This window comes from Enterobacter sp. Li2LvB3 (genome assembly GCF_056156645.1).
In genome coordinates this window covers 115,344-173,014 of the sequence record NZ_JBSICG010000008.1, presented here as the reverse complement: position 1 = coordinate 173,014, position 57,671 = coordinate 115,344, and the positions used below count along the sequence as shown (strand labels likewise).

The window sequence follows — 57,671 nt, the reverse complement described above, 5'->3', positions numbered from 1 at the left end:
TGCTGCCAACAGCAGCAGAGCCACGCGCGCAGGCGTCAGCGCCATCCCCACCGCACGGGCGGCTTCACCGCCCAGTGGCAGAATGGTCATCCAGCGGCGACACAGCGGTACAATTGCCAGCAGCACAATCATGACCAGCCCGGTGTGAACCACCTGGCTGCCAGTGGCGCTATAGGTCGAACCGGAAATCCAGGTCAGGATCTTCGCCATACGCGGATCGCCGCTCGCCTGTAGCATCATCAGCAGCATCGTAAACGCGGTGCTGAGCGCCATCCCGGCAAGCAACATGCGGTGAGGAGAAAATCCTCCACGCCCCGAAGCGACCAGAATGACCAGCAGCGTGGCTGCTGCGCCAATACTCCCCGCTGGCATTAACCAGCCGAATGCATTCCCCGGCACCAGGAACAGCATCAGCACCACACCAAACGCTGCGCCAGAGCTGATACCGAGCACTTCCGGGCTTGCCATCGGGTTACCCGTCAGACGCTGGATAATGCACCCCGCGACAGCCAGCATCACTCCTGCAATAAGCGCCGCGAAGATCCGCGGCCAGCGCCATTGCAGCAATTCATTGAGCAAATCACCGGTAGCCCAGTGCCAGCCGGTTGCATCGCGCCCCAAAGAGAGCGCTGCAAAGGAAGCCAGCAGCAGCACGGCCAGGCCCGCAAGGCTAAACCACAGCACCGATTGACGCTCAGCATACACTTTATCGCCCGCATCCATTGCCGGGGCGCTGATGCTTCGCAAGCGCGGCAGCAGCCACAGCAACAGCGGCGCGCCGATAAGCGCCGTCACCGAACCGGTGGACACTTCCATCCAGACGCGCGCCAGCCAGAGAATAATTTGATCGGAAAGCCAGAGGATCAGCGCACCAATCAGCGGGGCCAGCATCAGACGCGCCAGCAGACGCCGCGCGCCGAGCATTTTCGCCAGTAGCGGCGCAAATAGCCCGATAAAACCGATAATCCCTACCGCATTGACCAGCAACGCGCTGAGCACAATCGCCAGCGTCAGTGCAGCCAGACGCGCCAGCGATAACGCCAGGCCCAGGTTGCGCGCCACGCCGTCATCCAGTCCCATCAGCGTTAACGGACGCAGCAGCAGCAGGGTCAGCAGCACACCACCAGTCAGCTGCGGCCACAGACGCTCAACAACGCTCCAGTCAGTCTGGGTGAGGGTTCCGGTACTCCACAAGAACATGCTTTGCAGCTGGTCGTGATGGAACAGTACCAGCAGCTGATTAATCGCCCCACAGTAAAGGCTGACCACCAGCCCGGCCAGGATCAACGTAACCGGTGAAAGACGTTTCCCCCAGGCCACGCCAAAGACCAGCGCACCCACCACACATGCACCTGCCAGTGCTGCAAACTGCGAGGTTAACGCGCCGGGCAACGCCCACAGTGTCGTAATGGTGATCCCAAGCTGGGCACCAGTCGCCACGCCAAGCGTGGTTGGCTCTGCCAGTGGGTTACGCAAGACCTGCTGGAATAAGACGCCCACCAGCCCCAGCCCTGCCCCCACCAACAGCGAAATGGCCAGACGCGGCAACAGGCTGTAGTGGAAGAGCATTTGCTGAATATTGTCGATGTCTGGCGCAGTCAGCGCAGCGCCCCACTGCCCTCGCGGGAGTGCCGTTGACAGGTTGAAGGCGGTTAATGCCAGCGCGACAAGGAAAATGACCGTCAGCAACAGCGCCGGAAAACGCGCGATACGCGAACTCATGCTTTGCCTCCCAGCGCGCCATCCAGTACACGGGCAAAATGCATGGCCGAAAGCGTTGCACCGTAGAACCACACTGCCGGAACCCGCTGGAATCGCTGCTCGCGTACAAACGGCATGGCCTGCCAGAGCGGGGTAGACATCAGTTTTTGCATTTCTCGTTCGTTGCCGTGATCAAAGCACAGCACATCCACATCGCGAAACGCCGCCAGGCGGTCGATCCCAACGGTCGTACTCCCCCAGAAGGTCATCTCCCCGTCCCAGGCGTTGCGAATACCAAAGCTATCAAGCACTTCCTGGAACAGGCAATTTTGCCCAAACACCAGCATATGACGGGCATCCAGCAGGGTTACCATCAGAAGCGGCCGTTCACCGCGGTGAGCAAAGCGCGCTTTCAGGCTGTCGATCAGAGCGTCGAATTCGTCGAGATGCTGTTTCGCTGCCGCCTCGCGGTTCAGGAAGTGCGCCATCTCGTTGACGGAATTTCTCGCCATCGTCAGCGGCTTTTTGCCATCGCTGAAGGAGAAACCACGCCCGGGCGCAATGCGCGCCATTGTCGCTTCCGACGGGCCATAACCCGCAGACCAGAACAGAAACGAGGGTTTCATTTGTGTGAGCAATTCGAGGTTTGGCTCCGTTCGCAGGCCAATATCAATAACCGACGCAGGCAGTTTTGGTTCGTTCACCCACAGGTTGTAGTTAGGGATATCGGCAACGCCATACGGCGTAACACCCAGCGCCAGCATCAGCTCAACCGGCAGCCATTCCAGTGCCACAATACGATGGGGGTCGATAGCGGTAGCCCGCGCCGTGTTCATTTTTAACAGCAGCGGCGAGAGCGCTATCGCCGTCAGTAAGCGACGGCGGCTAATCATTGGATCCAGCATCAGTACACGAAGCTCACCGGTGCAGCCCCGGCAGGGTGAGGCAAAATACCCATTGGAATACCGTAGATGTGCTCTAACGTTTCGCTGCGCATCAGTTCAGACGGCGTGCCCTGGGCGATCATCTCGCCACCACGCAGGGCGATAAGATAGTCACAGTAACGTGCCGCCATGTTGATATCGTGCAATACGGCAATCACCGTCAGACCACGCTGCTGGCTTAGGCGATGCACCAGCGCCAGCACGTCGACCTGGTGGGCAATATCCAGCGCAGAGGTCGGTTCATCAAGCAGCAGGCAGCGGCTGTCCTGGGCAACCAGCATCGCAATCCACGCGCGCTGACGTTCACCACCGGAAAGGCTGTCCACCAGGCGGTGCGCCAGCGGTTTTAATCCGACCAGCGCGATGGCCTCTTCGACTTTCTGTCTGTCGGCCACGCCAAAACGCCCGAGCGCGCCGTGCCACGGATAACGCCCAATCGCCACCAGTTCACGCACCGTCATCCCTTCCGCCTGCGGCAACTGCTGCGGCAGATAGGCCACCTTGCGGGCAAAGGCTTTGCTGTTCCAGCTATCAAGCGGTTGTCCGTCCAGCAGAATGTCACCCTCTGAAGGAGGCTGATGGCGTCCGAGCATCTTGAGTAACGTTGATTTACCGGAACCATTGTGACCAATGAGCCCAGTGACTTTACCTGCGGGGAACGTCAGAGAGAGCGGATGCAGCAAGGTGCGCCCGGGTACGCGAAAGGAGAGATTATTGAGCGTAAAGGTGGTGTCGGATTGCGTCTTAATATCCTGCATGTCAGCCAACTTAAATAAACAGGGCACGGTAAACCGTGCCCAAAGAGAGATTAGAAGCGGAAGGTCGCGGTAGCCACAACCTGGCGTCCTGCGCCCCAGTAGCAAGCGTACTCGCTATAGCAGCTGGATACATACTCACGGTCAAAGATGTTATTCACGTTGACGCCAACGGAAGAGCCAGGCAGGCCAAAGCGCGCCAGATCGTATTTCACCGTTGCATCCGCCAGGGCATAGCCTGCGACATTAAATGATTGGTAAGCTTTTGAAGATGCTGCTGAATAGTAGGATACCGTGTTACCAATGTAACGGGTGCCCGCACCAACGGTCAGGCCGCTCAGTGCCGTCTCGTGGAAGGTATAATCCGCCCACAGGGAGGCCATGTTACGTGGTACTTCCGCCGGACGACGGCCTTCATACCAGGTATCGTGGGTATATTCAGCATCGGTGTAGCTATAAGATGCCGTTACATCGATGTTGGCATTGACGGCTGCCTTAGCTTCAAGTTCGAAACCACGTGAACGAATTTCACCGCCCTGCACGCTAAAGCCGCTGGTCGGGTTCGCCGGGTCGGCCGTCAGGTTGTTGTTTTTGGTCAGCTGGTATACCGCCGCCGTCACGACAACCGGAAGATCTTTCGGTACGTATTTCACACCCACTTCGTACTGCTTGCCGCGCGCCGGATCGAACGGTTTACCGTCCTGCGTGGTTCCTGAAATCGGCTCGAAGGATTCGCTGTAGCTGAAGTACGGCGTGATACCGTTGTCGAACAGGTAGTTAATACCGCCACGCCAGGTAAATGCCTGATCGTTAATTTCTGCGGTGGTTCCGGTGGTACGGGTCAGCGCAGAGGTTTTAGCGAAGTCGTAGCGGCCACCCATGGTCAGCACCCACTTATCCCATTCAGCCTGATCCTGAGCATACAGGCCAGTTTGTTCCTGACGGTTAAGCACTTTGTACAGGTAGTACACGTCAACATTTGGGTTGCCATACGCAGGCTTGGTCATGCTGATCGGGTCAGCTGTGCCATAGTCGGCATCAATGTCATTACGCATACGAAGGTAATCAACACCGGTTAACAGGGTATGATCAACGGCGCCGGTCGCAAATTTGGACTGAAGCTGAGTATCAACGGTGAAGGAGTTAAGATCTTCATCGGAACGGACGTATGCGCGGCTGATTTGCGCTGGTGCAATATAGCCGCTACCGTAGACAGAACGATAAAGCGTGTTGATTTTGGTGTAACGCAGGTTTTGACGCACGGTAAAGGTGTCGTCAAACTGATGCGAGAAGCTGTAGCCCACCATTTTCTGACGACGGGAGATTTTGTTGTCTTCCTCGCCTTCGTTAAAATCGGTCGGCAGCTTGTGCGCTTTGCCGTTGGCATCATAGTAAGGCACAACGGTACCTTCCCGCGGCAACCAGCCGTAATAACCCGCATCCGGATCGCTCTGGAAGTTGCTCAGGAAAGTGAAGTCTGTTTTATCATCCGGGCGCCAGCTGAAGGAAGGCGCAATGGCATAGCGGGTGGATTTCACCATCTCCTGCTGCGCATTTTCACTGCGTCCCAGACCGGTCAGGCGGTAGGACCACACGCCGTTGTCATCAATGGCATCGCTGAAATCGAACCCGGTTTGCCACAGGTTATCGGTGCCCATTTTGAACTGGATTTCTTTCAGTGGCTCGGTTGTTGGTCGCTTACTGACCATGCTCACCACGCCACCCGGGTGGCTTTTGCCGTACAGCACGGAGGTCGGGCCACGCAGCAGTTCAACGCGTTCCAGGAAATACGGATCCATGGACGCTTCAGAATAGTTATCGCCCTGTAGCTTCATCCCATCCAGATATTGGTTGGTATTGACGGTGCTGGAAGTGGTGAAACCACGGATAGAAACCACGTCATAAGTGGTAGATGCACCGCGAGTCGCAAAAACGCTTGGCGTATAGGCCAGTGCCTGCTTCACCGTACCCGGCTGTTTCATGTCCATCTCTTCACGTGTCACCACGGAAATAGACTGCGGGGTTTTCTCAATAGGTGTATCGGTTTTGGTCGCCGTTGCGGTGCGTTTTGCCGCAATCGTTGGAGCTGGACCCCATGCACTTTCCTGCGCGGCCGGAGCGGCAGTCACAGTGATGGTTTCTTCTTTATTTGGGGTTTCGGCGGCCTGTGCAAAAGTGGACATGCCGGCAACCGCTGTGGCTACGACAACTGCGATTTTACGCAGCGACGTGTTGATTGGCTGAGCAGTATTGGAAAGCGCCATGTTGAATCTCTGATGTAAAAGTGAATGATAACGTAAACGATAATTATTATTATGACCGCAGCATAATAGGTGAAACGCTGGCGGTATAGCAAGCAGTATGCGGCCCTACAAGAATTAAGGGTTTAAGAATTAATCAAGAGAAAACGAAGGGTTAATCAGAGTTAAAACTGGGGTTAACAAAATGAAGGATACAGGTGAAAAAAATACCCCCTTCCGTGGAAGGGGGTATTGAAGGCGTTAGTTACTGCCGAACATGTCTTTGATCCAGCCTGCGACACCGTCGCTGTCTTTCTTCTCATTCTGCTGCTGCGGCGGCTGTTGTTGCTGCTGCGGTTGCTGCTGCTGAGAATTCGAATCAAATGGATTACCAGGCTGCTGAGGCTGGCTCTGCTGGCACAGTGAATCCGGGTTCGTTGTCCAGACAGGCAATGAACGCATCCCGCCGCCACAGACAAAGTTACCGGAATCATCCACACCCATATCAACGACATCTTCCGGTGCAACCAGATTCAGCGGTACCGGAGACTGATTTGCCAGATAACGCTGGTAAATCGACATTGCCCCGCTCGCGCCGTACAGCTTGGTTGGCTGGTTGTTATCGCGCCCTACCCAGGTGATCACCACTTCACGGCCATCAATACCGGCAAACCAGGTATCGACGTTGTTGTTGGTGGTCCCGGTCTTACCCGCAAGATGCAGGCCAGGGTACTTAGCACCTAACTGACGCCCCGTGCCACGCTGTACTACCTGCTGCATGGTCCAGAGTGTCATGTAGGCTGCCTGCGCCGGAACCGCGCGCTCCGCCTGCGGGAAGCTCTGATACAGCACGGATCCATCTTCAGCAATGACGGAACGCAGGGCGGAAAGTTGCGCCCGGTTACCGCCACTGGCGATAGTCTGGAACGCCTGCGCCACTTCGATTGGCGTCAGGTTCAACGCACCGAGGATCATCGCCGGAACGGGGTTCAGCTGCTCTTTAGGCACACCAAGCTTCTGCCAGGTATCCGTAATCGCCGGCAGACCCAGCGCCATACCCAGGTTAACCGTTGGCACGTTCATAGAACGCGTCAGAGCATCCACCAGCATTACCTGGCCACTGAACTGTTTGTCATCATTCTGCGGCGACCACACCTGGCCATTAGGCTGGCGCAGGGAGATTGGCGCATCGGCAATCCAGGTGTTCAGACGGTACTGATTTGGCTGGCTGAGCGCGGTGAGATAGGTCGCCGGTTTTGCCAGAGAACCAATCGAACGACGCGCCTGCATTGCACGGTTATAGCCCGCAAACTGCGGCTCTGCCCCGCCCACCATCGCACGAACTTCGCCGGTGTTACGGTCAACCACCACCATTGCGGTTTCAAGGTCACTCAGCTTGCGCTGTTTTTTCAGCGCCGGAATGCCGTCAACTGCTGCTTTCTCCGCCGCATCCTGAGCCACTGAATCGAAGGTGGTAAAGATCTTCACGCCGGATAGATCTTTCACTTTATCGCCGAGCTTGCTCTGCAATTCCTGGCGAACCAGCTGCATAAAGGCAGGCTGAGGAGAGATAACACCACCGCGCGGCTGCACACCCAGAGGGCGAGCGCTCAGCATGTCATACAGCTCCTGATCGATAACCTGCTGTTGTTGCAGCAGACGCAGCACCAGGTTACGACGCTCCAGCGCCAGCTTCGGATTACGCCACGGGTTATAGATGGATGCACCTTTAACCATGCCCACCAGCAGTGCCTGCTGGTCGAGGCTCAGCTCTTCAACCGGGCGGCCAAAGTAGTACAGGCTCGCCAGCGGGAAGCCGCGGATTTCGTTATCACCGCTCTGACCGAGGTACACCTCGTTCATATACAGCTCAAGAATACGATCCTTGCTGTAGCGCGCATCCATCAACACAGCCATGTACGCTTCGTTGGCTTTACGCCAGTAGGAGCGTTCGCTGGAGAGGAACAGGTTCTTCACCAACTGCTGGGTCAAAGTACTCGCCCCCTGCACCGTACGTCCGGCTGTCAGGTTGGCCAGCACCGCACGACCTATGGAGTAAAGGCTGATACCGTCATGCTCGTAGAAGTGACGGTCTTCGGTTGCCAGCAGTGTATCCACCAGCAGATCCGGGAAGCCGTTACGTGCCACGAACAGGCGCTGTTCGCCATTCGCAGAAGAGAGCATGGTGATAAGACGCGGATCGAGTCGGAAGAAACCGAACTGGCGGTTGCTATCCATGTTCTCGATGGTGTCCAGTCGATCGCCATCAAAGGTCAGACGCGCGCGCACCTGGCCTTCTTTACTGTCCGGGAAATCGAACGGACGGCGGATCATTTCGATGCTTTTCGCCTGCACGGTAAATTCGCCAGGACGAGTCATCTTCGACACCTGGCGATACTGTGTGGCTTCAAGCAGCTTCACCATCTCATTCTTGCTGATCGACATATCTGGCTCAAGGTTCACCATGCGACCATATACTGCCGCAGGCAACTGCCAGACTTTACCGTCGATACGGCTACGGATCTTCTGATCCAGATAGACGCCGTAGATAGCCATCAGAACAACAAAAACAATGAACAGCTTCACCAACAGCCAGAACCAGCCGCGTTTTCCACGAGGCTTACGCCCTTTGCCTTTTCCTTTACGCGGCATCGGATCTTCATCCTCATAATCGTCTTCATAGTCATCATCGTAATCTTCATCTTTACGACGACGGCTCACCTTTTCTTTCGCCGGACGCGCAGGTTTCCCTTTACGTCCTATTGGCTCGCGGTCATTCCCCGCCATGCTTTTTCTCCGCAACATTCAGGCGCAAAGGCCAGATTCTCTTTTCTTCCACATCACCGTGAAAGAAGAAATCTCTCAAAATTGTTTTCTCCCTCTCCCGGTGGGAGAGGGTCGGGGTGAGGGCATCAGGCCGCACTCATCATCCCCTTTCACGAATATTTCTTCGTCCGCCGTGTCGGTGCCGTATTTGCCGGGTCATCCGGCCATACGTGTTTGGGGTAACGCCCCTTCATCTCTTTTTGCACTTCACGGTAACTCCCCGCCCAGAACGCGCTCAGGTCGCGGGTTATCTGCAAAGGCCGGTGCGCAGGAGACAGCAGCTCCAGCACCAGTGACACACGCCCTTTCGCAATGGACGGTGTGTTCGCCTCGCCAAACATCTCCTGCATCCTGACGGCCAGCGCAGGGGGATTATCCTCGTGATAACGAATGGCAATCCGGCTTCCGGTCGGCACAGTGTAATGCCCAGGCAGTTCACTATCCAGACGTTGACGTAATGACCAGTCCAGTAAATTCTGTAACGCGTCCTTAACATCCAGAGCTTTTAGTGCCTTCAGCGAGTGTACACCGCTCATTTGCGGCAGTAGCCAGCGCTCCAGAGAAGCCAGAAGCGTCTCATCATCAACAGCGGGCCAGTCATCTTCCGGCAGCCACTGCGCCGCACAGTGCAGGCGAATGCGATACTGCTCAGCCTCTGGCGTCCAGTTCAGCGCGCTCAGCCCCTTTTCCCGAATGCCGTTAAGCATTGCCTGATGCAGTTCGTCTTCGGACGGTTTGGCCAGCGGTTTTGCGCCGAGGGTGAGCTTGCCTATCTGGCTGCGACGAAACGCCTTCAGCGTCCCCTGCACATCATCCCATTCAACGGTATCGGATTGCTGAAGCAGCTGCGGACACGCCCGCGTCAGGGCATCAATATCGACCGCAATGGCCTGGAGGATCCGCGCATCCGGGGACTGGCTGCCCTGCAATAATAGGGGTGCAATAAGCCATTCGTGCCGGGTGAGGGCATCATCGCTGTCCAGCATCGCCCCCATGCCGTTTGCCAGTTGGTAACGCCCGTCCAGACCGCGACGCCGGGCGACTCTGTCCGGGAACGCCTGCGCCAGCGCGCTGGCAATACGGCTGCTGTCCGGTGTTCCGCCACGGCTGTTGAGCCGCCGGCAAAGCTGCTGCGCCCGCTGCTGCCAGTTTGGCTGATTGCGTGAAAACGCCATCGCCAGGTCGCTGTTTCCGCCGCGCGGTGGCTCCTCCAGAATCGCCGCCAGCTTTGCCGCCGTGGCAATGTCATCATCATCTTTTGCCGCCACCAGCATGGCAGCCAGACGAGGATCATTGCCCAGCGCGGCCATTTTCTGCCCCTGCGTGGTTAAGCGGGTGCCATCCAGCGCCCCCAGCCGGGTCAGCAAGGTACGGGCAGCCGCCAGGTTCACCGCAGGTGGCGGGTTCAGCCAGGTCAACTGAGCCGGGTCCGGGCAGCCCCACTGCAACAGATCCATGACAAGGCCGGAAAGATCGCTTTGTAAAATTTCAGGGGTACTTTGCTGCACCGCACGCTCGGCCTGCTCTGCGCTGGTGAGATGCAAACAGATCCCGGGCTCCAGTCGCCCTGCGCGGCCTGCCCGTTGGATCATCGATGCCTGGCTTATCCGCTGCGTGAGCAGCTTTGTCAGCCCGGTACGCGGATCAAAACTGGCGACGCGCTCCTGGGCGCAATCCACCACCAGGCGAATGCCTTCAATGGTTAAACTGGTTTCTGCAATATTGGTTGCCAGCACCACTTTACGCTGCCCGGCAGGGGCCGGAAGAATGGCCTTACGCTGTTCATTTAACGACAACGCCCCGTACAGCGGGCAAAGCACCACATCGCTCCCCACGCGGGTTGCCAGTTGTTCCTGCACACGCTGGATTTCCCCCACGCCGGGTAAAAACAGCAGCAGCGAGCCCGACTCCTGTCGCAGTAGCTCTGCGGTGGCAATCGCGACGGCTTCGTCAAAGCGCTGATGCGTGGTCAGCGGCTGATATCGACGTTCAACCGGGAAAGCACGCCCCGCGGAGGCGATAACCGGCGCACCAGGTAAGGCTTGCTGTAATCGCTCGTTATCCAGCGTGGCCGACATAATCAGCAGTTTGAGATCGTCACGTAGCCCTTGCTGCACGTCCAGCAGCAGCGCCAGGGCCAAATCGGCCTGTAGGCTACGTTCATGGAATTCATCCAGAATGACCAGACTGATGCCGGTGAGTTCAGGATCGTTTTGCAGCATCCGGGTGAGAATGCCTTCGGTGACCACTTCCAGCCGCGTGGCCGGGCCAACACAGGTTTCGGCACGCATTCGATAGCCTACCGTTTCACCCGGTTTCTCGTTCAGCAGCTCTGCCAGACGCTGTGCCACATTGCGCGCAGCCAGCCTTCTCGGCTCCAGCAGGATGATTTTCCCGTGAAGGTTTGCCTCTTTGAGGATCTGTAGCGGTAGCCAGGTTGATTTCCCCGCCCCCGTGGGCGCGTTAAGCAGTACCTGCGGGGCATGTTGTAAAGCAGCAAGCAGCTCAGGAAGTACGACGGCGACTGGCAATGAGGACACTAACAGCTCCAGAGGGTTAACATTAGTCGGCGTACATTGTAGCATCGCCACATATCATTACCGAGTCCCCTGTATGTCTGAGTCGAAACGACTGTTTTTCGCCATTGAGCTGCCCCCCACTATTCAACGCCAGATTGTTCGCTGGCGTGCAAGCCATTTCCCGCAGGAAGCAGGCCGACCTGTTGTCGCGGCAAACCTGCACCTGACGCTGGCCTTTCTGGGCGATGTCAGCGCTGAAAAGCAGCGCGCCTTAGCGTCGATGGCCGGACGTATTAGCCAGCCCGGGTTTACACTGCACCTGGATGACGCCGGCCAGTGGCTGCGCTCCCGGGTGGTATGGCTCGGGACTCGCCAGCCGCCGCGCGGTTTGTTGCAGCTGGCCAACATGCTCCGGGCGCAGGCCGCGCGCAGCGGTTGCTACCAAAGCCCGCAGCCTTTTCATCCCCATATTACCCTGCTGCGCGACGCCAGCCATGCCGTGGCCATTCCGCCGCCGGGTTTCCACTGGTCTTTTCCGGTGACGACGTTCGCGCTTTTTGAATCTGTCTTTGCAAAAGGACGCACCCGATACACGCCTGTACAGCGCTGGACGCTGGGCGACACCGTAAGGAATTCCGATGAAGTTTAGCCCCGCGCTTCAACACGCCACGCTCATTCAACGCTACAAACGCTTTCTCGCGGACGTTGTGACGCCTGAAGGAGAACAGCTGACGCTGCACTGCCCCAATACCGGTGCCATGACCGGTTGCGCAACCCCGGGTGACACTATCTGGTATTCGACATCAGAAAATACTAAACGTAAATATCCCCATACCTGGGAGATGACGCAGACGCAACAAGGGGCATTTATTTGTGTCAACACATTGCGAGCGAACCAATTAGTTAAGGAAGCCCTGATCGAAGGGAATATTCCTGAACTAGTGGGTTACAGCGTTCAAAAAAGCGAAGTGAAATATGGCGAAGAAGGCAGCAGAATTGACTTTATGTTACAGGCGGAAGATCGGCCTGAGTGCTATATTGAAGTAAAATCAGTGACGTTAGCGGAACAAGAAAACGGCTACTTCCCGGATGCAGTAACGCTGCGTGGACAAAAGCATCTGCGGGAGTTGATGAGTGTAGCGGCGGCGGGCAAGCGCGCCGTATTGCTGTTTGCAGTATTGCACTCGGCAATTGAAAGATTTTCTCCTGCCCGCCATATCGATCCCAAGTACGCGCAATTGTTGAATGAGGCACAAAAGCAGGGGGTGGAGGTTTTCGCTTATAAAGCGGAACTTTCTGCCGATAATATGACTCTGAGATCCTCTCTCCCCGTGGTCTTATAAAGGGAGTAGTCGATTGATTATTATGTGTTCTGGTCGCGTGCGCAAATACGCTTTTCCTCACAGGCTTGTCAAGTGTTACGTATAGATAATTGCCATTCGGAATAGCATCTGCTATTTATAGCGACCTGATTTTTCCCCCAACACGGGGATCGATAGTGCGTGTTAAGGAGAAGCAACATGCAAGAAGGGCAAAACCGTAAAACATCGTCCCTGAGTATTCTCGCCATCGCTGGGGTGGAGCCGTATCAAGAGAAACCGGGCGAAGAGTATATGAACGAAGCCCAGCTGTCGCACTTCAAGCGTATTCTTGAAGCATGGCGTAATCAACTCAGGGATGAAGTCGATCGCACCGTTACACATATGCAGGATGAAGCTGCAAACTTCCCGGACCCGGTAGACCGTGCCGCTCAGGAAGAAGAGTTCAGCCTCGAACTGCGTAACCGTGACCGCGAACGCAAACTGATCAAAAAGATCGAGAAAACGTTGAAAAAGGTCGAGGACGAAGATTTCGGATACTGCGAATCCTGCGGTGTTGAAATTGGTATTCGCCGTCTGGAAGCGCGTCCAACCGCCGATCTGTGCATCGACTGTAAAACGCTGGCTGAAATCCGCGAAAAACAGATGGCCGGTTAATCCCAGCCCTGTATTCACTGTAAAGGCGGGAGTCTCTCCCGCCTTGTTACTGTTGATATGTCTGAATCACACTATATTGGGCGCTTTGCGCCATCTCCTTCCGGTGAATTACACTTCGGCTCTTTAATAGCCGCCCTTGGCAGCTACCTGCAAGCTCGTGCAAACCAGGGTATCTGGCGTGTACGCATCGAAGATATTGATCCTCCGCGTGAAGTTCCCGGTGCAGCAGAAACTATCCTGCGTCAGCTGGAACATTACGGCCTTCACTGGGACGGTGAGGTTCTCTGGCAGTCAAAGCGGCACGACGCTTATCGCGAACGTCTGGCGTGGCTCTATGAGCAAGGGCTTTCGTACTATTGCACCTGTACCCGTGCGCGTATTCAGAGCGTGGGGGGCGTCTATGACGGCCATTGCCGAACGCTCGGTCATGGCCCGGAAAACGCCGCCGTCCGCCTGGTCCAGCATTTTCCTGTGACCCGTTTCCACGATCAATTATCGGGCGACATTCAGGCAGATGAACGCCTGGCGCGCGAGGATTTCATCATCCACCGTCGCGATGGTTTATTTGCTTATAATTTAGCCGTTGTCGTGGACGACCATTTTCAGGGCGTGACGGAAATAGTGCGTGGGGCTGATTTAATTGAGCCAACGGTGCGGCAAATATCGCTGTATCAGCAATTTGGCTGGGCTGCCCCGAAATATATTCATTTGCCACTGGCGCTGAATGCGCAGGGAAATAAGCTGTCGAAGCAAAACCACGCGCCTGCTTTGCCAGATGGCGATCCACGGCCCGTTTTGATCGACGCGCTGCGATTTCTCAACCAGAATATAACAAGCGAATGGCAGGACCTGAGTATTGATGAATTGCTGAAATTAGCCGTTGCTAACTGGGCACTCAAAACAGTGCCAAAAATCCAGCATTCTCAAATGCGTTATGCTGAGCTATGATTAGCCGCTTTTTTCATAACAAAACACACTACGAGGTGTACTATTTTTACCCGAGTCGCTAATTTTTGCCGTAAGGTGCTAAGCCGGGAAGAGAGCATGGCTGAAGAGGCTATTGCACAAACCCATATGTCGGTTATTCCGCGTGAGCAGCACAATATTTCTCGCAAAGATATCAGTGAAAATGCCCTCAAGGTGCTCTATCGTTTGAATAAAGCAGGCTACGAGGCCTATCTCGTTGGCGGTGGGGTTCGCGATTTACTGCTGGGCAAAAAACCAAAAGATTTTGACGTGACGACCAGTGCCACGCCAGAGCAGGTGCGTAAATTATTCCGCAACTGCCGGCTGGTTGGCCGCCGCTTCCGTCTTGCTCACGTTATGTTTGGGCCTGAAATTATTGAAGTTGCCACCTTCCGTGGCCACCACGAAGGCAACCCCGCAGACCGAACCACGTCTCAGCGCGGCCAGAACGGGATGCTGCTGCGCGACAACATCTTTGGCTCTATTGAAGAAGATGCCCAGCGTCGCGATTTCACCATTAACAGCCTTTATTACAGCGTGGCGGATTTCACTGTCCGTGATTACGTGGGTGGAATGCAGGATCTGAAAGCAGGTCTGATTCGCCTGATAGGTACACCAGAAACGCGCTACCGCGAAGATCCGGTGCGAATGCTGCGTGCCGTACGTTTTGCTGCCAAGCTGAATATGCGTATCAGCCCGGAAACCGGTGAGCCCATCCCGCGCCTGGCAACGCTGATTAACGATGTCCCGCCTGCACGCCTGTTTGAAGAAGCGCTGAAACTGCTGCAAGCCGGTTACGGGTTTGAAACCTACAACCTGCTGCGCGAATACAGCCTGTTCCAGCCGCTGTTCCCGACCATTACCCGTTACTTCACGGAAAACGGCGACAGCTCGATGGAGCGCATCATTGCGCAGGTGCTGAAGAATACTGACACCCGTATTCACAATGATATGCGCGTGAACCCTGCGTTCCTGTTTGCTGCAATGTTCTGGTATCCGTTACTGGAAACCGCGCAGAAAATTGCTCAGGAAAGCGGTCTGGCCTATTACGATGCATTTGCGCTGGCCGCAAATGACGTGCTGGACGAAGGCTGCCGGACGCTGGCCATTCCAAAACGCATCACTACACTGGTGCGTGATATCTGGCAGCTTCAGTTGCGTATGTCACGTCGTCAGGGTAAACGCGCCTGGAAGCTGATGGAGCATCCTAAATTCCGCGCCGCGTTCGACCTTTTATCCCTGCGCGCTGAAGTTGAGAAGAATCAGGAATTGCAACGCCTGGCACAGTGGTGGGGAGAATTCCAGGTCTCTGCGCCACCAGAGCAAAAAGGGATGCTGACCAGTCTGGATGAAGAGCCAGAACCACGTCGTCGCCACCGTCGCCCGCGTAAGCGCGCGCCACGTCGCGAAGGCACGGCATGACCCTTGCGTATATCGCCATCGGCAGCAATCTCGCGTCTCCACTGGAGCAGGTGAATGCTGCCGTTCAGGCGCTGGGCGAGATCCCTGAAAGCCGCATCATCGCGGTATCCTCTTTCTACCGCACGCCACCGCTGGGGCCGCAGGATCAACCCGATTACCTGAATGCCGCCGTGGTGCTGGAAACCGCCCTTGCCGCCGAAACGCTGCTGGACAACACCCAGCGTATCGAATTGCAGCAGGGTCGCGTGCGCAAAGCCGAACGCTGGGGGCCGCGGACACTGGATCTCGATATCATGCTGTTCGGCCATGACGTTATTACCACTGAACGCCTCACTGTTCCGCATTACGATATGAAAAATCGCGGGTTTATGCTCTGGCCGCTGTTTGAAGTTGCCCCAGACCTGACCTTCCCCGATGGCATTTCCCTGAAAGCCATTCTGGAAAGCCTTAACGCGGAAAAACCCGCCCGCTGGTAACCCCGTTTTTTTATCGATTAACCACTAAACAATTGTGGTTAATCGATTGCCTAAAATCATTGTTCCCTCGAATGTTACTGATAGAATGCGCAAAGATTCGCTTTGGCTATCAGGAAACCGTATGAAACCAACCACCATCTCCTTGCTGCAAAAATGCAAACAGGAAAAGAGACGCTTCGCCACCATCACCGCATATGACTACAGCTTCGCCAAACTGTTTGCCGAAGAAGGGATCAACGTCATGCTGGTCGGAGACTCGTTAGGGATGACGGTACAGGGACATGATTCCACCCTGCCTGTAACGGTAGAGGATATTGCTTACCACACCCGTGCTGTGCGTCGTGGCGCACCAGCATGTCTGCTTCTTTCCGACCTGCCGTTTATGGCCTATGCCACACCTGAGCAGGCGTTTGAAAATTCAGCGGCAGTGATGCGTGCTGGCGCCAACATGGTCAAGATTGAAGGCGGTGCCTGGCTTGTGGACACAGTGAAAATGCTGACCGAACGTGCCGTGCCCGTGTGCGGGCACCTGGGCCTGACGCCACAGTCGGTAAACATCTTTGGCGGCTACAAAGTACAAGGCCGTGGCGATGCCGCACAGACGCTGTTTGATGATGCCGTGGCGCTGGAAGCCGCAGGCGCGCAGTTACTGGTACTGGAGTGCGTTCCTGTCGAGCTGGCAAAACGCATCACCGAGGCGCTCACCATTCCGGTTATCGGGATTGGCGCGGGCAACGTCACCGATGGTCAGATCCTGGTCATGCACGACGCGTTTGGCATTACGGGTGGACATATCCCTAAATTTGCCAAAAATTTCCTGACCGATGCGGGCGACATGCGCGCGGCGGTCAGGCAGTATATTGCCGACGTTGAATCCGGTGTGTATCCGGGTGAAGAACACAGTTTCCATTAAGGAGTCTCGTTGTGCTAATCATTGAAACCCTGCCGCTGCTGCGCCAGCATATCCGCAGAGCACGTCAGGAAGGTAAACGTATCGCACTGGTCCCAACCATGGGCAACCTGCACGACGGCCACATGAAGCTGGTCGATGAAGCTAAAGCCCGTGCAGACATCGTGGTGGTCAGTATTTTCGTTAACCCAATGCAGTTTGACCGCGCTGACGACCTGGCGCGTTACCCGCGCACCCTTCAGGAAGATTGCGAAAAACTGAAGAAACGCCATACGGACATCGTTTTCTCTCCGGCACCTGCCGATGTGTACCCACAGGGTACAGAAGAAGCGACTTACGTCGATGTCCCGGGGATTTCGACCATGCTGGAAGGCGCAAGCCGTCCGGGTCATTTCCGTGGCGTCTCAACCATCGTCAGCAAGCTTTTCAACCTGGTACAGCCAGATATCGCCTGCTTTGGCGAGAAAGACTTCCAGCAACTGGCACTGATTCGCAAAATGGTTGCGGATATGGGTTACGACATTGAAATCGTTGGCGTGCCGATTGTGCGCGCGAAAGATGGCCTGGCGCTGAGCTCCCGCAACGGTTACTTAACCGCAGACCAGCGTAAAATCGCGCCGGGTGTGAGTAAGGTCATGAATACCATGGCGGAACAACTGCTGGCGAAAGAGCTGACCGCTGAAGAGATTATCGCCCTTGCCGAACAGGCGCTTAACGAGAAAGGTTTCCGTTCTGACGATGTGCAGATCCGCGACGCCGATACCCTGCTGGAGCTGACTGAGTCCAGCAAACGAGCGGTTCTCCTGGTGGCTGCGTGGTTGGGTCAGGCGCGCCTTATCGACAATAAAGTGGTTGAGCTGGCGTAGTAGACACCGACTAAAAATCGGGCAATACTGCGCGCGTATTTGCCTGGGAATAAATCCCCTCACCTGCCCTCTCTTCACATATGAGAGGGTAAAGCATGATGATTAAAGGTAGACGTAATGATTCGCAAAATGCTGCAAGGTAAGCTTCACCGTGTGAAAGTCACTCAGGCCGACCTGCACTATGAAGGCTCCTGCGCGATCGATCAGGATTTCCTCGACGCGGCGGGTATTCTTGAAAACGAAGCTATTGATATCTGGAACGTGAACAACGGCAAACGCTTCTCTACTTACGCCATCGCGGCTGAACGCGGTTCCAAAATCATCTCCGTCAACGGCGCTGCCGCGCACTGCGCTGACGTGGGTGATATCGTGATTATCGCAAGCTTCGTCATGATGTCTGACGAAGAAGCGCGCCGCTGGCAGCCAAAAGTCGCCTACTTCGAAGGCGACAATGACATGAAACGTACCGCGAAAGCGATCCCGGTTCAGGTTGCCTGATAGCTGCTACCCCTGCGGCTGATTGCTGATCAGCCGCGACATTGTCTCCAGTGAATCCGTTCTTAAGATGTACAGACGCTTGAGTAAGAACGGATTATCTCCCGGTTTTACCTTTCCTTTCACGGTCGTGACCGCCAGATGAAAACCGGCGTCATTTGCCGCTTTCACCGCGTTATCGTTGTATCCGCCAAACGGATAGGAAAGATAAAGCACATGCGGGTTGAACTGTGCCAAATCACGCCGGGAGCGTTTAAAATCGAACAAAATAATGTGGTAGCTGCGGCTGAGTAAAATCGGCTGATGGTTGCCATCTACGCGGTGTAAAAAATGGGTATGCGACTGAATATCAAATACATCCTGGATCTGCTCCAGCTCTGACACGCTCATGAACTGCAGAGACTTGGGGGCCCACTTTTGCGGATGGCGTTTGATTCGGGATGAGATAATAAACGCCGTTGCCTTAAACCCGTACCCTTTCAAAATGGGATAAGCATAGCGGCTAACGGATTTCAGGCCGTCATCAAAGGTGATCACCACCGACTTAGCAGGCAGGTTTATTTTGTTACGTACGTACCCCTCGAGCTGATACATGGTCAGCGTGGTATAACCCTGGTCGCGTAACCATGTCATCTGGTTGCTAAAGGCACGCACGCTGGTCGTTGTGGAGGTATGACGAAAACGGGTGTTCTCCTCATCACGCAGGATATGGTGGTAGGTAATCACCGGAATACCGTTATCTTCCTGCGCATCCAGGCGGCTTATCCACGCCAGGCGGTTGCCAATGCGGATCTGAAACCAGGTTTGGTTCAGACGGTCTTTAAGCTTGTTCAGGATCGGGTAGCGGAGATTGGCGCTTAAGGTCCCGAAAGGAGCACTGCTGTTGTCAGCGGCGTTATAAACCGGCGTGTCTTTCCAGGTGACCAGATTTTGATTACTGAGCGGTTTATTCAGATCGCCCAGGCCATCTTCAACGCGCTTCTTGCCCTGAACAGGCTCCAGATGCCCCTTGTCGATAAAACCCGTGCCGAAACCGAAGCGGAACTCATAGTAATCTGCCGCCGCAGGCACCACGGCCAGGATCTGCCCGGCACGCACGTTGCCAACGTTGACCACGTCATTACCCACCTGCGCCCAAATCGCCGCATCTTCGGTGGTTTGCATGTATTGTGCAGGCAGTCTTTGCTGACTTAATAAACTGGCAGAACTGATGCCGGAAACGAACAACAACAGCAGGAATAGTAGACGCGTTAGCATTGGATCGTTATCGATACGAAAAAACTGATGTCATTGTAGCAAAAGAGACATCAATACCAATGTTTAATTCTTATACAGGTTGTGAAGCAGGACGAAAGGAGGATTTTTCTGTTGCTGATGCCACAAGCTGCTGACGCCCGGCGTACCTTGCGCCACGATAGCCTCGCGAAACCCGGCGCTGCCGAGTGTTTCTCGCTGCGGGTACATTAGTTCCAGCAACGGCAGGCTAATTCCGGAAATCACTTCGCAACAATCGTGCTTATGGCTCATCAATGCCGCCGTACGATAGGGGGCAGCGCCGGATTTATCGGTAAGAAAGATAACGCCGTCGCCGGTGTCGGTTTCATGCAGGGCGTCGCACATCATACGGCTGAGCATATTGGTGCTTAAGCCACGCCAGTAATTGACCGCCCGACATTGCGCCAGCGGACCAAATTTAGCGTCAAGCTTGTCCAGCATATCCTGCGCCTGTTCATCGTGGCAGGTGATGACCCATCCCAGCATAACTCCCTCCTTAGCAGGCGAGTAGTTTAGCCCAGTGAAGGTTAGCTTACGGTGATAACTGTCAAAGAAAAGCGCCCGGCAACGGATTATCGCCGGGTCGAAGGTTAGCTACGCAGCCCGCGCCCGCGCTGGATCAGATACCAGCACAGCAGGTAGAAGGCGAGGATAAACACCACCAGCACCGCAACGGTAGTAAACAGCGGCACGTCGGTAATGCCGAGGAAACCAAAGCGGAAGCCGCTTATCATGTACACGATCGGGTTCAGGTGCGACAGCGCCTGCCAGAACGGCGGCAGCAGCGTCAGGGAGTAGAACACCCCGCCCAGATAGGTCAGTGGCGTCAGCACGAAGGTCGGGATCAGGCTGATGTCGTCGAACGTCTTGGCGAATACGGCGTTCAGCAGACCGGCCAGCGAGAACAGGATCGCCGTCAGCAGCAATGTTAGCGCCACAAACAGCCATGAATGCACCTGGAACGGGACAAAGAACAGCGAAATCGCCGTGACCAGGATACCCACGCACAGACCGCGCGCCACACCACCACCCACGTAACCGGCAATGATCACATGCGTAGGCACAGGTGCTACCAGCAGTTCTTCAATGTTGCGCTGGAACTTGGCGCTAAAGAATGATGACGCAACGTTGGCATAGGCGTTGGTAATCACCGCCATCATGATCAGGCCCGGTACGATAAACTGCATATAGGTAAAGCCGTGCATCTCACCAATGCGAGAACCAATCAGGTTACCGAAGATGATAAAGTACAGGGTCATGGTGATGACCGGCGGCACCAGGGTTTGCACCCAGATGCGCATAAAACGGTTAATCTCTTTCGCCCAGATGCTTTTCAGCGCAACCCAGTAAAGATGCGTCATGCTTTGTCTCCTTGTTTCTCATGTACCAGAGAGACAAACAGCTCTTCCAGTCGGTTCGCTTTATTACGCATACTCAACACCTGAATGCCCTGCGCGCTCAGCTGGGAGAACACGCTGTTGATCCCCTGCTCGCGTAGCACTTCCACTTCCAGCGTCGAGGTATCTACCAGACGATATTGATACCCTTCCAGCTTTGGCAGCGGGCTTTTTGGCGCCAGGTCGAGGATAAAGGTTTCTGATTTCAGCTTAGAAAGCAGATCTTTCATCGAGGTGTTTTCCACCAGCTCGCCATTCTGAATGATGCCGATATTGCGGCAGAGCATTTCAGCTTCTTCGAGGTAGTGGGTTGTCAGAATAATGGTGGTGCCTTTATCGTTAAGATCTTTCAGGAACCCCCACATTGAGCGACGAAGCTCGATGTCCACACCGGCGGTGGGTTCATCGAGGATCAACAGTTTTGGTTCATGCATCAGCGCACGCGCAATCATCAGGCGGCGCTTCATCCCACCGGATAACATCCGCGCACGTTCGTTGCGTTTTTCCCACAGATCGAGCTGTTTGAGGTACTTTTCGCTACGTTCAAGCGCATCTTTGCGCTCCACGCCGTAGTAACCCGCCTGGTTCACTACGATCTGTTGTACGGTTTCGAAGGGGTTAAAGTTGAACTCCTGCGGCACCAGCCCAAGCTGGCGCTTGGCGTTAACAACATCTTTTTGCAGGTCGTAGCCAAACACGCTTACCCTGCCGGATGACTTGTTAACCAGAGAACTGATAATCCCGATGGTGGTGGATTTCCCTGCGCCATTTGGCCCCAGAAGCGCATAGAAATCACCCGCTTCTACTTTGAGATCTATTCCGCGCAGCGCCTGAACGCCGCCCGGATAGGTTTTTTTAAGCTGTTCAAGCTCCAGTGCAATCGCCATGAATTAGACTTACCTATAGTTCTGACACACGTTGTGTGGTTTCATTAAAAGTCGGGTTACCCTATAGTAGCGCAACGCAATCACTCGGTTACAGGTCGTTAACCTCCATGAATGACATAGATACACTCATCAGCAACAATGCACTATGGTCAAAGATGCTGGTGGAAGAGGACCCCGGTTTTTTCGGGAAACTGGCGCAAGCGCAGAACCCGCGCTTTCTATGGATTGGATGTTCCGATAGCCGCGTTCCGGCAGAGCGTCTGACCGGCCTCGAACCGGGCGAATTATTCGTTCACCGCAACGTAGCCAACCTGGTCATTCACACGGATCTTAACTGTCTCTCGGTTGTTCAGTATGCCGTCGATGTACTGGAAGTCGAGCACATCATCATTTGCGGCCACTACGGCTGTGGTGGCGTCCAGGCTGCGATAGAAAACACTGAGCTGGGCTTAATCGATAACTGGCTGCTGCACATCCGCGATATCTGGTTCAAACATAGCTCACTGCTAGGCGAAATGCCGCAAGAGCGTCGGCTTGATACCCTGTGTGAGCTAAACGTCATGGAACAGGTCTATAACCTGGGCCACTCCACGATTATGCAATCTGCCTGGAAACGCGGGCAGAAGGTATCTATTCACGGCTGGGCGTACGGTATTCATGACGGGTTACTGCGTAATCTGGAAGTGACCGCTACCAACCGCGAAACGCTGGAACAGCGCTATCGCTCGGGCATTGCCAACCTCAAACTCAAGCACGTAAACCATAAATAAAGCCTGAGGTTTTCTCCCTCTCCCGGTGGGAGAGGGCTGGGGTGAGGGCATCAGCCCGCACCCAATCAACATTACTCGTCCAGCAGCACAACTTTCCCGACATACGGCAGATGGCGATAACGCTGGGCGTAGTCGATACCGTAACCCACCACGAATTCGTCAGGGATAGAGAAACCGACAAACTCAACCGGCACCTGCACTTCACGACGGGTTGGTTTATCCAGCAGGGTGCAGATCGCCAGGGATTTTGGTTCGCGCAGGCTCAGGATCTCGCGCACTTTAGAGAGCGTGTTGCCGGAGTCGATGATGTCCTCAACGATCAACACATCTTTGCCACGAATATCTTCATCCAGGTCTTTAAGGATTTTCACATCACGGGTTGTGGACATGCCGCTGCCGTAGCTGGAGGCGGTCATAAAATCGACCTCATGTGACACCTGCACTTCACGGCACAAGTCTGCCATGAACATAAAAGAGCCACGCAACAAACCAACCAGCACCATTTCGCTGCCGCTGTCTTTGTAATGTTCGGTGATTTGACGGCCCAGTTCGGCGATACGCGCTTTGATCTCCGCTTCCGGGATCATCACTTCAACAGTATGTTTCATATTACTAACCATATGATTTTAATAAAAATCGCTCAATGCGGATGAATCTGCGTCCGGCATCGATTCACAAGCCACCCATTATAACAGCAAATGGATAGCCCTGGCGCATGAGTTATAAAAAGCAAATTTTGTGATTCCGATCACACTTGTTAATACCTATAATTAATTGCTAGCAAATAATTAACAAAACTGACGAGTACTTTTCTATGGCTGAAACAAAAACTCAACAGTCGCGTCTACTGGTGACATTAACAGCAGCGTTCGCAGCCTTCTGCGCGCTGTATCTGTTAATCGGTGGCGTCTGGCTGGTCGCTTTAGGCGGTTCCTGGTACTACCCGATTGCAGGTCTGGTTATGGTTGCCGTAACCGTCCTGCTGTTGCGTAGAAAACAATCAGCACTGTGGCTTTATGCCGCATTACTTCTCGCAACCATGATCTGGGGCGTCTGGGAAGTCGGCTTCGACTTCTGGGCACTGACGCCACGCAGTGACATCCTCGTGTTCTTTGGTATCTGGCTGATCCTGCCGTTTGTCTGGCGTCGCCTGATTGTTCCTTCCAGTGGCGCCGTCGCCGCACTGGTGATTGCCCTGCTTATCAGCGGTGGCATCCTCACCTGGGCTGGCTTCAACGACCCACAGGAGATCAAAGGCACGCTGAACACGGAATCCACGCCTGCCGCGGCTATCTCTCAGGTTGCCGATAGCGACTGGCCTGCGTATGGTCGTAATCAGGAAGGTCAGCGTTACTCTCCACTGAAGCAGATCAACGCCGACAACGTGAAGGACCTGAAAGAAGCCTGGGTCTTCCGTACCGGCGATGTGAAGATGCCTAACGATCCAGGTGAACTGACCAACGAAGTGACGCCTATTAAAGTTGGCAACATGCTTTATCTGTGTACCGCGCACCAGCGTCTGTTCGCGCTTGATGCGGCTACCGGTAAAGAGAAATGGCACTTCGATCCACAGCTCAACTCTAACCCGTCATTCCAGCATGTGACCTGCCGTGGTGTTTCTTACCATGAAGCGCGTGCCGATAATGCCAGCCCGGATGTGGTCGCTGACTGCCCTCGCCGCATCATGCTGCCGGTGAACGATGGACGACTGTTTGCAGTTAACGCCGAAACGGGCAAGCTGTGCGAGACCTTTGCCAACAAAGGTGTCCTGAATCTGCAAACCAACATGCCGGATACCACGCCGGGCCTGTATGAACCGACCTCACCACCGATCATCACCGATAAAACTATCGTGATTGCCGGTTCGGTAACGGATAACTTCTCTACCCGCGAAACCTCTGGCGTTATCCGTGGTTTTGACGTGAACACCGGTAAACTGCTGTGGGCCTTCGATCCGGGCGCGAAAGATCCAAACGCGATCCCATCGGACGAACACACCTTTACCTTTAACTCACCGAACTCCTGGGCACCAGCAGCGTATGACGCGAAGCTGGACCTGGTCTACCTGCCAATGGGTGTGACCACGCCGGATATCTGGGGCGGCTATCGCACACCAGAGCAGGAGCGTTACGCGAGCGCTATCGTGGCGCTGAACGCGACCACCGGTAAACTGGCATGGAGCTACCAGACCGTTCACCACGATCTGTGGGATATGGACATGCCATCCCAGCCGACGCTTGCCGACATTACCGTTAACGGCAAAACCGTTCCGGTAATTTATGCACCAGCGAAAACGGGTAACATCTTCGTACTGGATCGCAGCAACGGTAAGCTGGTTGTTCCTGCACCGGAAAAACCGGTTCCTCAGGGGGCAGCAAAAGGCGATTACGTCAGCAAAACGCAGCCGTTCTCTGACCTGAGCTTCCGTCCGAAGAAAGACCTGAGCGGTGCAGACATGTGGGGTGCCACCATGTTTGACCAGCTGGTCTGCCGCGTGATGTTCCATCAGCTGCGCTACGAAGGTATCTTCACGCCGCCTTCTGAGCAGGGTACGCTGGTCTTCCCGGGTAACCTGGGGATGTTCGAATGGGGCGGGATCTCCGTTGACCCGAACCGTCAGGTAGCGATTGCCAACCCGATGGCGCTGCCGTTTGTCTCTAAACTGATCCCACGCGGCCCGGGTAACCCAATCGAACCGCCGAAAGACGCAAAAGGTACTGGGACCGAATCCGGTATTCAGCCGCAGTATGGCGTGCCGTTTGGCGTAACCCTGAACCCGTTCCTGTCACCGTTCGGCCTTCCGTGTAAACAGCCTGCATGGGGTTATATCTCCGCGCTGGATCTGAAAACCAACCAGGTCGTGTGGAAGAAACGTATTGGTACGCCTCAGGACAGTATGCCGTTCCCGATGCCGGTTCCTGTGCCGTTCAATATGGGGATGCCAATGCTGGGTGGCCCAATATCCACCGCTGGCAACGTGCTGTTCATCGCGGCAACCGCTGATAACTATCTGCGCGCGTACAACATGACCAACGGTGAGAAACTGTGGCAAGGCCGTCTGCCAGCAGGCGGACAGGCAACACCGATGACCTATGAAGCGAATGGCAAGCAGTACGTAGTCATCTCTGCGGGTGGTCATGGTTCGTTTGGCACGAAGATGGGCGACTATATTGTCGCGTATGCCTTGCCTGACGCAAGCAAGTAACTGAAAAGCCCGGTGGCGCTACGCTTACCGGGCCTACGGGTGCCATATACAGGCCGGGTAAGGCGCAGTCGCCACCCGGCTTTTTTATACGGTAAAACCGAGCATCATCCCCGTATCTTCATGCTCCAGCAGATGGCAATGCGCCATATAGGCGAACTCCTTCGGCGCGTCGTGCGCGAACTTCACCAGCACCTCGCTCACACCACCTTCAACCCGCACCGTGTCTTTCCAGCCGGAACGATGTACCTCTGGCGCTTTACCATTCTCTGAGAGAATGCGGAACTGCGTGCCGTGAATATGGAACGGATGCAGCATCATGTCACCTTCACCAGAAATCACCCAACGTTCAAACTGCCCTTTCGTGGCAGCAAACATCGGCGTATTCATATCGAACGCTTTGCCGTTGATCATGTTGGCGTTATGGAAGTCAAAACCCTGTCCCCCGTGGTTCATTTTCCCCATTCCGCCCATGCTGCCGTGATCCATATTCATATGGCCCATCATCTGCCCATGCTGCATCCCGGCCATCGCCTGATTGCCATATTTCGTCATCAGCGCCTGCATCCCCATCATATCGAGCATCGGATCCATCGAGAGCTGGAGTTTGCGCTGAGTTAACCCCTCAAGTGCAGGTAACGCAGGCACCTTCGCCAGAGTATCCGGCAATATGCCCGACGCCGTGACCTGAAGCGGCTGAATGCGCAGCACCGGATGCGGCTGATCAAATGGCGCAACGGCCATGCCCATCTGGCTCACCGGCAAGGTCACAAGGTCAAACGCCTTGCCATCGCTGATATCCACCAGCACTTCAAAACGCTCGCCCATCAGCATCGGTAATTCGTTGACCTTAACCGGCTCAGGCAACAAGCCGCCATCGCTCGCCACCACATACAGCGGGCGTTTATCACTGGTGGCAAAATTCAGCGAACGCGCGTTACAGCCATTAAGCAGACGTAAACGCAGCCAGCCCTTCGGCGCGGCGTGCTGCGGATAAATCGCGCCGTTGGTCAGCAACGTATCACCGAACCAGCCCACCGCTGCGCTCATCACGTCCAGCTGGTAATCAATCTGCCCGTCTGAGGTGAACTTTTTGTCCTGCACAATCACCGGCACATCGTCGATGCCCCACTGTTTTGGCAGGCGCAGCAGGCGGCTTTCATCATCTTCAATGAGTACCAGCCCTGCCAGCCCCATCGCAACCTGCCGTCCGGTTTTGCCATGCTGATGCGGGTGGAACCAGCAGGTCGACGCGGGCTGGTCAGGGGTAAAGGTGACGCTGCGCTTACCGCCCGCTTTAATCACCCCCTGCGGACCCCCGTCCACTTCACCCGGGACTTCCAGGCCGTGCCAGTGCAGCGTTGTCTCTTCCGCCAGCGTATTGTGGATATCCACAGTGACGGCTTTTCCTCTGCGTAGCTGAATAGCAGGGCCGAGCAGATTGCCGTTATACCCCCAGGTTGTCGCAGAATGCTCACCAAAGGTCGTTTTACCCGACTGAACAATAAGCTGGATGCGGCTGCGGGCATCCGCGGTAAGCAGATCAGGGATGGGTAAGGCGGGTCTGTCGGCCGCAAAAACTGCGCGACTCCACAGCGGTAATGCGCTGGCAACCCCCAGCGCAACGGAATATTTTAAAAAATCACGACGTTGCATGTTCATTTCCTTATTTCCAGCAGGCGATATTTTGAGCATAAACCCTCCCCTTACCGGAAGGTCAAGCAAAGCGGCAATAATAAAGATCGTCGCCCTGGCATCAAGTATGCTAACGTTAATTTTCCGTGACGCAGTGGTAGAAGCAATGAAGACGTTTTTCAGGACAATTTTGTTCGGCAGCCTGATGGCTATGTGTGCAAACAGTTATGCGCTGAGTGAAAATGAAGCAGAAGATATGGCCGATTTAACGGCGGTTTTTGTATTCCTGAAAAATGATTGTGGTTACCAGAATTTACCCAACGGGCAGATTCGTCGCGCACTGGTCTTTTTTGCCCAGCAGAACCAGTGGGATCTCAGCAACTACGACAGCTTCGACATGAAGGCGCTCGGTGAAGACAGCTACCGTGATTTAAGCGGCATTGGCATTCCCACTGCAAAGAAATGCAAAGCGCTGGCTCGCGACTCCCTTAGCCTGCTCGCCTACGTAAAATAACCTCCCCCCGACGCTCCTTGTTGACCCTATAGCCGTGCAAGCACGGTTATAGTTAGCTATCATGTTTCGCTCATTTTTCGTGGGAAAACGGATGTTAACAAAGGAGGCGTCAGCTTATGGCCGACAACGCGTTGTGGCATGAAACACTGCATGATCAGTTTGGTCAGTACTTTGCCGTTGATAACGTGCTTTATCATGAGAAAACCGATCATCAGGATCTGATCATTTTCGAAAACGCTGCTTTTGGGCGCGTGATGGCGCTGGACGGCGTGGTGCAAACCACCGAGCGTGACGAGTTTATCTATCACGAGATGATGACCCACGTACCGCTGCTGGCACACGGACAGGCCAAACACGTTTTGATTATCGGCGGGGGTGATGGCGCAATGCTGCGTGAAGTGTCCCGCCATAAATCTGTCGAATCCATCACCATGGTGGAAATCGACGCAGGCGTTGTCTCTTTCTGCCGCCAGTACTTACCCAATCATAATGCCGGCAGCTATGACGACCCGCGCTTCAGTCTGGTGATTGACGATGGGGTCAACTTTGTTAACCAGACCACACAAACCTTTGATGTGATCATCTCTGACTGCACCGACCCAATCGGCCCGGGTGCATCGCTGTTTACCTCATCCTTTTACGAAGGCTGCAAACGTTGCCTTAAGCCCGGTGGGATCTTCGTGGCGCAGAATGGCGTCTGCTTCCTGCAACAGGATGAAGCCATCGACAGCCACCGCAAGTTAAGCACTTATTTTGGCGATGTCAGTTTCTATCAGGCCGCTATCCCGACTTACTACGGCGGGATCATGACCTTTGCCTGGGCAACGGATAACGAGGTGCTACGCCATCTCTCCGCCGAAATCATTCAGGCCCGTTTCCACCAGGCCGGTCTTCATTGCCGATACTACAATCCGGCTGTCCACACCGCCGCGTTTGCCTTGCCTCAGTATTTGCAAGACGCGTTGTCCTCTCAGGGGGTGAACTAATTGAAAAAGCTTAAACTGCATGGCTTTAACAACCTGACAAAAAGCCTGAGTTTTTGTATTTACGATATCTGCTATGTCAAAACAGCAGAAGAACGCGATGGGTATATCGCCTATATCGATGAACTCTACAACGCCAATCGGCTGACTGAAATCCTGTCAGAAACCTGCTCGATTATTGGCGCGAATATCCTGAATATCGCGCGCCAGGATTACGACCCTCAGGGTGCGAGCGTGACCATCCTGGTCAGCGAAGAGCCAGTCGACCCGCAGCTTATCGACAAAACCGAGCACCCCGGTCCGCTGCCAGAAGTGGTGGTGGCTCACCTGGATAAAAGCCATATCTGTGTGCACACCTATCCGGAAAGCCATCCTGAAGGCGGGCTGTGTACGTTCCGCGCCGATATCGAAGTATCGACCTGCGGTGTGATTTCACCGCTGAATGCGCTGAACTACTTAATCCACCAGCTGGAATCCGATATCGTAACCATTGACTATCGCGTCCGTGGTTTTACTCGTGATATCAATGGCATGAAGCACTTTATTGACCACGAGATCAATTCCATTCAGAACTTTATGTCCGAGGACATGAAAGCGCTGTATGACATGGTGGACGTGAATGTATACCAGGAAAACATCTTCCATACCAAGATGTTGCTTAAGGAGTTTGACCTTAAGCACTACATGTTCCACACCAAACCGGAAGACCTGAGCGACGAAGAGCGTAAGGCCATCACTGACCTTCTCTGGAAAGAGATGCGCGAAATCTACTATGGTCGCAATATTCCGGCCATGTAAGAGACACAAGGAGCAAGGACGCTCCGGTATGCTATTTCTGTTTCATGAACTCGCGGTACGCCGCCACCACCTTCAGGAAGTCTTCGACGCCGCACAGCGACAGACTCTCTTCATCGTAGTAGCTCATCCCCTCTTCCATCTCGTCACCCGAGAATTCAAGCTGGTTGGCACGCACCATAACCTCTTCGCCGTCCATCCACAGCGTGTATTCGTGCCCGGCACGTTGCCAGGAGCGCTCACTGCCTTTCACCGTATTCGCCGCCTGTTCAACTTCATCAAGAAGCGCGAGATTCTCTTTCACCTCTTCGTTAAACCAGTGTCCTACGGCTTCGTGGCCCATCGACATACGCACTTTCACCACTCCGGTGATGTCGCGCAGAAATTCGTAATCCATAGTATTTTCCTCTGCAAAGCCATTAAGGTAATTATCGCAGCAGCGAGGAAGAAAAAAAGCGTAAGAGGTGGGAGGAATGAAAATAAAAACCCACCGCAGTTGCGATGGGTTTTGTAGGCCCGGTTAGCGTAGCGCCACCGGGCAATGGGTCAGGTGCGGTCTGGTGCCCTCACCCCCAGCCCCTCTCCCACGGGAGAGGGTAGCATTTATACTGCCGTCTGGAAGATAACGCCGTCAGCCTTCTCGGTGTACTGAGAGAGCTGGTCGAAGTTCAGATAACGATAGGTATCCACCGCAGTCTTATCAACCTGAGCAATATAAGTCTGGTACTCTTCCGGCGTTGGCAGTTTGCCAATCAGCGCGGCAACCGCCGCCAGCTCCGCAGAGGCCAGATAAACGTTAGCGCCAGTACCCAGACGGTTCGGGAAGTTACGGGTTGAGGTAGAGACTACCGTCGCACCGTCCGCTACGCGCGCCTGGTTACCCATACACAGGGAACAGCCAGGGATTTCGATACGCGCACCGCTCTTACCGAACACGCTGTAGTAACCTTCTTCAGTCAGCTGAGCGGCGTCCATGCGGGTTGGCGGAGCCACCCACAGACGCGTTGGCAGCTGGCCTTTATGGGTATCCAGCAGCTTACCGGCAGCACGGAAGTGACCGATGTTGGTCATACAGGAACCGATGAACACTTCGTCGATCTTATCGCCCTGAACGTCAGAGAGCAGACGAGCATCGTCTGGATCGTTTGGTGCACACAGGATTGGCTCTTTGATATCCGCCAGATCGATGTCGATCACTGCCGCATATTCTGCGTCAGCATCGGCTTCCAGCAGCTGCGGATCCGCCAGCCATTTTTCCATACCCTGAACACGACGTTCCAGCGTACGACGATCGCCGTAACCTTCTGCGATCATCCACTTCAGCAGCACGATATTAGAGGTCAGATACTCTTCGATCGGCGCCTGGTTCAGCTTGATGGTACAGCCCGCAGCGGAACGCTCAGCGGAGGCATCGGTCAGTTCGAACGCCTGCTCTACTTTCAGATCCGGCAGACCTTCAATTTCCAGGATGCGGCCAGAGAAGATGTTTTTCTTACCTTTCTTCTCAACGGTCAGCAGGCCCTGCTTGATGGCATACAGCGGGATGGCGTGAACCAGGTCACGCAGGGTGATACCCGGCTGCATTTTGCCTTTGAAGCGCACCAGAACGGATTCTGGCATATCCAGCGGCATCACGCCGGTCGCAGCAGCAAACGCCACCAGACCAGAGCCCGCCGGGAAGGAGATACCTATCGGGAAACGGGTATGAGAGTCACCACCGGTACCCACGGTATCTGGCAGCAGCATACGGTTCAGCCAGGAGTGAATAACGCCATCACCCGGACGCAGGGACACACCGCCACGGTTCATGATGAAGTCTGGCAGCGTGTGGTGTGTGGTCACATCAACCGGCTTCGGATAGGCCGCAGTGTGGCAGAAGGACTGCATCACCAGGTCAGAAGAGAAGCCCAGGCACGCCAGGTCTTTCAGTTCGTCACGGGTCATTGGGCCAGTGGTATCCTGAGAGCCCACAGAAGTCATCTTCGGCTCGCAGTACGCACCCGGGCGAATACCAGTTACGCCGCACGCGCGGCCAACCATTTTCTGCGCCAGGGAGTAACCACGGTTACTTTCCGCCACATCTTTCGCCTGACGGAAAACGTCTGAGTGCGGCAGACCCAGCGCTTCACGCGCTTTGGTGGTCAGGCCACGACCGATGATCAGCGGAATACGGCCACCGGCACGCACTTCGTCGACCAGAACGTCGGTTTTCAGCTCAAAGCTTGCCAGCAGTTCGTTGGTTTCGTGGTGACGTACTTCACCTTTGAACGGGTAAACGTCAATCACGTCGCCCATGTTCAGGTTGTTCACGTCCACTTCAATTGGCAGTGCGCCAGCATCTTCCATGGTGTTGAAGAAGATTGGTGCAATTTTGCCGCCCAGGCACAGGCCGCCGCCGCGTTTGTTCGGCACATGCGGGATATCATCGCCCATGAACCACAGCACGGAGTTGGTTGCAGATTTACGGGAAGAGCCGGTACCCACAACATCGCCCACGTAGGCCAGCGGGAAACCTTTCTCCTGCAGGGCTTCGATCTGCTTGATCGGGCCAACGCTGCCTGGCTGATCCGGCTCGATACCTTCACGGGCGTTTTTCAGCATCGCCAGCGCGTGCAGAGGGATATCAGGACGGGACCACGCATCCGGAGCCGGGGAGAGGTCATCGGTGTTAGTTTCACCGGTCACCTTGAAAACGGTCACGGTGATTTTTTCAGCCAGTGCAGGACGGTTCAGGAACCATTCGGCATCAGCCCAGGACTGCATAACCTGCTTCGCGTATTCGTTGCCCGCTTTGGCTTTTTCTTCCACATCGTAGAAGTTATCGAACATCAGCAGCGTTGAAGAGAGCGCTTTGGCCGCAATTGGCGCCAGCTTTTCGTTATCCAGCGCGTCAATCAGCGGATGAATGTTGTAGCCACCCTGCATGGTGCCGAGCAGTTCAATCGCTTTTTCAGGAGTCACCAGTGGGGAGGTTGCTTCGCCTTTGGCAATGGCAGCAAGGAAACCGGCTTTTACGTAGGCAGCTTCATCTACGCCAGGCGGTACGCGGTTGATCAACAGATCTAACAGGAATTCTTCTTCGCCCTTGGGCGGATTCTTCAGCAGCTCGACGAGCGCGGCCATTTGGGTTGCATCTAAAGGTTTGGGTACAATTCCCTCGGCGGCACGTTCTGCTACGTGCTTACGGTATTCTTCTAGCACGACGGTTCTCCTCGCTCTCATTGTCATATTGCGGCATACACAGCGTGTATGTGGGCGAATCTCTTCACGCTCCTGTGACACAGCAGTTTGTAGGGTAAATGCCCGATACCGCGTCGGGCAGCATAGCAGGATTTCTGCACAGTGTTAATCCGTTTACAAAAAAGCAACATTAAAAAATTTGCTGAATCGTTAAGGATGGTGTAGCGGGAAGGCGATTCGAATTTTGGACACAAAAAAACCGCCTTAAAGCGGTTAATTTGTTGCCTTGCGGTGGTAGCACACCGGGCTGGCAGATTTGCGGCAAAACCCCAACGGATTAAATTTTGCCCCAGAGTTCGTTTCCTTGCAAGCCGAAGGTGAAATACTGCGTAGCGCTTTCCTGTTTCGTATGAAAATTAATGTAACTTCACTTCTCATCTTCTGCATCCCCTTTGAATCCACTACTCTTCTTCTCGGCCTGCTTCGCTGGTGTAGCAACCAGTCACCGGGTCCGGGAGCAGTTCCGTAACCTACGTGGCAAAACCCCAACTTGCCTGATTCTGCCTTTCCCGGTGGAGAATGAACCCGCGTAGCCATTATGAGAACGCACGCAATGGAGATGCGAATCACTGCGCTGATCGTTGTGACCGGTTTACTGCTTACTGCACTGCACGGTGGCTGGAACATATCTGACATCACGGTGCTGTTTGTCGTTAACCTCGGCAACTAGCTGCTGGCCGCTCGCAAGAGCGGCCTTCTGAATATCCCAGCGGCTTTTCAACCTTCAGATATAATTGTGTAATAAATGCTCACACTCTTTATCCGGACACTCCGGGTGGTTTCCCAAGAAAAGTCAAAACTGTAAGACACGGGTGAATAATACTCGCGGCAACAGGAACGCCTCACGGCACAGCGCTTGTCTCGTTGGAGTCACTTTATGAAGTTGCCATTTAAGCCACATCTGCTTGTCCTTTTATGCAGTGCCGGGCTGTTTGCCGCCTCTGGCGTTATGTTTGTCAAAAGCCGCGCAACAGAAACCCCCGTCACTCCTGCTCCCGTTGCTCAACAACCTGTAACACCGGCCCCGGCTGCCACACCGGCACCCACAGCGCAAACCGCGCCTGCCACACCGCCAACCTACAGTGCCGCGCAAATCGATCAGTGGGTAGCGCCTATTGCGCTTTATCCTGATGCCCTGTTGTCGCAAATATTGATGGCATCCACCTATCCGGCTAACGTAATCCAGGCTGCGCAATGGTCGAAGGACAACCCTAAAATGCAGGGTGATGCCGCCATTCAGGCCGTGGCCAGCCAACCCTGGGATCCCAGCGTGAAATCGCTGGTGGCGTTTCCTCAGCTCATGTCGCTGATGGGCGAAAACCCGCCGTGGGTGCAAAGTCTGGGCGATGCCTTTCTCGCGCAGCCAAAAGACGTGATGGACTCCGTACAACGTCTGCGTTTGCTGGCTCAGCAAACGGGCGCATTAAAATCTACACCACAGCAGACGGTTACCACCGAGACAAAACCTGCCCCGGCGAAAACCGTGACCACCGAGTCGACAACCACGACTACCACCACAAGCCCAACAGTCATCAAGATTGAATCCGCCGATCCGCAGGTGGTTTATGTCCCCACCTATAACCCCAATATGGTTTACGGGACCTGGCCAAACACCGCCTATCCGCCAACCTATCTCCCACCGACCACCGGCGAGCAGTTTGGCAACAGTTTCGTGAACGGTTTAGGCTTCAGCCTGGGCGTGGCGACCACCTACGCCATCTTCAGCAGCATCGACTGGGACGACGACGATTGGGATCACCATGATCACGATTACGACCATAATGGCGGTTACAACCGTAATGGTGATAACAACATCAATATCAACGTTGATAACTTCAATAAAATCAGTGGTCAGCGTCTGACTGACGCTAACCGTACCTGGCAGCATAACCCGGCTTATCGTGAAGGGGTGCCGTACCCAAATAGCCAGCTTAATAACCGCTTCCACTCCACCAACTCAGCAACGGGGCTGAGCGCAACCCAGCAAAAACCGGTTAATCGCGATAACCAGCGCCAGGCTGCAATGGCGCAGATGGAAAAATCGACCGGGAAAACTTTCCCGCAAACGGCGCGCACCGGCACAAAAGATGCTCAGCGTCAGGCGTCGAATCAGCAACTGAAGCAGATTTCTCAGCGTAATAACTATCGGGGTTACGACACCAACAAAACGCAGACCGCGAAAAAGGCCAACTCTCAGCAGAGAGAGAATCGTAAAGCGACGGCACAAAGACAGGAGCCACGGGTTTCGCAAACGGCACAACAGCGCAATGTGCAACAACGAAATACTCAGCAACGCACAAGCCAGCCGCGTGCCAACGCCCTGAGTGGAAACGATAGCCGCTCCGGGAACTGGCAAGCTCAGCAGCAGCGTGGCGCGCAGAGCCGTCAGGTTGCCTCGCGCAATCAGCCGCAACGACAAGCCTCTGGCGCACGGTCTGAACGCCGTGAAGTCCGTCATCGTTAAGGGAGCCGACATGAACATTAAATTACTCAGCGGATTGGTGTTGCTCATGGTTTCAGCCATCGCGCAAGCACAACAACACTTCGACACTCCGGACAAGGCGACAGACGCACTGGTAAATGCAATCAGCGAGCAAAATGAAGCCGCAATGGGCGAACTGCTCGGGGAAAACTGGCGCGATTTCCTGCCGCCTGAAGGGGTCGATCCTGATGCCGTCGACCGCTTCCTGCGCGACTGGAAAGTCCGGCATAACACAGTAACTAACGGCTATGTCGCACATCTGGTGGTGGGCGATAGCGACTGGCAGCTCCCGATACCGGTCATTAAGACCGCAAACGGCTGGCAATTTGATATCAAGGAAGCTTCCGAAGAGATCCTGACACGTGAAATTGGTCGTAATGAACTCGCCGCTATAGAAGCGCTCCACGCTTACGTGGACGCACAGCAAAGTTATTACGAGATGAACCAGACATATGCGCAGAAAATTGTCAGCTCAAAAGGGAAAAAAGATGGTCTGTACTGGCCCATTACGCCCGGGGAAGCGCCCAGCCCGCTTGGCCCGGCATTCAGCCCGTCAGAGCCTGGGGCCGGCTATCACGGATATCGCTTCCGTATATTGCCCGATAAAAACAACGGCTTTGCGATGGTTGCCTGGCCTGTCAGCTACGGGCAAACGGGAGTGATGAGCTTTGTGATCAATCAGGATGATACCGTTTACCAGCGCGATCTGGGCAAGGATTCAGAGCAAAAAGCCGCAGCCTTAACGGCGTACAGTCCGGATAAATCCTGGGAGCCCGTTGCCCCCTGACTGCTGGCGGCCACGGGTTTTGTAGGCCGGGTAAGGCGAAGACGCCACCCGGCTTTTTAACTTACAGAATATTTGCGACTGATTTTGCCAGCTGGGCTTCCAGCACCGGCTTCGCTTCTTCGAACTTCAGGTTAACTTTGTTGGCGTTAGACACCACGCGGGTCTGATATTTCGCGCGATCACCCTGCTCGGTGCTGGTTTGCAATTTCACCCCGGATGTTCCCTGGCGCAGCGCCGCGATGTTATCAGTGGTGACTTTCGCTTTACTACGCTCAGAGATCTGCAGGTCGGTCACCATGGTGTAGTTCACGTCTTCCACCATTGCATCCGCCGCCATACCAATCAGGCCAGCCGCCAGACCCACGCCCAGCGCGGCACCGGAAGAGTTGCTGTTGTACGCGGTGATACCCGCGCCCAGTGCAGCACCCACAGCAGCACCTTCGTAGCCAGTTTTCAGGTAACCCTGAGATTCACGCAGATCCATTTTGTCCGCTTTCAGAACGTTAGCCTGCACCCAGTAGTAGGCGCCATCAGGGGAGCTGGTCACCTTATAGCCTTTGGCAACAAGATCATTAGCCAGCAGGGTTTGCAGGTTGCTCATGTCTTTATCAGAGGTATTTTTAACCTGGATGTAGACCGTTTTTTCGTTTGATGGCTCCAGCCAGACGGTTTCGCTCATCTGGGTTTTCACTTCCAGATTACGTTTTTTCACCGCTGTGGTCATCGCGCCACACCCGGTCAGCGTCATCGCTGCTGCCACTAAGCCAATCACCGCAACTTTCTTCAAAGACATGTGTTTTCCTTTTTTCGTGTAATAAAGAGTCCAGAACCCCTAAACAGTGCGGCCAGTAGCCACACAATGGTGAAAAAAGTATCGGCAGCCCGACGAAAATTTTTAGCGATAATATCAATAAGATGACTACCAGAATGGGTAGTTTTCAGACAAAAAAAACGCCTCCGAAGAGGCGTTTAGCAATCGTGAAGAAACTTATTTCTTCTTCGCTTTCGCGTTTGGCAGGTCGGTGATGCTACCTTCGAACACTTCTGCCGCCAGGCCCACAGACTCATGCAGAGTTGGGTGAGCGTGGATGGTCAGCGCGATATCTTCAGCGTCACAACCCATTTCGATAGCCAGACCGATTTCACCCAGCAGCTCGCCGCCGTTGGTGCCGACAATCGCACCACCGATCACACGGTGAGTCTCTTTGTCGAAGATCAGTTTGGTCATACCGTCTGCGCAGTCGGAAGCGATAGCACGGCCAGAAGCAGCCCACGGGAAGGTGGCGGTTTCGTAGCTGATGCCTTTCTCTTTCGCTTCTTTCTCAGTCAGACCAACCCAGGCAACTTCTGGCTCGGTGTAAGCGATAGATGGGATCACTTTCGGATCGAAGTAGTGTTTCATGCCGGCGATAACTTCAGCGGCAACGTGACCTTCGTGAACACCTTTGTGTGCCAGCATTGGCTGACCGACGATATCGCCGATTGCAAAGATGTGCGGCACGTTGGTGCGCAGCTGTTTGTCAACGCGGATGAAGCCACGGTCGTCAACTTCCACGCCAGCTTTGCCCGCGTCGAGGTTTTTACCGTTCGGCACACGGCCGATAGCAACCAGCACGGCGTCGTAACGCTGTGGTTCCGCAGGGGCTTTTTTGCCTTCCATGGAAACGTAAATACCGTCTTCTTTCGCTTCAACGGCAGTGACTTTAGTTTCCAGCATCAGGTTGAATTTCTTGCTGATGCGTTTGGTGAAGACTTTAACGATGTCTTTGTCAGCAGCCGGGATAACCTGGTCGAACATTTCAACCACGTCAATATCTGAACCCAGCGCATGGTACACAGTACCCATTTCCAGACCGATGATACCGCCACCCATAACCAGCAGGCGTTTTGGAACGGTTTTCAGTTCCAGCGCATCGGTGGAGTCCCACACACGTGGATCTTCATGTGGAATGAATGGCAGTTCGATTGGACGAGAGCCCGCCGCGATGATCGCGTTGTCGAAGTTGATCACGGTTTTGCCGTTTTCGCCTTCCACTTCCAGGGTGTTCGCGCCGGTGAATTTACCCAGACCGTTTACCACTTTCACTTTACGGCCTTTGGCCATACCCGCCAGACCGCCGGTAAGCTGAGTGATAACTTTCTCTTTCCAGGTACGAATTTTGTCGATATCAGTTTTCGGCTCGCCGAAGACGATACCGTGTTCAGCCAGAGCTTTGGCTTCTTCGATAACTTTGGCTACGTGCAGCAGCGCTTTAGAAGGGATACAGCCGACGTTCAGACAAACACCACCGAGGGTGCTGTAACGTTCTACGATGACGGTTTCCAGACCTAAATCCGCGGCGCGGAATGCTGCGGAGTAACCTGCCGGGCCTGCCCCAAGTACTACGACCTGAGTTTTGATTTCTGTGCTCATCATGACCTCTTAATTTATACCCGTCGTCCACCGGGTCGTTCTATCCGCCCGCAGTTTACAAAATTGTTAACAATTTTGAAACAACAAACGGCTCACGAATTTTCGCTTTCGCCAATAACCTCACAAACCCCATGAGGTTATCAGAAAAAAGCCGGCCGATTGGCCGGCTTTTCGATTACATCACCAGGCGGCGAATGTCGCTCAGGGTGTTATTGATGATGGTAATGAAACGCGCACCATCAGCACCGTCGATCACGCGGTGGTCGAAGGACAGAGAGATTGGCATCATCAGACGCGGCATGAACTCTTTGCCATTCCACACAGGCTCCATCGCGGACTTGGACACACCAAGGATTGCCACTTCCGGCGCGTTAACAATCGGTGCGAAGTGGGTAGTACCCAGGCCACCGATGCTGGAGATGGTGAAGCAACCGCCCTGCATTTCGCCAGCAGTCAGCTTGCCATCACGCGCTTTTTTGGAGATCACGGTCAGTTCACGGGACAGCTCAGTGATGCTCTTCTTGTTCACGTCTTTGAAGACCGGAACAACCAGACCATTTGGCGTATCAACCGCAACACCGATGTTGATGTATTTCTTCAGCGTCAGCTTCTGGCCATCTTCGGACAGGGAGCTGTTGAAGCGTGGCATCTGTTCCAGAGCCGCAGCAACCGCTTTCATGATGAAGACCACTGGGGTGAATTTCACATCCAGTTTACGCTTCTCAGCTTCGGCGTTCTGCTGTTTACGGAACGCTTCCAGATCGGTGATATCGGTTTTATCGAAGTGCGTAACGTGCGGGATCATTACCCAGTTACGGCTCAGGTTAGCACCAGAGATTTTCTGGATACGACCCAGTTCAACTTCTTCGATTTCGCCAAACTTGCTGAAGTCCACTTTCGGCCATGGCAGCATTCCCGGGATACCGCCACCGGTGGCAGCAGCTGGAGCCGCTTCAGCGCGTTTCACCGCGTCTTTCACGTAAGTCTGCACGTCTTCGCGCAGGATACGACCTTTACGGCCAGTACCTTTGACTTTCGCCAGGTTCACACCGAATTCGCGCGCCAGGCGACGAATCAGTGGAGTCGCGTGAACGTAAGCATCGTTTTCAGCGAACTCAGATTTGCCTTCTGCTTTCGCAGCAGGGGCAGCAGCAGGTTTAGCTGCCTGAGCCGGTGCAGCAGCAGGTGCTGGAGCTGCAGCAGCAGCAACAGGCGCAGCGCCTTCCACTTCGAAGATCATGATAAGCGAGCCGGTAGAGACTTTGTCGCCGGTGCTGATCTTGATCTCTTTAACGATACCCGCGAATGGCGCAGGAACTTCCATGGAAGCCTTGTCGCCTTCTACGGTGATCAGTGACTGTTCAGCGGCAACTTTATCGCCCACTTTCACCATCACTTCGGTCACTTCAACTTCGTCACCGCCGATGTCTGGTACGTTAACGTCTTTCGCGCCGCCAGCAACAGCTGGAGCCGCGGCCGCCGGAGCAGCTGCCTGTGCAGGCGCAGCAGCAGGTGCAGCACCCGCCACTTCGAAGACCATGATCAGAGAACCCGTAGACACTTTGTCACCGGTGTTGATCTTGATCTCTTTAACGGTACCCGCGAACGGAGCCGGGACTTCCATAGAGGCTTTGTCGCCTTCTACAGTGATCAGAGACTGCTCAGCCGCAACGGTATCGCCCACTTTCACCAGGATTTCAGTGACTTCAACTTCGTCACCGCCGATGTCAGGCACGTTAACTTCTTTCGCGGCCGCGGCAGCTGCTGGAGCAGCAGCCGGAGCAGCTTTCTTCTCTTCCTGCGCAGGTGCAGCAGCTGCTGCACCGTCGGCGGAATCGAAAATCATGATCAGTTTGCCAGTCTCGGTTTTATCGCCAACAGAGACTTTGATCTCTTTAACGATGCCAGCCTGAGGAGACGGGACTTCCATAGAGGCTTTGTCGCCTTCTACGGTGATCAGCGACTGTTCAGCTTCAACTTTGTCGCCTACTTTGACCAGGATCTCGGTGATTTCAACTTCATCAGCCCCGATGTCCGGTACATTGATTTCGATAGCCATTATTCTTTTACCTCTTACGCCAGACGCGGGTTAACTTTTTCTGCATCGATGTTGAATTTGGTAATTGCATCCGCAACCACTTTCTTATCGATTTCGCCACGTTTAGCCAGTTCGCCCAGTGCTGCTACAACCACGTAAGAAGCATCAACTTCGAAGTGATGACGCAGGTTTTCGCGGCTGTCAGAACGACCGAAGCCGTCAGTACCCAGTACGCGATAATCATCAGCTGGTACGTAAGTACGAACCTGCTCAGCGAACAGTTTCATATAGTCAGTAGACGCTACCGCTGGTGCATCGTTCATCACCTGAGCGATGTACGGAACGCGCGGAGTTTCCATTGGGTGCAGCATGTTCCAGCGCTCACAATCCTGGCCATCACGCGCCAGTTCAGTGAAGGAAGTTACGCTGTACACATCAGAACCTACACCGTAGTCGTTCGCCAGGATCTGTGCCGCTTCACGTACGTGACGCAGGATAGAACCGGAGCCCAGCAGCTGAACTTTGCCTTTGCTACCGGCAACGGTTTCGAGTTTATAGATACCTTTACGGATACCTTCCTCGGCACCTGCTGGCATTGCCGGCATGTGGTAGTTTTCGTTCAGCGTGGTGATGTAGTAGTAAATGTTCTCTTGTGCTTCACCGTACATACGGGTCAGACCGTCGTGCATGATGACAGCCACTTCGTACGCGTAAGACGGGTCGTAAGAGATACAGTTAGGGATAGTCAGAGACTGAATGTGGCTGTGACCATCTTCGTGCTGCAAACCTTCGCCGTTCAGGGTCGTACGACCGGAAGTACCACCTACCAGGAAGCCGCGAGCCTGTTGGTCGCCTGCCTGCCAGCACAGGTCACCGATACGCTGGAAACCGAACATGGAGTAGTAGATGTAGAACGGGATCATTGGCAGGTTGTTGGTGCTGTAAGAGGTCGCAGCAGCCAGCCAGGATGCGCCAGCACCCAGTTCGTTGATACCTTCCTGAAGGATCTGACCTTTTTCGTCTTCTTTGTAGTATGCAACCTGCTCACGGTCCTGCGGGGTGTACTGCTGGCCGTTCGGGCTGTAGATACCGATCTGACGGAACAGACCTTCCATACCGAAAGTACGCGCTTCGTCAGCGATGATTGGAACCAGACGATCTTTGATCGACTTGTTCTTCAGCATGACGTTCAGGGCACGAACGAAAGCGATAGTGGTAGAAATTTCTTTGTTCTGCTCTTCCAGCAGCTGAGAGAAGTCTTCCAGCGCTGGCAGTTCCAGTTTCTCGGTGAAGTTAGGCTGACGAGCTGGCAGGTAGCCTTTCAGCGCCTGACGACGTTCGTGCAGGTACTTGTGCTCTTCAGAACCTTCCGGGAAGGTGATGTAAGACAGGTTTTCTACCTGCTCATCGGTCACTGGAACGTTGAAACGGTCGCGGATATGACGCACGCCGTCCATGTTCATTTTCTTCACCTGGTGAGCGATGTTTTTACCTTCTGCGGTATCACCCATGCCGTAACCTTTGATGGTGTGGGCCAGGATTACAGTCGCTTTACCTTTGGTGTCCTGCGCTTTTTTCAGTGCAGCGTAGACTTTCTTCGGATCGTGACCACCACGGTTCAGGGCCCAGATCTGCTCATCAGTCCAGTCTGCAACCAGCGCTGCGGTTTCAGGATATTTGCCGAAGAAGTGCTCGCGAACGTAGGCACCGTCTTTGGATTTGAAGGTCTGATAGTCACCGTCAACGGTTTCGTTCATCAGCTGGATCAGTTTACCGCTGGTATCTTTACGCAGCAGCTCATCCCAACGACCGCCCCACATGACTTTAATCACGTTCCAGCCAGCACCGCTGAAGATGCCTTCCAGTTCGTTGATGATCTTGCCGTTGCCGGTTACCGGACCATCCAGACGTTGCAGGTTACAGTTGATGATGAAGCACAGGTTGTCCAGCTTCTCACGGGTTGCGATGGTGATCGCACCTTTAGATTCTGGTTCATCCATTTCGCCGTCGCCCAGGAAGGCGTATACGGTTTGCTCAGAAGTATCTTTCAGGCCACGGTGTTCCAGATATTTCAGGAATTTAGCCTGGTAGATCGCACCGATTGGACCCAGACCCATAGAAACGGTCGGGAACTGCCAGAATTCTGGCATCAGTTTAGGGTGCGGGTAAGAAGACAGACCTTTACCGTGAACTTCCTGACGGAAGTTGTTCATCTGCTCTTCAGTCAGACGACCTTCCAGGAATGCACGTGCATAGATGCCCGGAGAGATGTGGCCCTGGAAGTACACCAGATCGCCGCCGTCTTTCTCGTTAGCTGCACGGAAGAAGTGGTTGAAGCACACTTCGTAAACGGTTGCAGAAGACTGGAAGGAAGCCATGTGGCCGCCCAGTTCCAGGTCTTTCTTGGATGCGCGCAGAACGGTCATGATGGCGTTCCAGCGAATTGCAGAACGGATACGACGTTCCAGATCCAGATTGCCCGGGTATTCCGGTTCGTCTTCGACGGCAATCGTGTTTACGTAGTTGTTAGCCCCTGCACCTGAAGCCACTTTCACACCGCCTTTACGGGCTTCAGAAAGCAGCTGATCAATCAGATACTGAGCACGCTCAACACCTTCTTCACGGATGACCGATTCGATCGCCTGTAGCCAGTCGCGAGTTTCGATCGGATCCACGTCATTTTGGAGACGTTCTGACATGGGGGTATTCCTTATCTATCTAATACGTTGATTTGTCTGGAACCTGTCCCATTGTATTTTCGCCAGAAAACACAATAAGACAGGTTCTGCGTTTAGTTGCCGCGCTCTAAAAAAACCTGGCGCTTAATCCTTTCGTTGCTGTATGCGGCGTAATGAACGTTCGCGACGCGATTGTTCACGGCTGCGGTCCAGCAAGATTTCCTCAATGAAAGCCAGATGTCGGTGCGACGCTTCGCGCGCCTGCTCCGGTTCCCCGGCCATTATCGCCTCGAATACTCGGGTGCGATGGTTGCTGACCAGCGGAAGCATTTCCCGACGGGCATACAACAATTCAAAATTCTGACGAACGTTCTGGGCCAGCATCGGCTCCATGCAGCGAAGCAAGTGCAGTAAAACCACATTATGTGCTGCCTCGGTGACGGCGATTTGATACTGGACGACGGCATCGGACTCGGCGTCTAAGTCGCCGGACTGCTGTGCCCGTTCAATGGCCTGATGCAGTTCGCGGATACGCACGCGATCTTCATCAGTGCTGCGAAGGGCGGCGTAATAGGCCGCAATACCTTCAAGCGCGTGACGGGTCTCAAGCAGATCAAACTGGGATTCAGGGTGGTCAGAGAGAAGTTCTACCAGCGGATCGCTGAAGCTCTGCCACAGGCTGTTTTGCACAAAGGTTCCGCCGCCCTGGCGACGAAGCAGCAAGCCCTTTGCTTCGAGGCGTTGGATTGCCTCACGCAGCGAGGGACGGGAAACGTCGAACTGTTTTGCCAGCTCGCGTTCAGGCGGGAGTTTTTCACCAGGGCGCAGTGTCCCTTCGAGGATTAAAAACTCCAGCTGCTGCTCAATCACATCGGATAGTTTTGGTTGGCGAATTTTGCTGTAGGCCATATTCCCTGTCTTACGCCTTTTTGCCCGGAGTCAATTGGTCTTACCAATTTCAAGTTCGTATCGCTAAAGTAACAAAGTATTCACCTTCTGTCCATATTGGTTTTGATTGAAATCAGTAAACCCTGCACATTTTAACAACCTTACAGAAATAACGTTTCAGAAATGTAACTTTGCACAAAAGAGTTGGTTACCCACAAAGAGGCAGTTTTAACCTTAATGAAACGAGGTGTTTTGCAATCTGAAGCGATTCAACAACGCAAATAATGAAAATTCGCCCACTTACGGAGCATTTTTATTCTATAGGTTGGGGTAGGAAGGATTTACAGGCCAATTTACAAATGCTTTCTTTTTATTCAACTCGTCATCAGCCCTTCATAAAGCAGGTGCATTCACGGGCGCTTACCACTATTCTTGCGCTTACGGAAGTCACCTCCGCTTTTTTCGGTCTCGTTAACCGTAAAGAATTAAATACAGAAAACGGATATTCATAATTACACACGCACAGCGTGAACATAACAACCACACACGAGGTTTCAAATGGAAGCTCAACAGCACGGCGATCAGCTAAAGCGCGGCCTTAAAAACCGCCACATTCAGCTCATCGCATTGGGTGGTGCTATCGGTACCGGCCTGTTTCTGGGAAGCGCATCCGTTATCCAGTCTGCCGGCCCTGGCATTATTTTGGGTTACGCAATCGCGGGTTTTATTGCCTTTCTGATCATGCGCCAGTTAGGTGAAATGGTGGTTGAAGAGCCTGTAGCAGGTTCATTCAGCCACTTTGCATATAAATACTGGGGGAGCTTCGCGGGTTTCGCTTCCGGCTGGAACTACTGGGTGCTGTACGTTCTGGTTGCCATGGCTGAGCTTACCGCCGTGGGTAAGTACATTCAGTTCTGGTACCCGGAGATCCCAACCTGGGCCTCTGCTGCGGCCTTCTTCGTCATCATTAACGCCATCAACCTGACCAACGTGAAAGTGTTCGGTGAGATGGAGTTCTGGTTTGCCATCATCAAAGTTATCGCCGTTGTGGCCATGATCATCTTCGGTGGCTGGCTGCTGTTCAGCGGTAACGGTGGCCCACAGGCCACGGTACGTAACCTGTGGGAACAGGGCGGATTCCTGCCGCACGGTATGAGTGGTCTGGTGATGATGATGGCGATCATCATGTTCTCTTTCGGCGGGCTGGAGCTGGTCGGTATCACCGCCGCTGAAGCCGACAACCCGGAGCAGAGCATCCCGAAAGCCACCAACCAGGTTATCTACCGTATTCTGATCTTCTACGTGGGTTCACTGGCCGTGCTGCTCTCTCTGCTGCCGTGGACGCGTGTTACCGCAGATACCAGCCCGTTTGTGCTGATCTTCCATGAGCTGGGCGATACCTTCGTGGCAAACGCCCTGAATATCGTGGTGCTGACCGCTGCGCTGTCCGTTTACAACAGCTGCGTATATTGCAACAGCCGTATGCTGTTTGGTCTGGCTCAGCAGGGTAACGCCCCGAAAGCACTGCTCAACGTCGACAAGCGCGGCGTGCCGGTAAACACCATTATCGTCTCGGCTGTTGTGACGGCGTTGTGCGTGCTGATTAACTACCTGGCCCCGGAATCGGCTTTCGGCCTGCTGATGGCACTGGTGGTTTCAGCTCTGGTTATCAACTGGGCAATGATCAGCCTGGCGCACATCAAGTTCCGTCGCGCCAAGCAACAGCAAGGTGTGGCGACTCGCTTCCCGGCCCTGCTTTACCCACTGGGTAACTGGGTGTGCCTGCTGTTCATGGCGGCGGTACTGGTCATCATGCTGATCACCCCGGGCATGGCAATTTCTGTGTACCTGATCCCGGTATGGGTTGCGATCCTCGGCGTGGGCTATCTGGTTAAACAGAAAAATAGCAACGCGGTGAAAGCACACTAATCAGCCCTTCCACTCTGCATGCCTTTTCAGGTATGCAGAGTGTTGTTACCTTCCTCACACATTCCCGCCAACAGCAATTTTATCCATATCACCGACCTTATATTGCAACGCAAAAATTCCTTTGCCAGCAAATAATTCTCTCCATACCGAAACCCGGAGAGCAGTCAATGGATAACAACAAACTGTCAGTAAAAGAAAAGATCGGCTATGGGATGGGAGACGCCGGATGCAATATCATCTTCGGCGCCATCATGTTGTTTGTTAACTATTTTTATACAGATATTTTTGGTCTGGCACCTGCGCTGGTCGGCGTATTGCTGCTGTCCGTTCGCGTCATTGATGCCGTAACAGACCCTATCATGGGGGCTATCGCTGACCGTACCCGCAGTAAATATGGTCGGTTTCGCCCATGGCTGTTGTGGATAGCCTTCCCCTATGCGCTGTTCAGTATCCTGATGTTCACCACGCCAGAGTGGAGCTATAACAGCAAAGTTATCTATGCCTTTGTCACTTATTTCCTGCTGTCGCTAACCTACACCGCCATCAATATTCCGTACTGCTCGCTTGGCGGGGTGATTACTAACGACCCTAAAGAGCGCGTTGCCTGTCAGTCTTATCGCTTCGTGATGGTCGGTATCGCGACGCTGCTGCTGTCACTCACGTTGCTGCCGATGGCCGACTGGTTCGGCGGGGACAACAAAGCCAAAGGCTATCAGATGGCCATGACTGTGCTGGCGTTGATTGGCACCTGCATGTTCCTGTTTAGCTTCTCGACCGTGCGCGAGCGTATCCGCCCGGCAGTACAGACCAACGACGAACTGAAAAACGATCTTAAAGACGTGTGGAAAAACGACCAGTGGGTGCGCATTCTGCTGCTCACGCTCTGCAACGTCTGCCCGGGTTTTATCCGCATGGCCGCCACCATGTATTACGTGACCTGGGTGATGGGCCAGAGCACCCACTTCGCCACCCTGTTTATCAGCCTGGGGGTGGTCGGCATGATGTTCGGCAGTATGCTGGCGAAGGTGTTAACTGACCGCTGGTGTAAGCTAAAAGTCTTCTTCTGGACCAATATCGTGCTGGCGATTTTCTCCTGCGCGTTTTACTTCTTCGACCCGAAAGCGACAACCACCATCATGGTGCTCTACTTCCTGCTGAATATCGTGCACCAGATCCCTTCCCCGCTGCACTGGTCGCTGATGGCCGATGTGGACGATTACGGCGAGTGGAAAACCGGTAAACGCATCACCGGGATCAGCTTCTCCGGCAATATTTTCTTCCTCAAACTGGGGCTGGCGATTGCCGGTGCAATGGTGGGCTTCCTGCTCTCCTGGTACGGTTACGATGCCGGGGCAAAAGCGCAAAGCGCAGACGCCATCAACGGTATTGTGCTGCTGTTCACGGTGATTCCAGGCGTCGGGTATTTGATTACCGCCGGTGTGGTGCGTTTGCTGAAGGTTGACCGTGAAACCATGAAGCAGATCCAGGAGGATCTGGAAAAACGCCGCGCTAACTATCGCGAGCTGAACGATTATCAGGAACTCGAAGCCGCTGAGACGAAATGAAATAAGGAAAGCCGAATGCAAACCTGGCCAAATCCGTTTATCGAACAACGGGCCGATCCGTACATTTTGCATCACGAGGGGCAATATTATTTTATTGCCTCCGTGCCGCAGTACGACAGACTGGAGATCCGCCGCGCAGACTCGCTGGAAGGACTGCGCAGCGCCGATGAGGTGGTTGTCTGGCGTAAACCCGACACCGGCCCTATGAGTGAGCTTATCTGGGCGCCGGAACTGCATCACATTGACGGCAAGTGGTACATCTATTTTGCCGCCACCCATACCCGGGCGCTCGATAAGCTCGGGATGTTCCAGCATCGCATGTTCGCCCTGGAGTGCGCCGACCCGGATCCACTTACCGGAAAATGGCAAGAAAAGGGGCAGATTAAAAGCCAGTTCGACACCTTTGCGCTGGATGCAACCACGTTTGTGCATCAGGGAAAACGTTGGTATCTGTGGGCGCAAAAAGCCCCGGATATCTCCGGTAACTCCAACCTTTATCTGTGTGAAATGGAGAATCCCTGGACGCTCAAAGGCCAGCCGGTAATGCTCAGCAAGCCGGATTTTGACTGGGAGTGCCGCGGATTTTGGGTTAACGAAGGCCCGGCAGTGCTGGCGCACAATGACAGGCTATTTATCAGCTACTCCGCCAGCGCAACCGACAAGAACTACTGCATGGGGCTATTGTGGATTGATATGAACGCCGATCCGCAAAACCCGGCGAACTGGCAGAAATCACCGCGCCCGGTATTCACAACCAGCTACGAAAATCGCCAGTATGGACCGGGGCACAACAGCTTTACGCAAACGCCGGATGGGGAAGATGTACTGGTGTATCACGCACGTAACTACACTGAAATTGAAGGCGATCCGCTTTACGATCCTAATCGCCATACCCGCCTGAAGCTTGTCCGCTGGGATAAAAACGGGATGCCTGATTTTGGCATCCCGCCTGCTGATACGCATTAACCGAAGTGACGGCGCGCTGGGTTACACCAGCGTGCCGTAAATGGTCAGCAACGCCACGACCACCACGACTACAAAGGATGTTTTCTTCGCCATCGACACAGCCGCTTTTGGCGTCTCTATCTTGTCGGTGTGTGGCTCACGCGCCAGAGAAAACTGCGCCAGGCGCGTTAACACCTGATACTGCGCAGTATGGCGGTCAGCCAGAGAGGCAAACCACGCTGGCAGCGCTTTTTCACCGTGACCAATCAACGCATACACTACCCCGACAAACCGCACCGGGATCCAGTCAAGCACATGCAAAATGGCATCAATCCCGGATTGCAGCCGCTCATGTGGGGTGAGGTATCGGGCAAGCCAGGACTGCCAGGCACGTAAAAATGCATAACCCATCAGTAAGACAGGGCCCGACGGGCCACCCACCACAAACCAGAACAACGGTGCCAGATAAAAGCGGAAGTTAATCCACAGCAGGGCATTTTGCAGCTCGCGAAGAAAATCACGCTCGTCGCAATCAGGCGGAACGCCGTGGATCATGGTGAGCTCGCTCGCCATTGCACTTCGCGCATGGGCATCATCCCGTGATGCTGCCTTCAGATAAGCGTGATAATGCAAACGGACTTTACCCGCGCCGATACACAAAACGCCGAGCAGGATCCACACCACCAGCAACGGCACATTGAAAAAGAGGCCGTGCAGCGAGCGCAACAGCAGGAAAGTTATCAGCATCACGCCTGCGGTCATCAGCAGCGTGCGGAGCAGGGAAAAGTGTTTGATACGACGGAAGAGGACTTCCAGCCGGTGATCCAGTTGCCAGTGTTCACCGAGCTTGAACAGACGTTCCGCAACGATAACCAACAGCATGGTAAACAGCGTCATGTTATCTCCTTATCTGACGATGCGGTAAGCATGGTGTGAAACCGCGACCAGTCGAATGCCGGGCCGGGGTCAGTTTTCCTTACCGGAGCAATATCACTGTGCCCCGTTATATTATCGACTATCGCAGGATACAACCCGATAAGGGTCTGCGTCACGGCAACCAGTTGCTGATACTGCGCATCGGTATACGGCGTCGTATCAGTACCTTCCAGCTCGATCCCGACTGAAAAATCATTACAGCGTTCGCGCCCCTGATAAACCGACACCCCCGCGTGCCAGGCGCGCTTATCAAAAGGAACATACTGGACAATCTCCCCATCACGACGGATCAGACAATGAGCCGATACGCGCAAATGGGCAATTTCTGCAAAAAAGGGATGAGCATTGGGATCAATCGTTCCCGTGAATAACGCATCGATCCACGGACCGCCAAACTCACCCGGCGGAAGACTAATGTTATGAACCACCAGCAGTGAGGGCTGTTCATCCTCCGGGCGGCAATCGTGGTGCGGCGAGGGCACATGCCGCGCATCCACCAGCCACCCGTTCTCTAACAACATGCTGGAACTCCTTCTGTATGGTGCTATTACTCGGTTCAGAGTAGCATGTTTCAATATTATGATTCGTTACCATTTTGGAGTTTTATCATGCCGCCTCGCCGCTACAACCCCGACCACCGACGTGACGCACTTCTGGAACGTATTAACATGGATATTCCGGCAAGCGTTGCCCATTCTTTGAAAGAAGACCTGGGCGGCGACGTCAATGCCGACAACGATATTACCGCACAATTATTGCCAAAAGAGACACACTCGCACGCCGTCATCATTACCCGTGAAGACGGTGTATTTTGCGGAAAACGCTGGGTTGAAGAGGTCTTTACTCAGCTTGCGGGTGACGATGTTCAGGTCACCTGGCATGTTGAAGATGGCGACGTCATTACCGCAAACCAGCCGTTGTTTGAGCTTGATGGCCCTTCCCGTGTGCTGCTGACCGGTGAACGTACCGCGCTGAATTTTGTGCAGACGTTGTCAGGCGTAGCCAGTGAAGTGCGCCGCTACACCGATCTGCTGGCAGGCACGCGTACCCAGTTGCTGGATACCCGTAAAACGCTGCCAGGCCTGCGCACAGCCCTGAAATATGCGGTGTTATGCGGCGGTGGCTCGAACCATCGTCTGGGTTTGTCCGACGCCTTCCTGATTAAAGAGAACCACATTATTGCTTCTGGCTCCGTGCGTCAGGCGGTGGAAAAAGCCTTCTGGTTACACCCGGATGTGCCGGTTGAGGTGGAAGTGGAGAACCTGGAAGAGCTGGATGAAGCCATCAAGGCCGGGGCGGATATCATCATGCTGGATAACTTCGAAACCGACCAGATGCGCGAAGCGGTAAAACGCACTGACGGCAAGGCACAGCTTGAGGTATCCGGCAACGTGACGTTTGAAACAATCCGCGAATTCGCTGAAACGGGTGTCGATTTCATCTCCGTTGGCGCACTAACTAAACACATCCGCGCACTCGATCTCTCAATGCGCTTTAAGTAATACCGCCTTTCCCCTCTCTGCCCGGAGAGGGGAAATACGAAGCCGCTCGCAACTCTGTTGTCCCGCACTGCAACCCCGCATTAATTCGCTGAAAGCGCCTTCACACTTCCTTTTTTGCCACTCGTCTGTGCTCCTCCTCGCTGCCACAGTAGCGCCACTTTTTCTAAGGAGCAGATATGAACAGACAACATGGATTCACGCTGATTGAGTTAATGGTGGTCATCGGCATTATTGCCATATTAAGTGCGATCGGCGTACCCGCTTACCAGAACTACCTTCGAAAAGCCGCGCTAACCGACATGCTGCAAACCTTTATCCCGTACCGCACCGCCGTTGAGCTTTGCGCCCTGGAGCACGGCGGCGTAGAGAGTTGCGATGGGGGAAGTAATGGCATCCCCTCGCCCGTTACCTCTCGCTATGTTTCCGGCATGAGCGTGACAAAAGGCACGATTACACTCACAGGACAAGAAAGCCTGAACGGCCTTGACGTCAGCATGACGCCAGTTTGGGACAACAGCAACGGTATGACCGGCTGGACACGGACATGCAGCATCGCGAACGACATCGCGCTTAAGCAAGCCTGCGAAGACGTCTTCCGCTTCAACAGCAATTAACAGGAGCGGCTGATGAATACGGAACAACTGATGGCGCTCTGTCAGCGCTACCATGCGCAGCTGCTCACAAGCGATGCCACTATGGTCAACATAGCAGTGGTGGGTACGCCTGCCGCAGAGCTGATGGAAGCCTTACGTTTCGCGACGCAAAAGCGCATTGATATTGAATGCTGGACGAGCGAACGCATGGAAAAACACCGGCAGCTGGCATCGCAATCGCATCTGCCTGTGGCATCAACGGCCCACTCCGCTGTGGATATTCTCAACCGCACGCTGTTGCAGGCCATGCATCAGAGGGCATCAGATATTCATATTGAGCCGTCGGAACACGACTGCCACATTCGCCTGCGCATCGATGGCGTACTCAACCCACACACAACCCTCAACGCCGGGTTGGCAACCTCGCTCACGGCGCGGCTAAAAGTGCTGGGCAACCTGGATATTGCGGAACGGCGTCTGCCCCAGGATGGTCAGTTTACGGTCGAACTGGCAAACGAACCGGTCTCTTTTCGTATCGCTACCCTGCCCTGTAGCGGCGGCGAGAAAATCGTTCTGCGCCTGCTACAGCAGGAGCAACAGGCTCTGGATATTGCACAACTGGGCATGAGTGCAGAACAGCAGGCTCAATTTACCGAAATGCTCCGCCAGCCACAGGGGTTGATCCTGGTTACCGGGCCAACGGGGAGCGGTAAAACCGTCACCCTCTACAGCGCCTTGCAAACGCGTAACACGCCGGATGTGAACATTTGCAGCGTTGAAGATCCTATCGAGATCCCGCTTGCAGGCCTCAATCAGACCCAAATAAACCCGCGAGCCGGGCTCACCTTTCAAAGCGTATTACGCGCCCTGTTACGCCAGGATCCCGACATTATTATGGTGGGTGAAATTCGTGATGGTGAAACGGCAGAAATTGCCATCAATGCCGCACAGACCGGGCACCTGGTGCTCTCCACGCTTCATACAAATTCGACGACAGAGACGCTGATCCGTTTGCAGCAAATGGGTGTCGCTCGCTGGATGATCTCATCTGCACTTTCTCTGGTGATAGCACAGCGACTGGTTCGCCGGTTGTGCCCCCATTGCCGACAGGAGGGGCAGACCAAAGCCGTATTGCCTCTCACACTTTGGCCGCGAGAGCTACCGCAGTGGCGACCAACCGGGTGCGATCGTTGCTATCACGGATTTTATGGCCGCATTGCTCTGTTTGAGGTTCTGACCATCGACAACGACCTGCGCCAGGCCATTTCCAGTGGTGCCGCAATTGAGGTTATCGAAGCAAGCGCCCGGCAGACCGGGATGACAACCCTGTTTGAACATGGCTGTATGGCGGTCGAGCAAGGGCTAACCACCGTGGAAGAGCTGGTACGCGTGCTGGGAATGTCCAATGGGGGCTAATCAGCTCTGGCGCTGGCGGGCGCTTACAGAAGAGGGCGAGTTACAAAACGGAGTGATGTGGGCCATCAATCGTGAAGCCGCATTTACGGCATTAATGCGAAAAGCGCTACATCCTTTGACGCTGATACGCTGTTCGCAGCGTCGTCGGTGGCAGTCTCAACACTGCTATGACGTTTTTCGGCAGCTCGCGACGCTTCTGAAGGCAGGTCTTACGCTGTCTCACAGTCTTGAGATGCTGGCGCAGCAACACCCTGTCACGCAGTGGCAGGCACTGTTGCAAAGTCTGGCTGACGATCTTCGCGAGGGATGTGCCTTGTCTGCAGCGTTAAAAAAATGGCCAGAGGTATTCAGCCCGCTCTACGTTTCAATGGTGAAAACAGGCGAGCTCACGGGCAAGCTGGAAGAGTGTTGCCGCCAGCTCGCACAACAACAAAAATCGCAGCAGCTGCTTAATACGAAGGTGAAAAAAGCGCTGCGCTACCCGGTAATAATCCTGACGCTGGCCGTTGTCGTTGTACTGGCGATGGTCACGCTGGTCTTGCCAGAATTCGCGGCCATCTACAGAACATTTAATACCCCTCTGCCGCTGTTAACGCAGATGGTAATGGGACTGGCAGCGTTAATTCAGGAATGGGCGATTATTCTGGCTGTATTAGTGCTCGTTCCGCCCGCCGTTATTTACCGTCTTCGGCGGTATCCGCGATGGCAGCGCGTGAATCAGCGAATAGTCCTGCATTTACCCATTATGGGCGCACTGGCCAGGGGGCAAAAACTGGGGCAGATATTTACCGTGTTATCACTCACGCAGCAGGCAGGTATCGCTTTTTTACAAGGTCTGGAAAGTGCGGAAGAAACCGTTGATAACCCATTCTGGCGGGATGTGATTCAGGGAATGCAGGAGAAAATCGAACAGGGAACGCCGGTCTGGTTAGCATTTCAACATACTGCGGTGTTTACACCACTCTGCATTCAGTTGATACGTACCGGGGAGGTATCCGGAGCTCTCGATATCATGCTGGAGAATCTTGCACATCACCACACGGAGCAAACGCTCCAGCAAGCAGACAACCTGGCGGCACTACTGGAGCCAATACTGTTGATTGTGACGGGAGTCATAATCGGCACGCTGGTGGTCGCGATGTACTTACCGATTTTCCATCTGGGGGATGCGATGAGTGCGGGTTAGTGCTGGCGCGCGGTTGTGCGCCAGCAAGAGCCATCAGAGGCTATTGAATACGCGGTTTTCCTGCTCCTGAACGCGGATAAACGTGGTGCGTTTAGTCAGCTCTTTCAGGCGTGAAGCCCCAACGTAGGTACAGGCTGAGCGCAGGCCACCGAGAACATCGCGCGCCGTATTCTCGACAGGGCCGCGCAGTGGCAGCTTCACGGTTTTACCTTCTGCTGCACGATATTTTGCCACGCCACCCACATGACGGGTCATCGCGGATTCAGAGCTCATACCGTAGAACAGCATAAATTTCTCGCCGTTCTCTTCAACCACCGTGCCGCCACTCTCTTCGTGACCTGCCAGCATTCCGCCAAGCATCACGAAATCGGCACCGCCACCAAAGGCTTTAGCCACATCACCCGGCATGGTGCAACCACCGTCGCTGATAATCTGGCCACCAAGACCGTGGGCTGCATCGGCACACTCAATCACCGCAGAAAGCTGCGGGTAACCCACGCCGGTTTTTACACGCGTAGTACACACGGATCCCGGGCCAATACCCACTTTCACGATATCCGCACCGGAGAGGATCAGCTCTTCACACATTTCGCCGGTCACAACGTTACCCGCGATAATGGTTTTGGTCGGCCAGGCCGCACGCGCTTTGCTGACGAACTGCACGAAGTGCTCGGAATAACCATTCGCGACATCAATACAAACAAAATTCAGCGCCGGGTTTGCCGCCAGGATCTGTTTGGTCTTTTCAAAATCCGCATCGGATGTACCGGTAGAAACCATGACATGCTTAACAACATCGTCAGACGCTGACGCCACAAAGGCATTCCACTCTTCAGTGCTGTAGTGCTTATGCACGGCGGTGAGGACATCAAATTTTGCCAGCGCAGTTGCCATTGCGAAGGTACCCACAGTGTCCATGTTGGCCGCAATGATTGGCACACCAGACCAGGTCTGACCGGAATGTTTAAAGGTGAATTGACGTTCGAGTTCAACGTCTGAGCGACTTTTCAGTGTAGAGCGTTTAGGGCGGATGAGAACGTCTTTGAAACCTAACTTCAGATCTTCTTCGATACGCATGTGCGGATTCCTGGGGTTAGAGGCAAATATGTTAAAAGCACAACTCCAGTGACGCTATCATACGCACTAATACCTGCTCCGCAAGACTGCGAAATTCTCTTTTTTTACGCTACAATCCTATAAATTTACCTGGTAGAAAGCAGGTAAAGAGAGTTAACCATTCGCTGCTCTAAGTTTAAATTTTAAGCAACTGATTTTAATAATGAATAATTCCCAGGATTTGATTTAATGGGGTACATCGTCGCGTTAACCGGCGGCATCGGTAGTGGCAAAAGCACCGTTGCAGACGCTTTTTCTCGTCTGGGCATCCCGATTATTGATGCCGATATTATTGCCCGTCAGGTGGTAGAACCCAATACACCCGCATTAAAGGCCATCGAAGCGCATTTCGGGCGTGAAGTCATCAATGCAGATGGCACACTCAATCGTCGTCAGCTTCGCGAGTGCATTTTTTCTGATTCTTCGGAAAAAGCCTGGCTTAATGCTCTGCTCCACCCCATTATCCACCAGGAAACTCAGCGTCAGATTACTGAAGCCCGTTCACCCTACGTACTGTGGGTTGTACCCCTATTGGTGGAAAATCAGCTTCAGAAAAAAGCCGACCGGATTCTGGTTATCGATGTTTCCCCCGAAACGCAGATCGAGCGAACAATGACGCGCGACCATGTCTCGCGTGAACATGCTGAACAAATTCTTGCTGCTCAGGTCACGCGTGAAGCGCGCCTTGCTGTTGCGGATGATGTTATTGATAATAACGGCGCACCAGATGCTCTTGCATCGGATGTTGCCCGTCTGCACGCGCAGTATCTGACGTTCGCCGCGCAGGCCGTTGCACAGGAAAAACCATAATGTCTACTAATATCCTTTTTGAGCACCCGCTTAACGAAAAAATGCGTACCTGGCTGCGTATCGAGTTTTTAGTTCAGCAGCTTTCACAACATCTGCCTGTTAACGATCACGCCACTGCGCTGCATTTTTTCCGCAATGTTGGCGATCTGCTGGATGTCATTGAACGCGGTGATGTTCGCACCGAGTTATTAAAAGAGCTTGAGCGCCAGCAGCGTAAATTGCAGGCCTGGACTGAAGTGCCGGGCGTCGATCAAAGCCGTATCGACTCGCTTCGCCAGCAGCTGAAAACCAGCAGCAGTGTGCTGATGGCCGCCCCTCGCGTGGGGCAATTCTTGCGTGAAGACCGGCTTATCGGCCTGGTTCGTCAGCGCCTGAGCATTCCTGGCGGCTGCTGCAGCTTTGACCTGCCGACACTCCATATGTGGTTGCACATGCCGCAAACCCAGCGTGATGCGCAGGTGAATAGCTGGCTGGCAAGCCTTGAGCCAATGAACCAGACGCTGTCACTCATTCTCGACCTGGTTCGCAATTCAGCGCCCTTCCGCAAGCAAACCAGCCTGAACGGTTTTTATCAGGATAACGGTGATGATGCCGATCTGCTGCGCCTGAACTTATCTCTGAGCGATCAGCTTTACCCGCAAATCTCCGGCCATAAAAGCCGTTTTGCGATTAGATTTATGCCTCTGGACAGCGAAAATGGCCTCGTGCCTGAACGCCTCGATTTTGAGCTGGCCTGCTGTTAAGGAGTATTGATGTCTGACGTAACAACCGTAAGCTGCCCTACCTGTGGGAAAACCGTAGTCTGGGGCGAAGTGAGTCCGTTTCGCCCATTCTGCTGTAAGCGTTGCCAGTTAATTGACCTGGGCGAATGGGCTGCGGAAGAGAAACGCATTCCAAGCGAAGGCGATCTCTCTGACAGCGATGACTGGAGCGAAAACCAGCAGTAATCTGTAAAGCCTGCTGGCGCTTCGCTTAGCAGGCTTACGGTTGCGCGACTAATCTCAGGATCACAGGCTCATTTGCCGGTGGGAATTTATCGGCATCGCTTGCCTGAAGCGCCACCCAGTCACCCGGCTGCCCCTCTTTTCCCCAGGGTTCCCCTTCCCAGTTTTCGACAAGCCAGAACCACAACGTGATGTGGCGGTCAGGGAACTGGTACTCAAGCTTATCGAAAAGCGTTGCCCCAACGGGGGTGATCCCGACCTCTTCCTGAAGCTCGCGAATCAGCGCCTGCTCCGGCGTTTCACCTGACTCAATCTTTCCACCCGGAAATTCCCACTTATTCGCCATATGAGCATCTGCTGCCCGCTGGGTAATGAAGATTTTGTTTTGTGGGTTGCGAATGATCCCGACGGCAATTTGCAGTGTTTTCATAGTGTGACTTCCATAAAAAAGGCGCAGATTTCTGCGCCTTTTAGATTATGTTACGTTCTTAGCTCAGGCGGCCGTGGCACGCCTTGTATTTTTTACCTGAACCACATGGGCACGGATCGTTACGCCCGACTTTGCGGTCACCAGTTTGCGCCGCGATAGCCGCAGCCGCTTCGCTGTCATCTGTCTGGTGGCTCAACTGTTGCATCTGCGCCAGGCGCT

General features: G+C 54.2%; 50 protein-coding genes (2 of these 50 cut by a window edge). 26 read left to right on the top strand and 24 right to left on the bottom strand.

What is annotated here, in order from left to right:
* From fhuB to hrpB, 6 genes are all read right to left on the bottom strand, one after another.
* Nucleotides 1-1,722, bottom strand: partial view of a Fe(3+)-hydroxamate ABC transporter permease FhuB gene (gene fhuB, locus ACS603_RS09120; RefSeq protein ID WP_474944132.1) — the 5' portion only. The gene continues 261 nt to the left of window position 1, outside the view; only the first 1,722 of its 1,983 coding nucleotides appear in the window; its start codon is at nt 1,720-1,722; its stop codon lies beyond the left edge, outside the window.
* Nucleotides 1,719-2,606 carry a Fe(3+)-hydroxamate ABC transporter substrate-binding protein FhuD gene (gene fhuD / locus ACS603_RS09115; RefSeq protein ID WP_474944131.1) on the bottom strand — a complete coding sequence of 296 codons (888 nt, stop codon included), beginning with the start codon at nt 2,604-2,606 and terminating at the stop codon, nt 1,719-1,721. The genes fhuB and fhuD overlap by 4 nt, the downstream gene beginning before the upstream one ends.
* Entirely contained in the window at nt 2,606-3,403 is a 798-nt protein-coding gene (gene fhuC, locus ACS603_RS09110) for a Fe3+-hydroxamate ABC transporter ATP-binding protein FhuC (RefSeq protein WP_474944130.1), read from the bottom strand. The genes fhuD and fhuC overlap by 1 nt, the downstream gene beginning before the upstream one ends.
* A 50-nt stretch (nt 3,404-3,453) precedes the next feature.
* Nucleotides 3,454-5,664: a ferrichrome porin FhuA gene (gene fhuA, locus ACS603_RS09105; RefSeq protein WP_474944129.1), complete on the bottom strand. Its 2,211-nt coding sequence runs from the start codon at nt 5,662-5,664 to the stop codon at nt 3,454-3,456.
* A 237-nt stretch (nt 5,665-5,901) separates the two neighbouring features.
* Nucleotides 5,902-8,427, bottom strand: a complete 2,526-nt coding sequence (gene mrcB / locus ACS603_RS09100; protein ID WP_474944128.1) for a bifunctional glycosyl transferase/transpeptidase — start codon at nt 8,425-8,427, stop codon at nt 5,902-5,904.
* A gap of 149 nt (nt 8,428-8,576) precedes the next feature.
* A complete protein-coding gene (hrpB, locus tag ACS603_RS09095; RefSeq protein ID WP_474944127.1) occupies nt 8,577-11,006 on the bottom strand; it encodes an ATP-dependent helicase HrpB in 2,430 nt (809 codons plus the stop codon).
* A 73-nt stretch (nt 11,007-11,079) separates the two neighbouring features.
* Between hrpB and thpR the strand changes: the two genes are divergently transcribed.
* From thpR to panD, 9 genes are all read left to right on the top strand, one after another.
* A complete protein-coding gene (gene thpR / locus ACS603_RS09090) occupies nt 11,080-11,634 on the top strand; it encodes an RNA 2',3'-cyclic phosphodiesterase (RefSeq protein WP_182059617.1) in 555 nt (184 codons plus the stop codon).
* Nucleotides 11,624-12,328, top strand: a complete 705-nt coding sequence (sfsA, locus tag ACS603_RS09085; protein WP_182059616.1) for a DNA/RNA nuclease SfsA — start codon at nt 11,624-11,626, stop codon at nt 12,326-12,328. The genes thpR and sfsA overlap by 11 nt, the downstream gene beginning before the upstream one ends.
* A 177-nt stretch (nt 12,329-12,505) precedes the next feature.
* The gene (dksA, locus tag ACS603_RS09080) at nt 12,506-12,961 is read left to right on the top strand and encodes an RNA polymerase-binding protein DksA (RefSeq protein WP_001155232.1); all 456 of its coding nucleotides are present in this window, start codon (nt 12,506-12,508) and stop codon (nt 12,959-12,961) included.
* A gap of 57 nt (nt 12,962-13,018) precedes the next feature.
* Nucleotides 13,019-13,909 (top strand): tRNA glutamyl-Q(34) synthetase GluQRS, encoded by an 891-nt coding sequence (gene gluQRS, locus ACS603_RS09075; RefSeq protein ID WP_474944126.1) that lies wholly within the window; start codon nt 13,019-13,021, stop codon nt 13,907-13,909.
* A 42-nt stretch (nt 13,910-13,951) separates the two neighbouring features.
* Entirely contained in the window at nt 13,952-15,349 is a 1,398-nt protein-coding gene (gene pcnB / locus ACS603_RS09070; protein WP_182063523.1) for a polynucleotide adenylyltransferase PcnB, read from the top strand.
* Complete coding sequence (gene folK, locus ACS603_RS09065; RefSeq protein WP_315687934.1) at nt 15,346-15,825, top strand: 2-amino-4-hydroxy-6-hydroxymethyldihydropteridine diphosphokinase; 480 nt, start codon at nt 15,346-15,348, stop codon at nt 15,823-15,825. Before pcnB ends, folK begins: the two co-directional genes overlap by 4 nt.
* Before the next feature lie 121 nt (nt 15,826-15,946).
* A complete protein-coding gene (gene panB / locus ACS603_RS09060; RefSeq protein ID WP_182059613.1) occupies nt 15,947-16,738 on the top strand; it encodes a 3-methyl-2-oxobutanoate hydroxymethyltransferase in 792 nt (263 codons plus the stop codon).
* 11 nt (nt 16,739-16,749) lie between these two features.
* Nucleotides 16,750-17,601, top strand: a complete 852-nt coding sequence (gene panC / locus ACS603_RS09055; RefSeq protein ID WP_182059612.1) for a pantoate--beta-alanine ligase — start codon at nt 16,750-16,752, stop codon at nt 17,599-17,601.
* Between the two features lie 117 nt (nt 17,602-17,718).
* Entirely contained in the window at nt 17,719-18,099 is a 381-nt protein-coding gene (gene panD, locus ACS603_RS09050; protein ID WP_006810068.1) for an aspartate 1-decarboxylase, read from the top strand.
* A gap of 6 nt (nt 18,100-18,105) precedes the next feature.
* On the opposite strand, the gene ACS603_RS09045 is transcribed toward panD, so the two are convergent.
* From ACS603_RS09045 to ACS603_RS09030, 4 genes are all read right to left on the bottom strand, one after another.
* Nucleotides 18,106-19,353: a polysaccharide deacetylase family protein gene (locus ACS603_RS09045; protein WP_474944125.1), complete on the bottom strand. Its 1,248-nt coding sequence runs from the start codon at nt 19,351-19,353 to the stop codon at nt 18,106-18,108.
* Between the two features lie 63 nt (nt 19,354-19,416).
* Nucleotides 19,417-19,857: a PTS sugar transporter subunit IIA gene (locus tag ACS603_RS09040; protein WP_182059610.1), complete on the bottom strand. Its 441-nt coding sequence runs from the start codon at nt 19,855-19,857 to the stop codon at nt 19,417-19,419.
* Nucleotides 19,858-19,961: 104 nt separating this feature from the next.
* Complete coding sequence (locus tag ACS603_RS09035; protein ID WP_182059609.1) at nt 19,962-20,732, bottom strand: ABC transporter permease; 771 nt, start codon at nt 20,730-20,732, stop codon at nt 19,962-19,964.
* Nucleotides 20,729-21,655 carry an ABC transporter ATP-binding protein gene (locus ACS603_RS09030; RefSeq protein ID WP_182059608.1) on the bottom strand — a complete coding sequence of 309 codons (927 nt, stop codon included), beginning with the start codon at nt 21,653-21,655 and terminating at the stop codon, nt 20,729-20,731. The genes ACS603_RS09035 and ACS603_RS09030 overlap by 4 nt, the downstream gene beginning before the upstream one ends.
* A gap of 107 nt (nt 21,656-21,762) precedes the next feature.
* Here ACS603_RS09030 and can point away from each other — a divergent pair, with 107 nt between their 5' ends.
* Nucleotides 21,763-22,425 (top strand): carbonate dehydratase, encoded by a 663-nt coding sequence (can, locus tag ACS603_RS09025; protein ID WP_020882596.1) that lies wholly within the window; start codon nt 21,763-21,765, stop codon nt 22,423-22,425.
* Between the two features lie 71 nt (nt 22,426-22,496).
* Here the strand turns inward: can and hpt are convergent, their stop codons facing one another.
* Nucleotides 22,497-23,033, bottom strand: a complete 537-nt coding sequence (gene hpt, locus ACS603_RS09020; RefSeq protein WP_014068935.1) for a hypoxanthine phosphoribosyltransferase — start codon at nt 23,031-23,033, stop codon at nt 22,497-22,499.
* 206 nt (nt 23,034-23,239) lie between these two features.
* Between hpt and ACS603_RS09015 the strand changes: the two genes are divergently transcribed.
* Nucleotides 23,240-25,630 (top strand): glucose/quinate/shikimate family membrane-bound PQQ-dependent dehydrogenase, encoded by a 2,391-nt coding sequence (locus ACS603_RS09015; protein WP_474944124.1) that lies wholly within the window; start codon nt 23,240-23,242, stop codon nt 25,628-25,630.
* An 84-nt stretch (nt 25,631-25,714) separates the two neighbouring features.
* Here the strand turns inward: ACS603_RS09015 and cueO are convergent, their stop codons facing one another.
* Nucleotides 25,715-27,283 (bottom strand): multicopper oxidase CueO, encoded by a 1,569-nt coding sequence (gene cueO / locus ACS603_RS09010; RefSeq protein WP_182059606.1) that lies wholly within the window; start codon nt 27,281-27,283, stop codon nt 25,715-25,717.
* 145 nt (nt 27,284-27,428) lie between these two features.
* Between cueO and ACS603_RS09005 the strand changes: the two genes are divergently transcribed.
* The 3 genes from ACS603_RS09005 (at nt 27,429) to speD (ending at nt 29,557) form a co-directional block, all read left to right on the top strand.
* The gene (locus ACS603_RS09005; protein WP_014882582.1) at nt 27,429-27,776 is read left to right on the top strand and encodes a YacC family pilotin-like protein; all 348 of its coding nucleotides are present in this window, start codon (nt 27,429-27,431) and stop codon (nt 27,774-27,776) included.
* A 116-nt stretch (nt 27,777-27,892) separates the two neighbouring features.
* Nucleotides 27,893-28,762, top strand: a complete 870-nt coding sequence (gene speE, locus ACS603_RS09000) for a polyamine aminopropyltransferase (RefSeq protein WP_182059605.1) — start codon at nt 27,893-27,895, stop codon at nt 28,760-28,762.
* Nucleotides 28,763-29,557 carry an adenosylmethionine decarboxylase gene (gene speD, locus ACS603_RS08995; protein WP_182059604.1) on the top strand — a complete coding sequence of 265 codons (795 nt, stop codon included), beginning with the start codon at nt 28,763-28,765 and terminating at the stop codon, nt 29,555-29,557.
* A 31-nt stretch (nt 29,558-29,588) separates the two neighbouring features.
* Here speD and yacL read toward each other — a convergent pair whose 3' ends face one another.
* Nucleotides 29,589-29,951, bottom strand: a complete 363-nt coding sequence (yacL, locus tag ACS603_RS08990) for a protein YacL (RefSeq protein WP_014068929.1) — start codon at nt 29,949-29,951, stop codon at nt 29,589-29,591.
* 206 nt (nt 29,952-30,157) lie between these two features.
* Complete coding sequence (acnB, locus tag ACS603_RS08985) at nt 30,158-32,755, bottom strand: bifunctional aconitate hydratase 2/2-methylisocitrate dehydratase (protein WP_474944123.1); 2,598 nt, start codon at nt 32,753-32,755, stop codon at nt 30,158-30,160.
* Nucleotides 32,756-33,671: 916 nt separating this feature from the next.
* On the opposite strand from acnB, the gene ACS603_RS08980 reads away from it, so the two are divergent.
* Together ACS603_RS08980 and ACS603_RS08975 are read left to right on the top strand one after the other, a co-directional pair.
* Nucleotides 33,672-35,258, top strand: a complete 1,587-nt coding sequence (locus ACS603_RS08980) for a DUF3300 domain-containing protein (RefSeq protein WP_474944122.1) — start codon at nt 33,672-33,674, stop codon at nt 35,256-35,258.
* Between the two features lie 10 nt (nt 35,259-35,268).
* Nucleotides 35,269-36,063: a DUF2950 family protein gene (locus tag ACS603_RS08975; protein ID WP_474944121.1), complete on the top strand. Its 795-nt coding sequence runs from the start codon at nt 35,269-35,271 to the stop codon at nt 36,061-36,063.
* 61 nt (nt 36,064-36,124) lie between these two features.
* On the opposite strand, the gene traT is transcribed toward ACS603_RS08975, so the two are convergent.
* The 5 genes from traT to pdhR form a co-directional block, all read right to left on the bottom strand.
* Nucleotides 36,125-36,856 carry a conjugal transfer complement resistance protein TraT gene (traT, locus tag ACS603_RS08970; RefSeq protein ID WP_182059600.1) on the bottom strand — a complete coding sequence of 244 codons (732 nt, stop codon included), beginning with the start codon at nt 36,854-36,856 and terminating at the stop codon, nt 36,125-36,127.
* Nucleotides 36,857-37,051: 195 nt separating this feature from the next.
* Nucleotides 37,052-38,476, bottom strand: coding sequence for a dihydrolipoyl dehydrogenase (gene lpdA / locus ACS603_RS08965; protein ID WP_014068924.1), 1,425 nt, complete (start codon nt 38,474-38,476; stop codon nt 37,052-37,054).
* Nucleotides 38,477-38,651: 175 nt separating this feature from the next.
* A complete protein-coding gene (aceF, locus tag ACS603_RS08960) occupies nt 38,652-40,535 on the bottom strand; it encodes a pyruvate dehydrogenase complex dihydrolipoyllysine-residue acetyltransferase (RefSeq protein ID WP_182059599.1) in 1,884 nt (627 codons plus the stop codon).
* Between the two features lie 14 nt (nt 40,536-40,549).
* Nucleotides 40,550-43,213: a pyruvate dehydrogenase (acetyl-transferring), homodimeric type gene (gene aceE / locus ACS603_RS08955; RefSeq protein ID WP_182059598.1), complete on the bottom strand. Its 2,664-nt coding sequence runs from the start codon at nt 43,211-43,213 to the stop codon at nt 40,550-40,552.
* 123 nt (nt 43,214-43,336) lie between these two features.
* Entirely contained in the window at nt 43,337-44,101 is a 765-nt protein-coding gene (pdhR, locus tag ACS603_RS08950) for a pyruvate dehydrogenase complex transcriptional repressor PdhR (RefSeq protein WP_014068921.1), read from the bottom strand.
* Between the two features lie 537 nt (nt 44,102-44,638).
* Between pdhR and aroP the strand changes: the two genes are divergently transcribed.
* From aroP to ACS603_RS08935, 3 genes are all read left to right on the top strand, one after another.
* Nucleotides 44,639-46,009, top strand: a complete 1,371-nt coding sequence (gene aroP, locus ACS603_RS08945) for an aromatic amino acid transporter AroP (protein WP_315687925.1) — start codon at nt 44,639-44,641, stop codon at nt 46,007-46,009.
* A gap of 167 nt (nt 46,010-46,176) precedes the next feature.
* Complete coding sequence (locus ACS603_RS08940; RefSeq protein ID WP_182059596.1) at nt 46,177-47,574, top strand: glycoside-pentoside-hexuronide (GPH):cation symporter; 1,398 nt, start codon at nt 46,177-46,179, stop codon at nt 47,572-47,574.
* Between the two features lie 15 nt (nt 47,575-47,589).
* Entirely contained in the window at nt 47,590-48,540 is a 951-nt protein-coding gene (locus ACS603_RS08935) for a glycoside hydrolase family 43 protein (RefSeq protein WP_474944120.1), read from the top strand.
* 21 nt (nt 48,541-48,561) lie between these two features.
* Here the strand turns inward: ACS603_RS08935 and ampE are convergent, their stop codons facing one another.
* Together ampE and ampD are read right to left on the bottom strand one after the other, a co-directional pair.
* Nucleotides 48,562-49,416: a beta-lactamase regulator AmpE gene (ampE, locus tag ACS603_RS08930; protein ID WP_182059594.1), complete on the bottom strand. Its 855-nt coding sequence runs from the start codon at nt 49,414-49,416 to the stop codon at nt 48,562-48,564.
* Nucleotides 49,413-49,976, bottom strand: a complete 564-nt coding sequence (gene ampD / locus ACS603_RS08925; RefSeq protein ID WP_182059593.1) for a 1,6-anhydro-N-acetylmuramyl-L-alanine amidase AmpD — start codon at nt 49,974-49,976, stop codon at nt 49,413-49,415. Before ampD ends, ampE begins: the two co-directional genes overlap by 4 nt.
* An 87-nt stretch (nt 49,977-50,063) precedes the next feature.
* Here ampD and nadC point away from each other — a divergent pair, with 87 nt between their 5' ends.
* From nadC to hofC, 4 genes are all read left to right on the top strand, one after another.
* Nucleotides 50,064-50,957, top strand: a complete 894-nt coding sequence (gene nadC, locus ACS603_RS08920; protein WP_182059592.1) for a carboxylating nicotinate-nucleotide diphosphorylase — start codon at nt 50,064-50,066, stop codon at nt 50,955-50,957.
* Nucleotides 50,958-51,133: 176 nt separating this feature from the next.
* Nucleotides 51,134-51,571 carry a prepilin peptidase-dependent pilin gene (ppdD, locus tag ACS603_RS08915; RefSeq protein ID WP_182059591.1) on the top strand — a complete coding sequence of 146 codons (438 nt, stop codon included), beginning with the start codon at nt 51,134-51,136 and terminating at the stop codon, nt 51,569-51,571.
* Nucleotides 51,572-51,583: 12 nt separating this feature from the next.
* Nucleotides 51,584-52,966, top strand: coding sequence for a type II secretion system protein GspE (gene gspE, locus ACS603_RS08910; protein ID WP_474944119.1), 1,383 nt, complete (start codon nt 51,584-51,586; stop codon nt 52,964-52,966).
* On the top strand, nt 52,956-54,152 hold the full coding sequence (gene hofC / locus ACS603_RS08905; protein WP_474944118.1) for a protein transport protein HofC: 1,197 nt from the start codon (nt 52,956-52,958) through the stop codon (nt 54,150-54,152). The genes gspE and hofC overlap by 11 nt, the downstream gene beginning before the upstream one ends.
* Nucleotides 54,153-54,185: 33 nt before the next feature.
* Here the strand turns inward: hofC and ACS603_RS08900 are convergent, their stop codons facing one another.
* Complete coding sequence (locus ACS603_RS08900; protein WP_446492177.1) at nt 54,186-55,229, bottom strand: GMP reductase; 1,044 nt, start codon at nt 55,227-55,229, stop codon at nt 54,186-54,188.
* 228 nt (nt 55,230-55,457) lie between these two features.
* Here ACS603_RS08900 and coaE point away from each other — a divergent pair, with 228 nt between their 5' ends.
* Genes coaE through yacG form a run of 3 tightly spaced genes read left to right on the top strand, consistent with a single transcriptional unit; the run spans nt 55,458 to nt 57,025 of the window.
* Nucleotides 55,458-56,078, top strand: coding sequence for a dephospho-CoA kinase (gene coaE / locus ACS603_RS08895; protein ID WP_182059587.1), 621 nt, complete (start codon nt 55,458-55,460; stop codon nt 56,076-56,078).
* Nucleotides 56,078-56,821: a cell division protein ZapD gene (gene zapD / locus ACS603_RS08890; RefSeq protein ID WP_182059586.1), complete on the top strand. Its 744-nt coding sequence runs from the start codon at nt 56,078-56,080 to the stop codon at nt 56,819-56,821. The genes coaE and zapD overlap by 1 nt, the downstream gene beginning before the upstream one ends.
* A 9-nt stretch (nt 56,822-56,830) precedes the next feature.
* Nucleotides 56,831-57,025 (top strand): DNA gyrase inhibitor YacG, encoded by a 195-nt coding sequence (gene yacG, locus ACS603_RS08885; protein ID WP_006810106.1) that lies wholly within the window; start codon nt 56,831-56,833, stop codon nt 57,023-57,025.
* Nucleotides 57,026-57,059: 34 nt separating this feature from the next.
* On the opposite strand, the gene mutT is transcribed toward yacG, so the two are convergent.
* Together mutT and secA are read right to left on the bottom strand one after the other, a co-directional pair.
* Complete coding sequence (mutT, locus tag ACS603_RS08880) at nt 57,060-57,452, bottom strand: 8-oxo-dGTP diphosphatase MutT (RefSeq protein ID WP_182059585.1); 393 nt, start codon at nt 57,450-57,452, stop codon at nt 57,060-57,062.
* 58 nt (nt 57,453-57,510) lie between these two features.
* Nucleotides 57,511-57,671, bottom strand: the end of a protein-coding gene (gene secA / locus ACS603_RS08875) for a preprotein translocase subunit SecA (RefSeq protein WP_315687917.1). Its footprint extends 2,545 nt past the window's final position; only the last 161 of its 2,706 coding nucleotides appear in the window; its start codon lies beyond the right edge, outside the window — the gene reads right to left on this strand; the stop codon is at nt 57,511-57,513.

Coding starts and splice junctions, on each gene's coding strand:
- zapD (WP_182059586.1), top strand. CDS start 56,078: ATGTCTACTAATATCCTTTTTGAGCACCCGCTTAACGAAAAAATGCGT.
- ACS603_RS09040 (WP_182059610.1), bottom strand. CDS start 19,857: ATGCTGGGATGGGTCATCACCTGCCACGATGAACAGGCGCAGGATATG.
- hofC (WP_474944118.1), top strand. CDS start 52,956: ATGGGGGCTAATCAGCTCTGGCGCTGGCGGGCGCTTACAGAAGAGGGC.
- dksA (WP_001155232.1), top strand. CDS start 12,506: ATGCAAGAAGGGCAAAACCGTAAAACATCGTCCCTGAGTATTCTCGCC.
- thpR (WP_182059617.1), top strand. CDS start 11,080: ATGTCTGAGTCGAAACGACTGTTTTTCGCCATTGAGCTGCCCCCCACT.
- ACS603_RS08940 (WP_182059596.1), top strand. CDS start 46,177: ATGGATAACAACAAACTGTCAGTAAAAGAAAAGATCGGCTATGGGATG.
- gspE (WP_474944119.1), top strand. CDS start 51,584: ATGAATACGGAACAACTGATGGCGCTCTGTCAGCGCTACCATGCGCAG.
- folK (WP_315687934.1), top strand. CDS start 15,346: ATGACCCTTGCGTATATCGCCATCGGCAGCAATCTCGCGTCTCCACTG.
- ampE (WP_182059594.1), bottom strand. CDS start 49,416: ATGACGCTGTTTACCATGCTGTTGGTTATCGTTGCGGAACGTCTGTTC.
- ACS603_RS08980 (WP_474944122.1), top strand. CDS start 33,672: ATGAAGTTGCCATTTAAGCCACATCTGCTTGTCCTTTTATGCAGTGCC.
- panB (WP_182059613.1), top strand. CDS start 15,947: ATGAAACCAACCACCATCTCCTTGCTGCAAAAATGCAAACAGGAAAAG.
- cueO (WP_182059606.1), bottom strand. CDS start 27,283: ATGCAACGTCGTGATTTTTTAAAATATTCCGTTGCGCTGGGGGTTGCC.
- ACS603_RS09030 (WP_182059608.1), bottom strand. CDS start 21,655: ATGGCGATTGCACTGGAGCTTGAACAGCTTAAAAAAACCTATCCGGGC.
- pdhR (WP_014068921.1), bottom strand. CDS start 44,101: ATGGCCTACAGCAAAATTCGCCAACCAAAACTATCCGATGTGATTGAG.
- fhuD (WP_474944131.1), bottom strand. CDS start 2,606: ATGCTGGATCCAATGATTAGCCGCCGTCGCTTACTGACGGCGATAGCG.
- ACS603_RS09045 (WP_474944125.1), bottom strand. CDS start 19,353: ATGCTAACGCGTCTACTATTCCTGCTGTTGTTGTTCGTTTCCGGCATC.
- ACS603_RS08935 (WP_474944120.1), top strand. CDS start 47,590: ATGCAAACCTGGCCAAATCCGTTTATCGAACAACGGGCCGATCCGTAC.
- yacG (WP_006810106.1), top strand. CDS start 56,831: ATGTCTGACGTAACAACCGTAAGCTGCCCTACCTGTGGGAAAACCGTA.
- ppdD (WP_182059591.1), top strand. CDS start 51,134: ATGAACAGACAACATGGATTCACGCTGATTGAGTTAATGGTGGTCATC.
- ACS603_RS09035 (WP_182059609.1), bottom strand. CDS start 20,732: ATGACGCATCTTTACTGGGTTGCGCTGAAAAGCATCTGGGCGAAAGAG.
- fhuC (WP_474944130.1), bottom strand. CDS start 3,403: ATGCAGGATATTAAGACGCAATCCGACACCACCTTTACGCTCAATAAT.
- yacL (WP_014068929.1), bottom strand. CDS start 29,951: ATGGATTACGAATTTCTGCGCGACATCACCGGAGTGGTGAAAGTGCGT.
- ACS603_RS09005 (WP_014882582.1), top strand. CDS start 27,429: ATGAAGACGTTTTTCAGGACAATTTTGTTCGGCAGCCTGATGGCTATG.
- coaE (WP_182059587.1), top strand. CDS start 55,458: ATGGGGTACATCGTCGCGTTAACCGGCGGCATCGGTAGTGGCAAAAGC.
- ACS603_RS08975 (WP_474944121.1), top strand. CDS start 35,269: ATGAACATTAAATTACTCAGCGGATTGGTGTTGCTCATGGTTTCAGCC.
- hpt (WP_014068935.1), bottom strand. CDS start 23,033: ATGAAACATACTGTTGAAGTGATGATCCCGGAAGCGGAGATCAAAGCG.
- traT (WP_182059600.1), bottom strand. CDS start 36,856: ATGTCTTTGAAGAAAGTTGCGGTGATTGGCTTAGTGGCAGCAGCGATG.
- aceE (WP_182059598.1), bottom strand. CDS start 43,213: ATGTCAGAACGTCTCCAAAATGACGTGGATCCGATCGAAACTCGCGAC.
- sfsA (WP_182059616.1), top strand. CDS start 11,624: ATGAAGTTTAGCCCCGCGCTTCAACACGCCACGCTCATTCAACGCTAC.
- mrcB (WP_474944128.1), bottom strand. CDS start 8,427: ATGGCGGGGAATGACCGCGAGCCAATAGGACGTAAAGGGAAACCTGCG.
- panD (WP_006810068.1), top strand. CDS start 17,719: ATGATTCGCAAAATGCTGCAAGGTAAGCTTCACCGTGTGAAAGTCACT.
- ACS603_RS09015 (WP_474944124.1), top strand. CDS start 23,240: ATGGCTGAAACAAAAACTCAACAGTCGCGTCTACTGGTGACATTAACA.
- gluQRS (WP_474944126.1), top strand. CDS start 13,019: ATGTCTGAATCACACTATATTGGGCGCTTTGCGCCATCTCCTTCCGGT.
- fhuA (WP_474944129.1), bottom strand. CDS start 5,664: ATGGCGCTTTCCAATACTGCTCAGCCAATCAACACGTCGCTGCGTAAA.
- nadC (WP_182059592.1), top strand. CDS start 50,064: ATGCCGCCTCGCCGCTACAACCCCGACCACCGACGTGACGCACTTCTG.
- speE (WP_182059605.1), top strand. CDS start 27,893: ATGGCCGACAACGCGTTGTGGCATGAAACACTGCATGATCAGTTTGGT.
- ACS603_RS08900 (WP_446492177.1), bottom strand. CDS start 55,229: ATGCGTATCGAAGAAGATCTGAAGTTAGGTTTCAAAGACGTTCTCATC.
- can (WP_020882596.1), top strand. CDS start 21,763: ATGAATGACATAGATACACTCATCAGCAACAATGCACTATGGTCAAAG.
- aceF (WP_182059599.1), bottom strand. CDS start 40,535: ATGGCTATCGAAATCAATGTACCGGACATCGGGGCTGATGAAGTTGAA.
- lpdA (WP_014068924.1), bottom strand. CDS start 38,476: ATGAGCACAGAAATCAAAACTCAGGTCGTAGTACTTGGGGCAGGCCCG.
- mutT (WP_182059585.1), bottom strand. CDS start 57,452: ATGAAAACACTGCAAATTGCCGTCGGGATCATTCGCAACCCACAAAAC.
- ampD (WP_182059593.1), bottom strand. CDS start 49,976: ATGTTGTTAGAGAACGGGTGGCTGGTGGATGCGCGGCATGTGCCCTCG.
- aroP (WP_315687925.1), top strand. CDS start 44,639: ATGGAAGCTCAACAGCACGGCGATCAGCTAAAGCGCGGCCTTAAAAAC.